Annotated in this window: 59 protein-coding genes (2 of these 59 only partly in view); 29 read left to right on the top strand and 30 right to left on the bottom strand. The window is 56.3% G+C overall.

From position 1 onward, the window contains the following. Positions 1-104, bottom strand: the 5' portion of a protein-coding gene (locus ACR0BU_RS16675; RefSeq protein WP_298937341.1) for a porin. The gene continues 838 nt to the left of window position 1, outside the view; the window shows 104 of its 942 coding nt (coding positions 1-104); it begins with the start codon at positions 102-104; its stop codon lies off the left edge, out of view. Positions 105-388: 284 nt separating this feature from the next. Between ACR0BU_RS16675 and ACR0BU_RS16670 the strand changes: the two genes are divergently transcribed. The 5 genes from ACR0BU_RS16670 (at position 389) to ACR0BU_RS16650 (ending at position 5,649) form a co-directional block, all read left to right on the top strand. After that, a complete protein-coding gene (locus ACR0BU_RS16670; protein ID WP_298937342.1) occupies positions 389-871 on the top strand; it encodes a DUF3576 domain-containing protein in 483 nt (160 codons plus the stop codon). Positions 872-943: 72 nt separating this feature from the next. After that, positions 944-3,478: a leucine--tRNA ligase gene (gene leuS / locus ACR0BU_RS16665; protein ID WP_480738086.1), complete on the top strand. Its 2,535-nt coding sequence runs from the start codon at positions 944-946 to the stop codon at positions 3,476-3,478. Continuing rightward, positions 3,465-3,956, top strand: coding sequence for an LPS assembly lipoprotein LptE (gene lptE, locus ACR0BU_RS16660; RefSeq protein WP_298937344.1), 492 nt, complete (start codon positions 3,465-3,467; stop codon positions 3,954-3,956). The genes leuS and lptE overlap by 14 nt, the downstream gene beginning before the upstream one ends. Next, positions 3,953-4,981 (top strand): DNA polymerase III subunit delta, encoded by a 1,029-nt coding sequence (gene holA, locus ACR0BU_RS16655; protein WP_480738087.1) that lies wholly within the window; start codon positions 3,953-3,955, stop codon positions 4,979-4,981. Before lptE ends, holA begins: the two co-directional genes overlap by 4 nt. Positions 4,982-5,052: 71 nt before the next feature. Next, a complete protein-coding gene (locus tag ACR0BU_RS16650; RefSeq protein ID WP_480738088.1) occupies positions 5,053-5,649 on the top strand; it encodes a glutathione S-transferase family protein in 597 nt (198 codons plus the stop codon). On the opposite strand, the gene ACR0BU_RS16645 is transcribed toward ACR0BU_RS16650, so the two are convergent. After that, positions 5,646-6,836 carry a TIGR03862 family flavoprotein gene (locus ACR0BU_RS16645; protein ID WP_480738089.1) on the bottom strand — a complete coding sequence of 397 codons (1,191 nt, stop codon included), beginning with the start codon at positions 6,834-6,836 and terminating at the stop codon, positions 5,646-5,648. The two genes, ACR0BU_RS16650 and ACR0BU_RS16645, sit on opposite strands and share 4 nt — an antisense overlap. 48 nt (positions 6,837-6,884) lie before the next feature. On the opposite strand from ACR0BU_RS16645, the gene ACR0BU_RS16640 reads away from it, so the two are divergent. After that, the gene (locus ACR0BU_RS16640; protein ID WP_299082055.1) at positions 6,885-7,181 is read left to right on the top strand and encodes an HNH endonuclease; all 297 of its coding nucleotides are present in this window, start codon (positions 6,885-6,887) and stop codon (positions 7,179-7,181) included. On the opposite strand, the gene ACR0BU_RS16635 is transcribed toward ACR0BU_RS16640, so the two are convergent. The 3 genes from ACR0BU_RS16635 to ACR0BU_RS16625 are packed head-to-tail and all read right to left on the bottom strand — an operon-like array spanning position 7,182 to position 9,264. Next, positions 7,182-7,919 (bottom strand): VOC family protein, encoded by a 738-nt coding sequence (locus ACR0BU_RS16635; protein WP_480738090.1) that lies wholly within the window; start codon positions 7,917-7,919, stop codon positions 7,182-7,184. Further along, complete coding sequence (locus ACR0BU_RS16630) at positions 7,916-8,524, bottom strand: enoyl-CoA hydratase/isomerase family protein (protein ID WP_480738091.1); 609 nt, start codon at positions 8,522-8,524, stop codon at positions 7,916-7,918. The genes ACR0BU_RS16635 and ACR0BU_RS16630 overlap by 4 nt, the downstream gene beginning before the upstream one ends. Next, positions 8,521-9,264: an SDR family oxidoreductase gene (locus ACR0BU_RS16625; protein ID WP_480738092.1), complete on the bottom strand. Its 744-nt coding sequence runs from the start codon at positions 9,262-9,264 to the stop codon at positions 8,521-8,523. The genes ACR0BU_RS16630 and ACR0BU_RS16625 overlap by 4 nt, the downstream gene beginning before the upstream one ends. Positions 9,265-9,371: 107 nt before the next feature. On the opposite strand from ACR0BU_RS16625, the gene ACR0BU_RS16620 reads away from it, so the two are divergent. From ACR0BU_RS16620 to lpxK, 5 genes are all read left to right on the top strand, one after another. After that, entirely contained in the window at positions 9,372-10,928 is a 1,557-nt protein-coding gene (locus ACR0BU_RS16620; RefSeq protein ID WP_480738093.1) for a DUF2125 domain-containing protein, read from the top strand. Between the two features lie 288 nt (positions 10,929-11,216). After that, positions 11,217-12,563 (top strand): TldD/PmbA family protein, encoded by a 1,347-nt coding sequence (locus ACR0BU_RS16615; protein WP_480738094.1) that lies wholly within the window; start codon positions 11,217-11,219, stop codon positions 12,561-12,563. Continuing rightward, the gene (locus tag ACR0BU_RS16610) at positions 12,550-13,350 is read left to right on the top strand and encodes an inositol monophosphatase family protein (RefSeq protein ID WP_480738095.1); all 801 of its coding nucleotides are present in this window, start codon (positions 12,550-12,552) and stop codon (positions 13,348-13,350) included. The genes ACR0BU_RS16615 and ACR0BU_RS16610 overlap by 14 nt, the downstream gene beginning before the upstream one ends. Continuing rightward, entirely contained in the window at positions 13,347-14,582 is a 1,236-nt protein-coding gene (locus tag ACR0BU_RS16605; protein WP_299082033.1) for a 3-deoxy-D-manno-octulosonic acid transferase, read from the top strand. Before ACR0BU_RS16610 ends, ACR0BU_RS16605 begins: the two co-directional genes overlap by 4 nt. Further along, positions 14,569-15,567, top strand: coding sequence for a tetraacyldisaccharide 4'-kinase (lpxK, locus tag ACR0BU_RS16600; protein WP_480738096.1), 999 nt, complete (start codon positions 14,569-14,571; stop codon positions 15,565-15,567). The genes ACR0BU_RS16605 and lpxK overlap by 14 nt, the downstream gene beginning before the upstream one ends. Before the next feature lie 39 nt (positions 15,568-15,606). Here the strand turns inward: lpxK and ACR0BU_RS16595 are convergent, their stop codons facing one another. After that, positions 15,607-16,269 (bottom strand): DsbA family protein, encoded by a 663-nt coding sequence (locus ACR0BU_RS16595; RefSeq protein WP_299887752.1) that lies wholly within the window; start codon positions 16,267-16,269, stop codon positions 15,607-15,609. A 13-nt stretch (positions 16,270-16,282) separates the two neighbouring features. Further along, on the bottom strand, positions 16,283-16,789 hold the full coding sequence (locus tag ACR0BU_RS16590) for a DUF721 domain-containing protein (RefSeq protein WP_480738097.1): 507 nt from the start codon (positions 16,787-16,789) through the stop codon (positions 16,283-16,285). Between the two features lie 81 nt (positions 16,790-16,870). Here ACR0BU_RS16590 and mutY point away from each other — a divergent pair, with 81 nt between their 5' ends. Further along, positions 16,871-17,926, top strand: coding sequence for an A/G-specific adenine glycosylase (mutY, locus tag ACR0BU_RS16585; protein ID WP_480738098.1), 1,056 nt, complete (start codon positions 16,871-16,873; stop codon positions 17,924-17,926). A gap of 60 nt (positions 17,927-17,986) precedes the next feature. Then, positions 17,987-19,123 carry an alkane 1-monooxygenase gene (locus tag ACR0BU_RS16580; protein WP_480738099.1) on the top strand — a complete coding sequence of 379 codons (1,137 nt, stop codon included), beginning with the start codon at positions 17,987-17,989 and terminating at the stop codon, positions 19,121-19,123. Between the two features lie 86 nt (positions 19,124-19,209). On the opposite strand, the gene ACR0BU_RS16575 is transcribed toward ACR0BU_RS16580, so the two are convergent. From ACR0BU_RS16575 to ACR0BU_RS16560, 4 genes are all read right to left on the bottom strand, one after another. Further along, positions 19,210-20,592 carry an adenylate/guanylate cyclase domain-containing protein gene (locus ACR0BU_RS16575; protein ID WP_480738100.1) on the bottom strand — a complete coding sequence of 461 codons (1,383 nt, stop codon included), beginning with the start codon at positions 20,590-20,592 and terminating at the stop codon, positions 19,210-19,212. A gap of 138 nt (positions 20,593-20,730) precedes the next feature. Continuing rightward, positions 20,731-21,834, bottom strand: a complete 1,104-nt coding sequence (locus tag ACR0BU_RS16570; protein ID WP_480738101.1) for a DNA methyltransferase — start codon at positions 21,832-21,834, stop codon at positions 20,731-20,733. Between the two features lie 105 nt (positions 21,835-21,939). After that, positions 21,940-22,557: a ribonuclease HII gene (locus tag ACR0BU_RS16565; protein ID WP_298937363.1), complete on the bottom strand. Its 618-nt coding sequence runs from the start codon at positions 22,555-22,557 to the stop codon at positions 21,940-21,942. Positions 22,558-22,665: 108 nt separating this feature from the next. Continuing rightward, positions 22,666-23,127: a hypothetical protein gene (locus ACR0BU_RS16560; RefSeq protein WP_480738102.1), complete on the bottom strand. Its 462-nt coding sequence runs from the start codon at positions 23,125-23,127 to the stop codon at positions 22,666-22,668. A gap of 175 nt (positions 23,128-23,302) precedes the next feature. Here ACR0BU_RS16560 and ACR0BU_RS16555 point away from each other — a divergent pair, with 175 nt between their 5' ends. The 3 genes from ACR0BU_RS16555 (at position 23,303) to ACR0BU_RS16545 (ending at position 25,942) form a co-directional block, all read left to right on the top strand. Beyond that, positions 23,303-23,590 (top strand): hypothetical protein, encoded by a 288-nt coding sequence (locus tag ACR0BU_RS16555; RefSeq protein ID WP_298937365.1) that lies wholly within the window; start codon positions 23,303-23,305, stop codon positions 23,588-23,590. Then, entirely contained in the window at positions 23,562-24,263 is a 702-nt protein-coding gene (locus tag ACR0BU_RS16550) for a winged helix-turn-helix domain-containing protein (protein WP_300070634.1), read from the top strand. Before ACR0BU_RS16555 ends, ACR0BU_RS16550 begins: the two co-directional genes overlap by 29 nt. A 104-nt stretch (positions 24,264-24,367) precedes the next feature. Then, positions 24,368-25,942 carry a DUF427 domain-containing protein gene (locus ACR0BU_RS16545; protein ID WP_480738103.1) on the top strand — a complete coding sequence of 525 codons (1,575 nt, stop codon included), beginning with the start codon at positions 24,368-24,370 and terminating at the stop codon, positions 25,940-25,942. A gap of 105 nt (positions 25,943-26,047) precedes the next feature. Here ACR0BU_RS16545 and ACR0BU_RS16540 read toward each other — a convergent pair whose 3' ends face one another. The 6 genes from ACR0BU_RS16540 to ACR0BU_RS16515 all read right to left on the bottom strand — a co-directional run bounded on the left by ACR0BU_RS16540 (position 26,048) and on the right by ACR0BU_RS16515 (position 29,775). Further along, on the bottom strand, positions 26,048-26,845 hold the full coding sequence (locus tag ACR0BU_RS16540) for a DUF1217 domain-containing protein (protein ID WP_480738104.1): 798 nt from the start codon (positions 26,843-26,845) through the stop codon (positions 26,048-26,050). After that, positions 26,842-27,243 (bottom strand): flagellar biosynthesis repressor FlbT, encoded by a 402-nt coding sequence (gene flbT, locus ACR0BU_RS16535; protein ID WP_480738105.1) that lies wholly within the window; start codon positions 27,241-27,243, stop codon positions 26,842-26,844. The genes ACR0BU_RS16540 and flbT overlap by 4 nt, the downstream gene beginning before the upstream one ends. Next, positions 27,243-27,617, bottom strand: coding sequence for a flagellar biosynthesis regulator FlaF (flaF, locus tag ACR0BU_RS16530; RefSeq protein WP_298937370.1), 375 nt, complete (start codon positions 27,615-27,617; stop codon positions 27,243-27,245). The genes flbT and flaF overlap by 1 nt, the downstream gene beginning before the upstream one ends. A 77-nt stretch (positions 27,618-27,694) precedes the next feature. Next, on the bottom strand, positions 27,695-28,942 hold the full coding sequence (locus ACR0BU_RS16525) for a flagellin (RefSeq protein WP_298937371.1): 1,248 nt from the start codon (positions 28,940-28,942) through the stop codon (positions 27,695-27,697). Between the two features lie 208 nt (positions 28,943-29,150). Then, positions 29,151-29,510, bottom strand: coding sequence for a flagellar biosynthesis protein FlgN (locus tag ACR0BU_RS16520; RefSeq protein ID WP_480738106.1), 360 nt, complete (start codon positions 29,508-29,510; stop codon positions 29,151-29,153). After that, positions 29,500-29,775, bottom strand: coding sequence for a rod-binding protein (locus ACR0BU_RS16515; protein ID WP_300070615.1), 276 nt, complete (start codon positions 29,773-29,775; stop codon positions 29,500-29,502). Before ACR0BU_RS16515 ends, ACR0BU_RS16520 begins: the two co-directional genes overlap by 11 nt. Positions 29,776-29,886: 111 nt before the next feature. Between ACR0BU_RS16515 and ACR0BU_RS16510 the strand changes: the two genes are divergently transcribed. From ACR0BU_RS16510 to ACR0BU_RS16500, 3 genes are read left to right on the top strand one after another with little or no spacing between them, the layout of a single operon-like run. Further along, positions 29,887-31,122, top strand: coding sequence for a flagellar hook-length control protein FliK (locus tag ACR0BU_RS16510; RefSeq protein ID WP_480738107.1), 1,236 nt, complete (start codon positions 29,887-29,889; stop codon positions 31,120-31,122). 3 nt (positions 31,123-31,125) lie between these two features. Beyond that, positions 31,126-31,788 carry a flagellar hook capping FlgD N-terminal domain-containing protein gene (locus ACR0BU_RS16505; protein WP_298937375.1) on the top strand — a complete coding sequence of 221 codons (663 nt, stop codon included), beginning with the start codon at positions 31,126-31,128 and terminating at the stop codon, positions 31,786-31,788. A gap of 58 nt (positions 31,789-31,846) precedes the next feature. After that, positions 31,847-32,710, top strand: coding sequence for a phosphotransferase family protein (locus ACR0BU_RS16500; RefSeq protein ID WP_480738108.1), 864 nt, complete (start codon positions 31,847-31,849; stop codon positions 32,708-32,710). A gap of 12 nt (positions 32,711-32,722) precedes the next feature. Here ACR0BU_RS16500 and ACR0BU_RS16495 read toward each other — a convergent pair whose 3' ends face one another. The 5 genes from ACR0BU_RS16495 to ACR0BU_RS16475 all read right to left on the bottom strand — a co-directional run bounded on the left by ACR0BU_RS16495 (position 32,723) and on the right by ACR0BU_RS16475 (position 38,014). Continuing rightward, complete coding sequence (locus ACR0BU_RS16495) at positions 32,723-34,024, bottom strand: NAD(P)/FAD-dependent oxidoreductase (protein ID WP_480738109.1); 1,302 nt, start codon at positions 34,022-34,024, stop codon at positions 32,723-32,725. Then, positions 34,021-34,839: an ABC transporter permease gene (locus ACR0BU_RS16490; protein ID WP_298937378.1), complete on the bottom strand. Its 819-nt coding sequence runs from the start codon at positions 34,837-34,839 to the stop codon at positions 34,021-34,023. Before ACR0BU_RS16490 ends, ACR0BU_RS16495 begins: the two co-directional genes overlap by 4 nt. Beyond that, positions 34,836-35,726, bottom strand: a complete 891-nt coding sequence (locus tag ACR0BU_RS16485) for an ABC transporter permease subunit (protein WP_299081967.1) — start codon at positions 35,724-35,726, stop codon at positions 34,836-34,838. Before ACR0BU_RS16485 ends, ACR0BU_RS16490 begins: the two co-directional genes overlap by 4 nt. Further along, positions 35,726-36,853, bottom strand: coding sequence for an ABC transporter ATP-binding protein (locus tag ACR0BU_RS16480; protein WP_298937380.1), 1,128 nt, complete (start codon positions 36,851-36,853; stop codon positions 35,726-35,728). The genes ACR0BU_RS16485 and ACR0BU_RS16480 overlap by 1 nt, the downstream gene beginning before the upstream one ends. 75 nt (positions 36,854-36,928) lie before the next feature. Next, positions 36,929-38,014: a polyamine ABC transporter substrate-binding protein gene (locus ACR0BU_RS16475; RefSeq protein ID WP_480738110.1), complete on the bottom strand. Its 1,086-nt coding sequence runs from the start codon at positions 38,012-38,014 to the stop codon at positions 36,929-36,931. A gap of 131 nt (positions 38,015-38,145) precedes the next feature. On the opposite strand from ACR0BU_RS16475, the gene ACR0BU_RS16470 reads away from it, so the two are divergent. Both ACR0BU_RS16470 and ACR0BU_RS16465 read left to right on the top strand, forming a co-directional pair. Further along, positions 38,146-38,838, top strand: coding sequence for a GntR family transcriptional regulator (locus ACR0BU_RS16470; RefSeq protein ID WP_480738111.1), 693 nt, complete (start codon positions 38,146-38,148; stop codon positions 38,836-38,838). A 75-nt stretch (positions 38,839-38,913) separates the two neighbouring features. Further along, positions 38,914-40,311 carry an aspartate aminotransferase family protein gene (locus tag ACR0BU_RS16465; protein ID WP_480738112.1) on the top strand — a complete coding sequence of 466 codons (1,398 nt, stop codon included), beginning with the start codon at positions 38,914-38,916 and terminating at the stop codon, positions 40,309-40,311. A 58-nt stretch (positions 40,312-40,369) separates the two neighbouring features. On the opposite strand, the gene ACR0BU_RS16460 is transcribed toward ACR0BU_RS16465, so the two are convergent. Together ACR0BU_RS16460 and ACR0BU_RS16455 are read right to left on the bottom strand one after the other, a co-directional pair. Beyond that, positions 40,370-41,686: a lytic murein transglycosylase gene (locus ACR0BU_RS16460; RefSeq protein ID WP_480738113.1), complete on the bottom strand. Its 1,317-nt coding sequence runs from the start codon at positions 41,684-41,686 to the stop codon at positions 40,370-40,372. A gap of 64 nt (positions 41,687-41,750) precedes the next feature. After that, complete coding sequence (locus ACR0BU_RS16455; protein ID WP_480738114.1) at positions 41,751-42,464, bottom strand: helix-turn-helix transcriptional regulator; 714 nt, start codon at positions 42,462-42,464, stop codon at positions 41,751-41,753. A gap of 83 nt (positions 42,465-42,547) precedes the next feature. On the opposite strand from ACR0BU_RS16455, the gene ACR0BU_RS16450 reads away from it, so the two are divergent. Together ACR0BU_RS16450 and ACR0BU_RS16445 are read left to right on the top strand one after the other, a co-directional pair. After that, positions 42,548-43,246, top strand: coding sequence for a glutathione S-transferase family protein (locus ACR0BU_RS16450; protein ID WP_480738115.1), 699 nt, complete (start codon positions 42,548-42,550; stop codon positions 43,244-43,246). Continuing rightward, the gene (locus tag ACR0BU_RS16445) at positions 43,243-43,629 is read left to right on the top strand and encodes a DUF1801 domain-containing protein (protein WP_298937387.1); all 387 of its coding nucleotides are present in this window, start codon (positions 43,243-43,245) and stop codon (positions 43,627-43,629) included. Before ACR0BU_RS16450 ends, ACR0BU_RS16445 begins: the two co-directional genes overlap by 4 nt. Here the strand turns inward: ACR0BU_RS16445 and rnr are convergent. From rnr to dapE, 3 genes are read right to left on the bottom strand one after another with little or no spacing between them, the layout of a single operon-like run. Then, the gene (rnr, locus tag ACR0BU_RS16440; protein WP_480738116.1) at positions 43,620-45,878 is read right to left on the bottom strand and encodes a ribonuclease R; all 2,259 of its coding nucleotides are present in this window, start codon (positions 45,876-45,878) and stop codon (positions 43,620-43,622) included. The two genes, ACR0BU_RS16445 and rnr, sit on opposite strands and share 10 nt — an antisense overlap. Positions 45,879-45,935: 57 nt before the next feature. Next, entirely contained in the window at positions 45,936-46,511 is a 576-nt protein-coding gene (locus tag ACR0BU_RS16435) for a TIGR04282 family arsenosugar biosynthesis glycosyltransferase (protein ID WP_480738117.1), read from the bottom strand. Positions 46,512-46,514: 3 nt separating this feature from the next. Then, positions 46,515-47,654, bottom strand: a complete 1,140-nt coding sequence (gene dapE / locus ACR0BU_RS16430) for a succinyl-diaminopimelate desuccinylase (protein WP_480738118.1) — start codon at positions 47,652-47,654, stop codon at positions 46,515-46,517. A gap of 208 nt (positions 47,655-47,862) precedes the next feature. Between dapE and ACR0BU_RS16425 the strand changes: the two genes are divergently transcribed. Continuing rightward, positions 47,863-48,921 (top strand): transporter substrate-binding domain-containing protein, encoded by a 1,059-nt coding sequence (locus ACR0BU_RS16425; RefSeq protein WP_298937391.1) that lies wholly within the window; start codon positions 47,863-47,865, stop codon positions 48,919-48,921. On the opposite strand, the gene ACR0BU_RS16420 is transcribed toward ACR0BU_RS16425, so the two are convergent. After that, positions 48,918-49,262 carry a hypothetical protein gene (locus ACR0BU_RS16420; RefSeq protein ID WP_299082149.1) on the bottom strand — a complete coding sequence of 115 codons (345 nt, stop codon included), beginning with the start codon at positions 49,260-49,262 and terminating at the stop codon, positions 48,918-48,920. The genes ACR0BU_RS16425 and ACR0BU_RS16420 overlap by 4 nt on opposite strands. A 500-nt stretch (positions 49,263-49,762) precedes the next feature. Further along, positions 49,763-49,885: a hypothetical protein gene (locus tag ACR0BU_RS16415; protein WP_480738119.1), complete on the bottom strand. Its 123-nt coding sequence runs from the start codon at positions 49,883-49,885 to the stop codon at positions 49,763-49,765. Between the two features lie 79 nt (positions 49,886-49,964). Here ACR0BU_RS16415 and ACR0BU_RS16410 point away from each other — a divergent pair, with 79 nt between their 5' ends. Then, the gene (locus ACR0BU_RS16410; protein ID WP_480738120.1) at positions 49,965-50,510 is read left to right on the top strand and encodes a Crp/Fnr family transcriptional regulator; all 546 of its coding nucleotides are present in this window, start codon (positions 49,965-49,967) and stop codon (positions 50,508-50,510) included. Between the two features lie 378 nt (positions 50,511-50,888). Here ACR0BU_RS16410 and ACR0BU_RS16405 read toward each other — a convergent pair whose 3' ends face one another. Continuing rightward, complete coding sequence (locus ACR0BU_RS16405; RefSeq protein WP_480738121.1) at positions 50,889-51,911, bottom strand: LacI family DNA-binding transcriptional regulator; 1,023 nt, start codon at positions 51,909-51,911, stop codon at positions 50,889-50,891. A 98-nt stretch (positions 51,912-52,009) separates the two neighbouring features. Between ACR0BU_RS16405 and ACR0BU_RS16400 the strand changes: the two genes are divergently transcribed. The 4 genes in view from ACR0BU_RS16400 to sauS are tightly spaced (at most 60 nt apart) and all read left to right on the top strand, a layout consistent with a single transcriptional unit that may run on beyond the window. Continuing rightward, positions 52,010-53,521, top strand: coding sequence for a tripartite tricarboxylate transporter permease (locus ACR0BU_RS16400; RefSeq protein WP_480738122.1), 1,512 nt, complete (start codon positions 52,010-52,012; stop codon positions 53,519-53,521). Then, complete coding sequence (locus ACR0BU_RS16395; RefSeq protein ID WP_480738123.1) at positions 53,518-53,988, top strand: tripartite tricarboxylate transporter TctB family protein; 471 nt, start codon at positions 53,518-53,520, stop codon at positions 53,986-53,988. Before ACR0BU_RS16400 ends, ACR0BU_RS16395 begins: the two co-directional genes overlap by 4 nt. Positions 53,989-54,038: 50 nt before the next feature. Further along, a complete protein-coding gene (locus ACR0BU_RS16390) occupies positions 54,039-55,001 on the top strand; it encodes a tripartite tricarboxylate transporter substrate binding protein (protein ID WP_480738124.1) in 963 nt (320 codons plus the stop codon). 60 nt (positions 55,002-55,061) lie between these two features. Continuing rightward, positions 55,062-55,477: the beginning of an acylating sulfoacetaldehyde dehydrogenase gene (gene sauS, locus ACR0BU_RS16385; protein ID WP_480738125.1), read on the top strand. The gene runs 988 nt beyond the window's last position; 416 of the gene's 1,404 nt are visible here — the first part of the coding sequence; the start codon lies at positions 55,062-55,064; its stop codon lies beyond the right edge, outside the window.

Here is a 55,477-nt window from a genome sequence, read left to right as displayed (position 1 = left end):
AGGTATCCAATACCAAAACGACCGTAACCGCCGAATTTCACTTCAGCTGCTGCAACGCCTGCGGTCGCAATCAGCGCCGTCGTTGCGAAGAGAACTTTTTTCATCTTGTTTCCCTCGGTTTCAATTAAACAGTTTTCTACTCGACACATACCTCGGCATATGTCTCAGCACGGACACCGTTTCGCTCTTTTTGCCCCCCGGGTGCAAGCTTGGCCTAATTGTGGCGGCCTCATTCGGGTCAAATTGGTGCAAGGATGCCACAGTCACTTTTGCCTGCCTTTCCGCGCAGTAGGCCGATATTTCAAAAGAATAGGCTTGTTGCAGATGGGGTCCTTAGCTAGGAGTATCCACCAACAACGCACAATCAGTGAAACAGGACCTGCTTACAATGCGCCTGCCGACAGTTTTGGGTATGATCATGCTGACCGCCACCATTTCGGCATGCGGGCAGAATCGAAGCACAACCACGTACAATCCCAACCTCGTTGGGGGAAATTCCGACGAACGTGAATTGAACGATTCTGATCGAACGACAATCTGGGACATTTTTGATCGCGGCAACGCCGAGCAGACAACCAATGTAAATCGGTATCTGTGGGCGGCCTCACTGGATGTTCTCAGCTTTCTACCAGTGCAAGAGGTTGATCCGTTTACTGGCGTGATCGTAACAGGTTACGGCAAACCCCCGGGCGGCGGCCGGTCTTATCGGGCCACGGTACATGTCAGCGATCCAGCTTTGGCTGCACGGTCTTTGTCGGTTGCTCTTCAGTCTAACGGAGGCGCACCAGTCAGCGCTGCGACAACTCGCGCCATCGAAGACGCCATCCTTTCCCGGGCGCGCCAGCTACGCATTGCGGACAACAAGTTCTAGCAACCCGACGAAATTCACAATAAGACCACGCCGGGTTCCTGCCCGGCGTTTTCATTCACGAAGGACCGCAAGATGTCGCGTTACTCGGCCACCGAAATCGAAGCAAAATGGCAAGAGGCCTGGGATAAGGCTGGAATCTTTAGGGCCAACCACAAGGCGGACAAGCCGAAATACTATGTGCTTGAGATGTTCCCCTACCCGTCCGGCCGAATCCATATGGGGCACGTACGCAACTACACGATGGGTGACGTGATCGCACGGCACAAGCTGGCAACCGGCCACAACGTGCTCCACCCTATGGGCTGGGATGCCTTTGGAATGCCTGCGGAAAACGCGGCCATGGCCATTGGTGGTCACCCCAAGGACTGGACCTACAGCAATATCGCGGACATGCGCGCGCAGATGAAGCCGCTGGGTTTGTCGATTGATTGGTCCCGCGAATTCGCTACTTGTGATCCCGAATACTACGGTCAACAGCAGGCTTTGTTTCTGGATATGCTTCAGGCCGGGTTGGTGTATCGCAAGAACGCTGTGGTGAACTGGGATCCGGTCGACATGACGGTTCTTGCCAATGAGCAGGTCGAAGCCGGGCGTGGCTGGCGCTCGGGTGCTTTGGTTGAGCGGCGCGAACTGACGCAGTGGTTCTTCAAAATCTCGGATTATTCCGAAGAGCTGCTGGACGCGCTCGACACGCTCGAAAACTGGCCAGCAAAAGTGCGCCTGATGCAGGAAAACTGGATCGGCAAATCGCGCGGCCTGCAATTCTCGTTTGATCGCACCGACGAAGGTGAGCCGATCACGGTCTACACGACTCGACCGGACACTTTGCTGGGTGCGTCCTTTGTTGGTATCTCGCCCGATCACCCGATTGCCAAGCAACTTGAAGCCGAGAATGCGGAACTTGCTGAATTTGTTGCTGAATGCCGGAAAATGGGCACCACCGAGGAGGCTGTTGAGACAGCTGAAAAGCTGGGCTATGACACCGGCATCAGGGTCAAGCACCCGCTGGACCCAAATTGGGAACTGCCGGTCTGGATCGCGAACTTTATCCTGATGGACTATGGCACCGGCGCGATCTTTGCCTGTCCGGCGCATGATCAGCGCGATCTGGATTTCTGTCGCAAATACGACTTGCCGGTGATCGATACGTTCTTCGCCTTGGACAACGATACTCCGGTCGACAAAATCGCCTTTGTGCCTCCTAAGACTGAAAAAGTCCGTTGGGCGAACCATTTCGCTGGTTTGACTGAGGCGACGGGCGATGAAGCAATCAACGCCACCGTCGATTTCGCTGAGAAAGCGGGCTGGGGCGAAGGTGTCACAAAGTACCGTCTGCGTGACTGGGGCCTGTCGCGTCAGCGCTACTGGGGCTGTCCAATTCCCGTTGTGCATTGTGATTCCTGCGGCGTCGTGCCCGAAAAGCCCGAAAACCTGCCAATCCGCTTGCCCGATGATGTCACCTTCGACAAACCGGGCAACCCCCTGGATCGCCATCCAACTTGGCGGGATTGCAAGTGTCCTAATTGTGGCGCTGCGGCTAGGCGCGAAACCGACACGATGGACACGTTCGTCGATTCCTCTTGGTACTTCGCCCGTTTCACTGCGCCCAACGCCGAAACACCCACCGATCTGGTCGAGGCCGAATACTGGATGAATGTCGACCAGTATATCGGCGGCATCGAGCACGCGATTCTGCATCTGCTGTATTCGCGGTTCTTCGCGCGGGCGATGAATATCACCGGCCATTTGCCAAAAAAGGCGATCGAGCCATTTGATGCCCTGTTCACCCAAGGCATGGTGACGCACGAGATCTATCAGACCCGCGATGCCAACGGTCGCCCGGTCTATCACCTGCCCGAGGACGTGACCGACGGCAAACTGGCTGATGGCACTGAGGTCGAAATCATCCCCTCCGCCAAGATGTCGAAGTCGAAGAAAAACGTGGTTGACCCGGTCAGCATCATCTCGGCCTTCGGTGCCGACACCGCGCGCTGGTTCGTGTTGTCCGATTCTCCGCCGGAACGGGATGTAGAATGGACTGCAGCCGGTGCCGAGGCGGCGTTCAAACATCTAAGTCGGGTCCATCGCATCGCGTCCGAGATCGTCAGTTCGGACGATCCGGCCAATAATGAAGACGAAACCCTGCTGCGAGAGATGCACAAAGCCATCCATGATGTGTCGGGGGGTGTCGAGTCCTTTGGGTTCAACGCCTCGATCGCCAAGCTTTATGCCTTCACCAATACTTTGGCGAAATCCAAGGCGGGTACAGGCGCCAAGCGCGAAGCGGCCAAAACGCTGGCGCAGCTGATGTCGCCGATGACCCCGCACCTGTCAGAAGAGCTGTGGCAGATGCTGGGGGGCGAAGGACTGGTGGTCACTGCCCCATGGCCCGTCGCCAATGAGGGCATGTTGGTCGATGACACCATCACCCTACCGATCCAGATCAATGGGAAACGCCGTGCGGAAATCAGCATTCCCAAGGATTTGGGAAAGGATGAGGTTGAAAAAATCGCGCTCAGCACCGAAGCTGTACAAAGGGCACTGGATGGTGCCACGCCGAAGAAAGTGATCGTAGTCCCGGGCCGGATCGTAAATGTCGTCGTTTGATCGAAGAACCTTTCTGTTGATGCCGCTGGCGCTGGCCGCCTGCGGCTTTGAACCGGTGTATGCCCCGGGCGGATCGGGTTCAGAATTGTATGGAAAAGTTGCGGTTTCCGCCCCAAACACTGTTGAAAGCTATTTTCTGGTTCAAAATCTGGAACAGCAGCTGGGCCGCAGCGCAAGCTCTGGCTCGGAATACAAACTGGATGTGCAGGTTTCGACTGTGACCCGAGGCGCCGCCATCTCAACAACCAATGAAACCAACCGATATACCATTGACGGAAGCGCCCAATATTCGCTGCGTTCCAACGAGACTGGACAAATCGTTGCATCAGGTAACGTGACCGATTTCGTTGGCTATTCGGCTGCTGGATCAACCGTGTCCACATTAGCGGATGAGCGTGACGCGAAAGAACGGCTGATGGTGATTCTGTCGAGCCAGATCATGAACCGCCTCTACGCCACACCAGGTTTGTCCGCATGAAACTGAGCCCGCGCGAGGCTGAAGGATATTTCGCCAAGCCGGACGCCAACAAAACCGGATTGCTGATCTACGGAGCAGACGCAATGCGGGTCGCGCATAAACGCCAGCAGGTTCTGGCCGCTCTGCTTGGATCGGGTGCTGAAGAAGAAATGCGCCTCACCCGAATGCCCGGCGATGATCTGCGCGGTGATCCGGCTTTGCTACTGGATGCGGTCAAAGCTGTTGGTTTCTTTCCAGGCCCCCGCGCCGTCTTCGTCGAAGATACCACCGATACGGCCGCGCCAGCGATCGTTGCGGCCCTGGAAGATTGGTCGCCAGGTGACGCCCAGATTGTCGTGACCGCAGGGCAGCTCAAGCCAAGCTCAAAAATCAGAAAAGCGTTCGAGGCGCATCCGGCAACCTATGCGGTGGGGATCTATGATGATCCACCCTCCCGAGCCGAGGTCGAGAGGGTGCTGGCACAAGCCGGTGTGCAGAACATTCCAAACGACGCGATGTCAGCGATCAGCGAATTGGCCGTCGGCCTCGGCCCCGGGGACTTCGCCCAAACCATTGAGAAGCTGTCGCTTTACAAGCGCGGCGACACCTCTGAGCTGACGATCGAAGATATTGACGCCTGTGCACCGCGTTCGACCGAAGCGGTGGTGGACGACGTGTTGAACGTGGTCGCAGAAGGACGGGCCGGAGAGATCGGACCTATGATCCGGCGGCTTCAGGCCCAAGGAACCAACGGCGTCACGTTGTGCATCGGCGCCACGCGGCACTTTCGAACACTTTATGCCTGTGCTTCTGACCCTGGTGGTGCAGCCCAAGGGATCGGCAAGCTGCGTCCACCGGTCTATGGCAAGCGACGTGACCGGATTCTGCGGCAGGCGCAGGGTTGGGGTGCTCCCAAGCTGCAAACCGCATTAAGGGTTCTAACCGATACGGATTTGTCGCTACGGTCGGCAAGTCAGACTGCACCCGCTATGGCGCTGGTCGAACGCGCGATGATCCGATTGGCGATGCTCGCCCGTTCGCGATGAACACGCGTTTCGCTTGACGCCTTCCCGATCTGCCCCACACTCGGCACAGTCCCACTCAGCAGGAGCCCCGCATGTACAAGGTCTATGGCAGCATCCCCAGCCGCGCCTCGCGCGTTCTTTGGATGCTGGAAGAAATCGGTCAGCCCTATGAACACGTCAAGGCCCGTCCGCGTGATCCGCAAATCACTGCGTTGAATCTGTCGGGTAAAATCCCTGTGCTGGTCGATGGTGATGCGGTGATCAGCGACAGCTCGGCGATCATGACCTACCTGGCGGATAAGCATGGGGCGCTTACTTATCCTGCCGGAAGTCTCGAGCGCGCGGCACAGGATTCGGTTTTCTTTACCATGCTCGACGAGTTGGATGCGGTGCTGTGGATCGCAGCACGTCACACTTTTATCTTGCCCGAGGACAAGCGCGCGCCTCAGGTTAGTGAAACGGCAATGTGGGAGTTTGATCGCAACCTTCAGCGCCTTGAAAAGCAGTTCGAAGGTCCGTTTCTGCTGGGCGAGAAGATGACCATAGCAGACATCCTGTTGGTTCACTGCATGAGCTGGGCCAGAGGCGCACGGTTTTCGCTGAATTCCGACGTGCTGAACGCCTATAGCAAAGAGATGAGGAACCGGCCCGGATACCTGAAATTGGCCGAACTTGCGCAAAAGTCCTAACGGATGCTCTGGGCCTTCAACCAGTCGACGGCGGACTGGCCAGCCCACCGGCCCGTCGCAAAACAGGCGGTCAACAGGTAGCCACCGGTTGGGGCCTCCCAATCCAACATCTCTCCGGCGCAGAACACACCCGGCACGGCCCTGAGCATCAGGCCGTCATCCAATTCGGCCCGAGGAACACCGCCAGCGGTCGAAATTGCCTCATCCATAGGTCTTAGACCAGCATGTCGGACAGGCAGGGATTTGATCACTTGCGCCAATGCGTCTGGCGTATCCGGAAGCGGGCGGCCGAATTCCATCAGCAAAGCTGTTCGGGTGCCGCCAAGTTTCAATACCTTGCGCAAGTGGTTAGACAGGCTGGATTTACCGCGGGGCTTGCTTAAACGGGTCGCGATTTCGCCTTTTGTCAGGTCTGGCATCAGATCGATGGTCAGGGGTGCGCCCTTTCTCACCGCCTTGCAGATGGTATAGATACCGCCACCTTCTAACCCGTGTTGGGAAATCACCGCCTCGCCCCGCGTTTGCGCGGACCCTGCCTGTAAAGCAACGCCCTTAATTGGCGCGCCTAAATGTGGCGACATATGCTGTGACCACTCGACCAGCAGGCCTGCATTTGCCGGGGCAAACGGGGTCAAAGTAAGTCCCTTAGCCGCCAGAATTTCGGCCCAACTGCCATCGGAACCCAACCGCGACCAACTGGCCCCTCCCATGGTGAGGATCGCGACATCAGCGACGACAGACTGCGGCCCTTCCGGTGTGTCGAACGTCAACGCTTGGCCATCCCAACCGGTCCAGCGCCAGCGCACTCTTACATCGACACCCGCCTGTCCCAGTCGCGCAAGCCATGCGCGCAGCAATGGGGACGCCTTCATCACTTTGGGAAAAACCCTGCCGGTTGAGCCGGTGAACAACTCTTGCTCCAGATCGCGGGCCCAGTTCTGAACCCCCTGAGCATCAAATGCAGCGATCATCGGCTGCAACCAGTCCGCAGCTTCATCGTAAGACGCGATAAGGGTTTCAAGCGGCGCATCTTTGGTCAGGTTCAAACCCGATTTGCCAGCCATCAACAATTTGCGTGCAACTGACGGCTTGGCTTCGGCCACAACAACCGAATGGCCAGCATTGGCCAGTTGTTCTGCGGCCATCAAACCTGCTGGCCCTGCCCCGATCACCACTGCCTGCGCCATTGTCGCCCTCTTGCCTTAGCCGCCCATTGGCGTGATTTTGCGGTCACTATGACAAACAGTGATCCGATCTGCCCGCTTTGCGACCGTCCGATCCCCGATGGGTCTGGCAGCCTGCATCATCTGATCCCAAAACTCAAAGGAGGCAAGGGCGGACCCACCGTTTTGCTGCACCAGATCTGCCACAAAGAGGTTCACGCAACACTGAGAGAAGCGGAATTGGCCCGTAGCTTCAACACAATCGACGCGTTGCGAGCCCATCCGAGGCTTGAGAAATTCTTGGCCTGGGTCCGCAAGCGCCCGCCTGGGTTTCGGTCGAAAGTGCCTGGCAAACGGCGCGGGCGGTGATCAGCGCGGCAAAACCGGGTCACCAAATGCGTCCTTGAGCGGTGATGGCAGGCCTTCGATCTCGATCCCCAGATAGTCAGGTACTGGCGCAAACTCCGCACCCGCAACATGTTGAAATTCCAGCGTTGTGTACGGGCGTCGCCACAACCATTCGCGATTCTCAACCGCCCACAGATCAGGATTTGGCAAGGTGTCATCGGTAAAAGCGTAAAAGTGCAGGTCAAACCCATAGGGCGACACGTCCTGCACCGACAAAAGCGTCATCCCCTGATCACGGCACCACGTGTCTTCGGAAGCTATGTCGCCGGTTCGCAATGTGATCTGGCCGATCCGAGCCTGCGCAAACGGCGCGGCCGGATCAGCGCCCTGTTCGGGGCGGTTGCCTTCGAAATCGTGCTGCAACAGCTCTATAGCGAAGCCCTCGGGATCGCTTAGATGGCACATATACCCGATATCGAGAAACTGTTGTGGAGCGCTGATCTCGACACCCTGCCCTTGCAGGAAAGCCGCCGCCATATCCACATCCGGCACGGTCACACCGATTTTCCAATAGCGTTGTCCGCGATCGGGCGCATAGCCTCCACCACCGGACATCAAAAGCAAATCCGCGTCTTCGCCGTGATATCCGATGCGGCAAGTCTGTCCTTCCTTGTGCACGGACATTCCAAACGCTTCGGAATAGAATTGCGCAAGGCGATCAGTGTCAGAGACCCGCAACCGCAAGGCAGAAAGTCTCATACACATAACTCCGCTATTCCACTTGCAATTTTGGGATCTGCGCCAACGCTGTCCGCCACCAGCTGTCGCGCTGTTGACAATAGATCTTCAGACTCCACGACGCGGTCAACCAGACCAAAAGCATATGCCTCTGGCGCGGTGATCTTCTGTCCAGCCATGAGGATCAGCTTGGTCCGGGCTGGCCCGATCAATGCAGACATACGTTTGGGGTCAGAAGGTTGGGGCAAAAATCCAAGCTTCATGACGGGATAGAAGAACTTGGCCGACGGGACGGCAATGCGAAGATCGCAGGCCAAAACCATTCCATTGGCCCCGCCCGCCAGTGTTCCGTTCAACGCCGCAACGGTCAGGCAAGGTAGCGCCGCAATCGCGCCGGACAGCCGCTCCCAAACATCCGAAGTCGCAAGCCCGGCGCGCGCCTCGTCCAGATCAGCACCTGCACTGAAAACCTTACCCACCCCTGTCAGGATCAGCGCGCGCGCCTCAGTCGCGGCTTCGGCGATTTCGGCCAGTTCGGTCAGCATCGCCCCGGTCAGAGCGTTCGCCTTTCCCGGGTTGTTGATCGTAACTGTCCAAAGGCCGTCCTTCTGCGCAAGTTCGATCACGTTAACCCAATCCTCTTGCGGATTTCGTCCTGTCTGAGCGAAATTTCCGTGCCAAGATACGCGTCTGAGTCCGTGGAACACATCCACAAAAGCGCGCGCGCCGGCCAGTCTGCCGGAATGTGATCCTCCCAATCCAACTGGCTGACCGGATTGATACCGCTGGCCTTGATGACCCGCTGCATATCCGTCGCAACCGTGCCCGGTGACAGGCCCATGGCGCGAATCCCATGATGGCCTTCTTCCAGATGAAGACACTCTGTCAGCATCTTCGCCCCCGCCTTAGAGGCGCAATAGTGACTCCAAGCCTCAACCGGGTTCGATGCTGCGCCAGATGACACGGTCAAAATGGTACCACCCCCAGCGGCGCGCATAACCGGCAGGGCCGCACGCATACCGTAGAAGACACCTTTAAGGTTGATATCAATTGCCTGGCTCCAAGCCTCGGTATCCGCGTTTGACAGATGAAAGATCGGCTCGATCACGCCAGCATTTCCAATCAGCACATCCAAACCGCCGAAACGGTCGACGCAATCTGCAACCACTTGTTCGACCTGCGCAAAATCGCTGACGTCGCAGGCCAATGCAATGGCATTGTCACCCAGCCCGACAGCCAGGGTTTCGATCTGATCTCGGCTACGAGCGACCAAGACAACATTGGCGCCAGCTGCGGCAAAAACGCGCCCTGCCTCGGCCCCGATCCCGCGGCTGGCCCCTGTTATGAACACCGTTTTTCCTTGCATTTGCTTCTCCTTATCCGTCGGTTCGGAAATCAACTACAGCCGTACCGCGTAAATGGGGAATTGGTCTACCCCTTGCCCCCTTGACGATACCCTCCACAAGCCCGACCATGCGCACCAAATTGATCAAGAAGGGTTACCTTATGTCTGTTTTCCTACGCCGTAGTTGCGGCGCAGCCTTGGCTTATGCCGTTGCAACCCAAGGCGCACTGGCCGACCTGACCGCAAACGATGTTTGGGCTGATTGGCAAACATATTTCACATCAATGGGTTACTCCATCGCCGGTGACGAAAGCGCATCAGGCAACGTTACCACCATTTCCAACATGACACTGTCTATGGAGTTTCCCGACGACGACGGGCAATTCCAGATGGCCATGCCGGAAATGACGCTGACGGAAAACGGCGATGGCACGGTCAGCATCGACTTGCCTGAAAGCTTTCCGATGACAGTTGCCGGACAGACCGAGGGAGAAGAGTTTTCTGCCGATGTCGTCTATTCTCACAGCCAGTTGAATATGGTCGTTTCCGGGTCGCCAGAAGACATGACCTATGATTACACGGCGGCCAAACTGGCTATCGTTCTGGATTCGCTTGAGATGGACGGTGAAACCTTGCCGAGCGACACTCTGGCCGTCAGCATGGAAGCGACCGATGTGGACGGAAGTTCGCGGATGCGTGTCGGCGAAAATCGCGACATCGCCCAAACCTTTAATGCGGCTGACATGTCGTACAATGTCCGGTTCAAAGATCCGGAAAACGACGAAACCGGTCTGATCGACGGTAAACTGAATGGGCTGGCCTTTGAAGGCGAGAACATCATCCCAAGCGACTTTGACCTGTCAAACCCTCAGGCCTTCTACGAGGCCGGCTTCGCCTTTTCGGGCAACTTCACGTACACCTCTGGTGCGACAGATGTCAGCGGCGTCAGCGAGGGCGAGGAGTTTTCCATGGGCAGCACGTCCGAAGGCGGACGTTTCGCAGCCAGCATAGATGCAGAACGCGTAGCCTATGACATTGAACAAAACAGCACGAAGCTGGCCGTTACCACGGCAGATCTGCCGTTCCCGATCGAACTGGCGATGGCCAAAGCCGGGTTACAATTTGAGTTTCCGCTTCAGCAGTCAGAAGAGATCCAACCGTTTGGCTTTGGTATGAACCTGACGGATTTCACCATGTCAGACGTGCTGTGGGGCATATTTGATCCGGCGGGCACATTGCCACGCGATCCTGCAACTATTGCATTGGACACGGTTGGCACGGCCAAAGTTCTGATGAATATCTTCGATCCCGAGTCAGCCGCTGCATTGGAAGCAGATGATGCGACGCCCGGAGAGCTGCATTCATTGAAAATCAACGAGTTGCTGGTCTCGATGGTCGGAGCCAAGTTGACCGGCGACGGCGACTTTGCCTTCGATAGCGCAAACGTTGAAGAATATGGCGGCCTGCCCGCGCCGTCCGGTGTCGCAAACCTGCAGCTTGTAGGGGCCAACACGTTGATCGACAAACTGATCGGCATGGGTCTGATGTCAGACAATGACGCTATGGGCGCGCGGATGATGATGGGCATGATGGCTGTGCCCGGCGAAGAGCCCGATACGCTGAATTCCAAGATCGAGTTCACTGAAGACGGCCAAATCCTGGCCAATGGTCAGCGCATCAAATAGCGACAACATGAGGAGGCTGCTTCGGTCCGGCCTCCTCATCCAGACGATTGCAATCTAGTGCGCGACAACTGTGTCAGCGCGTCTGATCTAACGCATTTCTCGTATGCAAATATCCATCTCAGGCGTTGTTGCCTATTGGTGTTTCATGCACATAAGGCCAACCTTACCGATGTGGTAAGCTGGAAACTCAGACGTGATAATGCCATCGACTCTCTGCACAATTTGGTCACGGGTATTGCGAGACGGTCGGTCCAAGGCTAGGTCCAGTGCAATCAAACCGGAGGCCACATGACCCGCACACCAGAAGAAATCAGCCAGCAACTGCTGGATGCGGCCCGCACTGCAGGGGCCGAGGCCGCCGATGCGATCGTTATCGACGGATCTTCGGTTTCCGTCGAAGTGCGCGGCGGTGCGCTTGAGCATGCCGAGCGCTCTGAAGGCACGGATTTGGGTCTGAGGGTGTTTCTGGGAAAACGGCAGGCAATCGTTTCAAGCTCGGACAAGCGCCCCGAAACGCTGAAGGTTATGGCCGAACGCGCGGTTGCCATGGCCAGCGAAGCCCCCGAAGACCCGTTTACCGGGTTGGCTGAACGTGACCAGATTGCCCAGGATTGGGATATTCAGGCGCTTGAACTGTTCGATCCGACCTCGGAGCCCTCTGCCGAAACCTTGATGCACGATGCGCTTCGCGCCGAAGCAGCGGCGTTGGCCGTTTCCGGCGTATCACAAGTGTCGGACGCAGCGGCAAGCTACGGAACGCACCGGGTGCATCTGGCAATGACCAACGGGTTTTCCGGTGGGTACAAGCGCAGCAGCCGTTCAACGTCGTGTGTTGCCATTTCAGGCGAAGGCACCGGTATGGAGCGTGACTATGATGGCGACAGCCGAACGTTTCAGTCGGATTTACGCAGTCCCGACGAAATCGGACGCATAGCCGGCGAGCGCGCGGTGGAACAGGTTGGCGCCCAAAAACCAGCAACGGGCAGCTTCCCGGTCTTGTTCGACGAACGTATTTCATCGTCATTGATCGGCCACCTGCTGGCCGCCAGTAATGGCGCCGCTGTTGCGCGCGGAGCATCATGGCTGGCAGATAGTCTGGGACAACAGGTTCTGCCCGAACATCTGTCCTTGATCGAAGACCCACACCGCCCGCGCATCTCAGGCTCGCGTCCTTTTGACGCCGAAGGGTTGCCCACGCGACGTCGCGCCATTGTCGAAAACGGTATCTTGACCGGGTGGACACTGGATCTGTCCAGCGCGCGTAAACTGGATATGGCCTCGACCGGAAATGCCACGCGCGGCGTCTCAGGGCCGCCATCGCCCAGCAACTGGAATCTGAGCCTGACACAAGGCGACCAGAGCCGTGGTGACCTGCTGCGAGACATGGGAACCGGGTTGCTGGTGACCTCGATGATCGGTTCTACGATCAACCCCAACACGGGCGATTATTCCCGGGGCGCTTCGGGTTTTTGGGTCGAAAATGGAGAGATCACGTATCCGGTGAATGAATGCACGATCGCAGGAAACCTGCGCGACATGTTGAAACGCATTTTGCCGGCCAATGACGCGCGCCCATACCTGTCGCGGGTCGTCCCCTCGTTGCTGATCGAAGGAATGACGCTTGCCGGCAACTGACTTATCTCTTCTGATCGAAGCCGCCCTAGAGGCTGGCAAGATCGCCACGCGATATTCTGGCACGCAGGCGCAACGTTGGGACAAGCCCGATGGAGCCGGGCCAGTGACCGAAGCAGATCTGGCAGTCAATGCGATGCTTGAAGAACGCCTGCCCGGCGCGCGTCCAGGCTATGGTTGGCTTAGCGAAGAGACTGAGGACACCCCTGACCGCCTGTCGCGGAACATCGCGTTCATCATTGATCCGATCGATGGCACCCGCAGTTTTGCTGAGGGCGCGCGTACTTGGGCACATTCCCTTGCCGTCGCGGACCATGGCGAGGTGACGGCGGCCGTTGTGTACCTGCCAAGGCGCGACCTGCTTTATGCTGCAGCAAAGGGACAGGGTGCCACTTTGAATGGGCAAGTGATTCAGGCATCCCAAGCCGCTGGATTGGATAAGGCCGAGATTTTGGCGGCCAAGCCCAACCTTGCCGCGCGTCATTGGCGTCTGGGAGAGGTCCCAGTCTTTGAACGAGCCTACCGTCCTTCTTTGGCATATCGCATGGCTTTGGTTGCACAAGGACGGTTCGACGGCATGCTGACCCTTCGTCCCAGCTGGGAATGGGACATCGCCGCTGGTGATTTGATCATTCGCGAGGCAGGCGGACTCTGCTCGGACCGAACCGGCCTGCCTCTGCGATTTAACAACTCCCATCCCCGTCTAAACGGGGTCATTGCTGCTGGTGCGGATATTCATGCGCAATTGTCAGCGCAACTGGACCCGGACGGGTCGGGCATTAGCGAATGAGCAAGCCGCGCTCTCTGAGTCTGGCGGCCTATCGGGTTCTGTCCTGGGGCGTGCCAAACGGGGTTGGTCAATCGGACATGCCCCGGCCAGAGGGCGAGTTGTTGTGGATTCACGTCGCGTCGCAGGATCGACTGCGGGTCGTCAACGACTTCTGTCGTCAGATGCAACAAGCACGCCCCGGGCTTTCAATTTTGCTGACGGCACCACCCAACGCCGATCTGGCGCGTTGGACTGGTTGCACATTTCCTCTGGTCAAGCTTCCGATGGAACAAGCCGGGGCAGCACGCGGGTTCCTGGACCACTGGCGCCCGGATATGGGGATTTGGGTTGGCGGTGGCGTGATGCCAAACATCATCACCCGCGCGCACGAACGTGGGATTCCCCTGATCCTGATCGAGGCGAAACTGGACATCACGATTGCCCGCAGCGCGCGCTGGTTGCCTGATATTACCCGGTACACCTTCGATTGTTTCCGCCAGATCCTGACAACTACCCCTGAAACCGCGCGTCAAATTCGGCGGCTGGGCATCCCTTCCACAAAGGTGTCAGAGGCCCCGCCTCTGCAGATCAGCCCGAACCCAAGCCCCTGGCCCGAGGACGAGCTGATCGAAATCAACCAAACACTCGCGGGGCGACCCGTGTGGTTGGCTGCTTGGGTTCAGGACAAGGAGTTCATTTCTGTTCTCAGCGCACATCGCCAGGCACTAAGGCTGTTACCGCGCCTGGCGCTGGTGCTACACGTCGCTGATATCAGCGAAGCCACACCGCTGCATCGTCGCCTCGAGTCTATGGATCTGCGATGCAGCAATTGGGATGAAGGTGGGTTGATCGAGGACACGACCCAAGTCATCCTGTCATCAGAACCCGAAGATCTGGGCCTATGGCAGCGCCTCTCGGCCGTTGCGTTCATTGGCAGCTCTCTTGAATTTGACGCAGGCGGACAGGATCCGCTGGACTCTGTCGCGCTGGGTTCGGCCATCATTCATGGCCCGTTTGTGAACCGGTATCAGGATCTGTACCATCGTCTTGAAAAGGCCGGGGCGGCGCGGATGGTCAAAACGGCAAACGAGCTGGCAGAATCGGTTGTTCAGCTGCTGGCACCCGACAAGGCTGCGGCCATGGCTTTGGCGGGATGGCAAATGATTACCGAAGGCGCACCCCAAGCAGATCAGTTAATCGAGATGGTTCAGGAAACTCTGGACCGTCGGAGTACAGACGATGCGCGCACCTGAGTTTTGGAACACGGCCCCAGGCCAGCTTGATATTCGGGCACGGGTGCTGGCTCCTCTGGGCCGGATTTATGCGTCTGCTACTGCGCGCCGGGTCGCTTCGGGTTCCGGTGTAGATCCCGGCGTGCCAGTGATTTGCGTCGGCAACCTGAACGCGGGGGGCACCGGCAAAACACCAACCGTTATCTGGATTATCGAGCAGCTAAGCAACGCCTGGCACAAACCGCACATCGTGACCCGCGGACATGGTGGGTCGTTGGAAGGCCCTGTTCAGGTCGACCCGTCCAAACATACTGCCGCGCAGGTTGGGGACGAGCCGCTACTGCTGGCAATGTTCGCTGATGTCTGGGTCGCCAAAGATCGGGCGGCAGGTGCCTGGGCTGCCGCCGCCGAAGGGGCAAGCGTGATTGTCCTGGATGATGGGTTTCAAAACCCGTCAGTCGCCAAGGATTTCTCAATCATTGTGGTCGATGCACAGCGTGGATTCGGAAACGGCTTGTGCCTTCCCGCCGGACCATTACGGGAACCGGTGGAAGCAGGGCTTCAGCGTGCGGACGTGGTATTGTCGCTGGGGGATGCCCCTGCTCAGTCGCAGTTTATGGAACGCTGGGGCACGAAACTCACGGTCCCGCATACCACCGGAGCCGTTGTGCCCTTGCAAACAGGGATGGATTGGGCCGGTACGCGGGCTTTGGCCTTTGCGGGCATCGGACATCCGGAAAAGTTCTTTGAAACTCTGCGCCAACAAGGCGTTGAGCTTTTGCGGGCAGAAGCACTGAATGATCATCAACCGCTGACACAGGCCCTAATGACCCGGCTGGAAAACGAAGCGCGGGTGCTGGGTGCACAGATGTTGACCACCGAAAAGGACGCCGTACGCCTGCCCGCGGCCTTTCGAAGCAAAGTGATCACTTTACCTGTTCGCCTTCAGATGTCGGAACCAGAAACGATCAGGGATATGCTGCTGCGCGCCGCACCATCCCCATAGAAGACCCGGCCGGCACCCGATGCGCCGACCGGAAAAGCATTAGCTGCCCAACTCGTCTTCGATCAGTGCTTTGAATTCTTCGTAAGACTGGTTTGAGACGTTCTTGCCATTCACAACAAACGAGGGCGTTGCCTCGATGCCGTCACGCTCAGCGTTTTCCTGATACCAGGCAACCAAAGTCTGCGCGCGGGTGCCGTCCTGCAGGCACGCTTCAAGCTGGTCATTGTCGATACCGGCGCGGCGACCGATTTTCCGCAGTTCATCGACGATCTCGGTCGGACCACCGGCGCGAGTCCACTCGGACTGCCCGTCATAGATCAGATCGGTAATGCCAAAGAATTTCTCGGGACCCGCGCAGCGCGCCACCATCGATGCCCAAAGACCGTAGCGGTCAAAGTAGACCTCGCGGTAGATGAACTTGACCTTCCCGGTATCGATAAAGTCCTTCTTTAGCTGCTTGTAAGTGCCTTTGTGGAAATTCGCGCAATGAGGGCAAGTATAGGATGCATATTCGATGATCTCGACAGGCGCATCCTTGTCCCCTTGCACCATTTCAACAACGGTCGATGTGTCCAGATCCGCTTCTTGTGCCTCGGCACTGCTGACCAGCGGATTGGGTGCGGTGGAGTTTGACAGCGTCAACCAATAGCCGCCAGCGGCGACGGCGACGGCCGTACAAATTACGGTTGCAATACGGCTCATTCTCAGCCCTTTCTCAGCGTTTCTGTTTGGATAGAACGTTACGACCAAGACGTTCAAGGGCCGCGCGTAACTCACCATCGTGAACCTCTCGCGACACTTTGTCAGCCTCGGCTACAATTTCGGGTGCAATCGTAGGTTTCGGCTTTTTCGGTTTGTGATCGAAACTGGCCTGCCCCTCGGCAAATCCGGTCGGCGCGGTCTGGGTGATGCGAATACGGCTGATCGCATTGTAGCCATAGATCGCGTTGACCTTGTCGCGCAGTTGTTCCTTTTGCATTTGCAACATCGGTGCCTGCGGACCTGTCGTCAGAACGGTTAGGGTCGCACCAATCCCGCCTTTGCCATAGCCAACTTTCACAGGTCGCGAGATGGCGGCGGTATCCTGCCCCACAATCTCGGCCCAATGGGTCAACAGGCGCGACACAGCAAAGCCCCGGCTTTCACCGGCGCGCCGAATCTGGTCATTCAGCAAGGTTGCGGTACGTTTGAATCCGCGGGTCGACGAACGTCTGCGTTGCATCTGGTTTCCAACTCCTGCACCGCTATTGTAGAGGGCATGGGCACAGGCGCCAGAGAAACCCGACAGGGAGATAGATAAAACTTGCGTGACATCAGCGAATTCAGCGTAAGCGCCGCACTTTTGGACTGGTACGACCACAATGCCCGCCAAATGCCGTGGCGTGTCGGCCCGGCTGATCGTGCCGCCGGAGTGACACCAGATCCCTATCGCGTGTGGCTGTCCGAAGTCATGCTGCAACAAACAACGGTTGCTGCTGCGCGCGACTACTTCATGCGCTTCACAACGCGGTGGCCTGATGTTGCTTCACTGGCAGCTGCCCCGGACGATCAGGTCATGGGGGAATGGGCCGGATTGGGTTACTATGCCCGTGCACGCAACCTGCTGAAATGCGCACGCGTTGTGGCAGACGAATACGGCGGGCAATTTCCGGATACCGTTGACGCGCTGCTCAAACTGCCGGGCATCGGCCCCTATACTGCAGCCGCAGTGGCAGCCATTGCATTTGACCGTCCCGAAACGGTTCTGGATGGCAATGTCGAGCGTGTCATGTCGCGTCTTTGTGACATTCATGACCCTTTGCCCGGATCTAAACCAATCTTGATGAAAGAAGCCGCTGCTTTGACGCCGACCCAGCGGCCCGGCGACTACGCCCAGGCTGTTATGGACCTGGGGGCCACGATTTGTACACCCAAATCTCCGGCCTGTGGCATCTGTCCATTGCGCACACCTTGCGCGGCGCGGATTGCAGGAACACAAGCGGATTTACCCAAGAAAACAGCCAAAAAACCGAAGCCTACGCGGTTCGGGCATGTTTACATCGCACGTCGGCGAGACGGCGCCCTGCTGCTGGAACGTCGGCCCGACAAAGGGTTGCTGGGTGGCATGCTAGGCTGGCCCGGCTCGGAGTGGTCCGACACCCCGTCCGAGACACCGCCGTTTGCAGCCGACTGGAGCGTCTTGTCAGAAGAGGTGCGCCATACCTTCACTCATTTCCATCTGGTTTTGCGGATTTGGACCGCTGAACTGCCTGCGGAAACAACCACGGACGGCCTTACCATTCTGGGTAAACACGAGTTCAAGCCCAGCGATCTTCCAACCGTGATGCGCAAGGCACATGACCTTTGGCAGAGGCAATAAGCCTGCTGTGCAAGCGCGTTTGGCGCGGCTAGGCTGCGCATATCCTATCGGAGCATCAGGATGATCGCATCTGGCACACTATCGGGTTGGAGATCCGCGATACCCTTTTGGGTTTCGTTTCTTTTGATCCCACTAATCTGGGCAACTGCCGTTGTCGGTGGCTGGTGGCTTTTGTTGGTACCCTTGTCGACATGGTGGGCCTTTGCGGCGCTTGACCGCCTCACTGGGCTGAATGAGGACAATGCCGATCCGAACACGCCGGACGATGTGCTCCAGTGGTATGTTTTGCTAACCAAGCTTTGGACACCCGTTCAGTTTCTGACACTCTACGGCCTGATCTGGTATGCCACCCGCACCGATCATCTGTCGGGGCTGGAAGAGTTTGGGTTGTTCTTCGGGATGGGCGTCATCTCGGGCACCATCGGTATCAACTACAGCCATGAATTGATGCACCAAAGCAGCCGTCTTGAACGCTGGTTTGGTGATGTGCTTTTGGCGATGGTCCTGTATTCCCATTTTCGGTCGGAGCACCTGCTGGTCCATCACCGCTATGTCGGCACGCCACGGGACCCTGTCACCGCCCGGTACAACGAGGGTTTTCATCGGTTCTACCCGCGCGTTTTACGGCAATGTCTGGTTTCCGCATTCAAAGCCGAACGCGACAAGCTGGCCCGCAAGGGTCAACCGTGGACGGATCGCAAAAACCCGTTCTGGCGCTACTGGGCCTTGCAAGGCGGAATGATTCTACTTGCTTTAGTGATGGGCGGCTGGCTGGGACTGGCGCTGTTCCTGCTTCAGGCCGGCGTTGCGATCTGGCAATTGGAACTGGTGAACTATGTCGAGCATTACGGGCTGACCCGAAAACACCTGGGCGACGGCAAATACGAACATGTCTTGCCGCGTCACTCGTGGAACGCGTCGCAAAAGGCTTCGAACTGGTTGTTGATCAACCTGCAACGGCATTCGGACCATCACTACAAACCGAACCGACGCTTCCCGCTGCTGCAGCATCATACTCAGGACGCGGCGCCACAACTGCCCTATGGCTATCCGGTGATGACCATAGCCGCGATGATCCCACCTCTGTGGCGTCGGGTAATGAACCCCCGAGTCCGGGATTGGCGGCGTCAATACTACCCCGAGATTTCGGATTGGAAGCCCTACAACAAAGCAATGAACCCGCAACCAAACGCCTGACCGCAGCGCGCTTTTCGCGCGCTGCCCGGCCCAACGGTTGGCATTGCATCTTATGATGCAATTTAAAGCGGCGGGAGCGCTTCCCCTCACATCATCCAGATATCCATCGCAGTCTCGACTCCGCGCACGGCCTGTTGTGGGCACAGGACAAAACCCTCCATCAAATCCTGGCCTGTGGGCGGTTCCTTTAGCGCCTGTTCCCGCACAGCCTCACTGATGACAACGCGTGCCTTCAGGTCGCGCGTTTTCGCCTCCAACTTGGCAGCGACATTCACCGCATCCCCAATAACCGCAAATTCCAATCGATTAGCGCCAATGTCCCCCAGTACAACCGAGCCGAAATGAACTCCGATCCCGACGTGAATCTCAGGGTCTCCGGCCCGACGGCGTTCAAGGTTCCAACGTTCCATGACATCCACCATCGAACGCGCGCAGGCCAATGCGTTGGTCGCATCAAAGAGTGTCGGAACGGGTGTGCCGAACGTGGCCATCAGCCCGTCCCCCAGATACTTGTCCAGCGTGCCGTGGTGTCGGAAGACTTCGGTTTCCATTCGGGCATGAAACCCACGCAATACTTCGATGACGTCATAAGGATCGCGCCCGGCCGCAAATTTTGTGAACCCCACTATATCAATGAACAAAACGGCGATGTTCTCTTTCCGAACTTGCTTTAGCGGCTCGTCATTCTGGCTGAGTTCTTCAACCACATTGGGAGAAAAGTATCGGGACAGGTTTGCCCGTTCACGCTCAAGCCCTGCATTGGTCATCAGCAAGTGGTTCAGCCGACGCATTGAGATACCCAGAGTCACGGCCACCATGACAAACACGATGACCTGTTGCACTCGCTGCGGCACCATGAAGCTGTTTGGGTCCAGCAACTCAGCGACGTCCGGATACCCCTGCAACGCATCTGCCAACCGCTCACTGATGCCGGGTATCGGGGTTGCCAGCCACCATGCGATAATCCAACCGGCCGTCCACATCATTGCGGTCCATGTCCCGATTGCGACAACTGTCCGCCAGGAATACGCAAGCGTCCCCGCAGCCAAGATGATGAAGAAGTACTGAAAGTTGTCAAAGCGATACTGCATGGCCAGTGGCCTTACATCATCGCTAAACGGATTTGGTACGATCATGCCCAACGTCATGATCAACAAGTCCAAAAAGATGAGCAGTAACTCCGTCCGGGACTGTCCCACCCGACCAGCGCGGCGGATCAACCAGCCATTTGCGCAAATCAGCAACAGGATGAAATGATACCACATGACATCCCAATGCGGATTCAGAAAGATCAGCAGCCCTCCGGTCAGCGCCATCGCAATCCAACGGGCCCGAACTGCAAGCTCCAAACCCTCGCGCTTGTGCCGTGCCAATGCGGCCTCGGTGTATTTGTTGTCCAGCTCGACGCTATCCGGTTGCGTCAGGAAAAACCTTTCGAGACGAGATTGGCTTGCTGTTGAATCAGTCATGGCCTCGGCCTTTTGCAGGGTCTGTCAGGGCTGTTGCATGCAACCATCTCTGGCACAAAAACAAAAGACCCCGCCGTATACGGCGGGGCAAGGCGTAGTGCCTTGTGTCAGGCCACAGGCACCGGCGGTATTTGGTTGTCAGCTGTGCAGTTCCGATCGGATCTGCTGGCGCAGCACGTCGATTGGTACGGTTTTTCCATCGCGCTTAAAGCACCAATAGGTCCAGCCATTGCAAGATGGTGCATTCTCAAGATGCGCACCGACCTGATGGATCGAGCCTTTGACGTTGTCGCCCACCAGCGTGCCATCGGCACGCACTTTGGCTTTGTGGCGCTGGTTCATGGAATATAGCTCTTCGCCAGGACGCAGCATGCCGCGTTCGACCAACTGGCCGAAAGGCACACGCGGTTCGGCGCGTTTGCTGGCGCTGACTTCCAATGCCTCACGGTCAAACTTACGGACCTTGGCGATGCGTTTTTCAGCCACCTTGCGATAGCTTTCCTCGCGCTCGATCCCGATGAATTCGCGGCCCAGCATCTTGGCGACAGCGCCAGTTGTGCCTGTGCCAAAGAACGGGTCCAAAATAACATCACCTGGATTGGTTGATCCAATCAGAACCCGGTGCAGCAGCGACTCGGGCTTTTGCGTCGGGTGCGCCTTGTCGCCGTTTTCATCTTTCAGACGCTCATGCCCGGTACAGATCGGCAGCACCCAATCGCTGCGCATCTGTACGCCTTCATTCAGAGCTTTCAGCGCCTCGTAGTTGAAGGTGTATTTCGCACCTTCCTGTTTCGAGGCCCAAATCATCGTCTCATGCGCGTTGGTAAAACGCTTGCCGCGGAAATTCGGCATCGGGTTAGACTTGCGCCAGACCACGTCATTCAAAATCCAATAGCCTGCATCCTGCAAGGCCGTGCCTACACGGAAGATATTATGGTACGATCCAATCACCCAGATCGCGCCATTCGGCTTCAACAGGCGATGGGCTGCTTTAAGCCACTCTCGTGTGAACTTGTCGTAAACGCCAAAGCTGGAAAATTGGTCCCAATGATCGTCAACTGCGTCTACCTGAGAGTTGTCAGGGCGATGCAACTGGCCTTTCAGTTGCAAGTTGTAGGGCGGGTCCGCAAAAATCAGGTCCACGGATGCCGCAGGAAGACTGTTCATCACATCGATGCAGTCCCCGGATAGAATCGTGTTTAACGGGAGCGCGGCTGCGCTCTTTGTCTTGATTGTGGTCATTTCACTGCCTCGGTTCCACGGCGCTTTTGCGCTCATTTGGTTGAGACAAGGATGAGTCATCCTGGATTCGCCGTCAATTTCTTTTTTGAATCAGAGACTTACGATTTACTCTTGATACAAGATATTGTGGACCGGCTTGAAGGAACGTCTATGGTGTGGGGTCACACCAAGATTTCGCAGCGCATCGCGGTGTTGTTTTGACGGATAGCCAGCATTTGTGTCCCATCCATAGCCGGGATGCTGTTGCGCTAAATCCACCATCACTTGATCACGCCAGTTTTTGGCAAGGATCGAAGCCGCCGCAATCGACACAGATCGCGCATCCCCTTTGACCACCGCTTGCGATGCGATCTTCAAGCCGCGCGGGATCAGGTTTCCGTCAATCAACACGTAATCCGGGGCCGGTTTCAACGCGGCCACGGCTCGCTCCATCGCCAAATGCGACGCGCGCAGAATATTGATTTCGTCGATCTCAGCGACTGACGCCTTGGCAATCGCGAATTCGGCGCTCTGCCGAAGCGCGGCATCCAGAACCGCGCGGCGCTTGGCTGTCAGCTTCTTGGAATCGTTCAGCCCTTGCGGGATGTCCTTTGGATTCAAAATGACAGCAGCTGCCACCACCGGACCAGCCAACGGACCGCGCCCAACCTCATCAACACCAGCGATGCGGACATAGCCATCTGCATGCAGGACTTGCTCTAAGTTGTAATTCGGTGCTGTCATATAATCGAAAAACCGTTTTTCGTCTTACGTCGCAAGCAAAAAGAGAGGGCAGTTTTCACCACCCTCTCCTACGCAGCGTTTCTGCGACGCCGCTCCTGCTCGAAAAAGTTACTGGTAAACGACTCGATATCCTTGCTGGCGCAGGCAAGCAGGCTCGAACGCGCGCTTGACCTTTTTGCCATTCCAGAAACCGACCTTGCACTGTTGCGGCAGGCTATTGGAATGTCTGTAGTGCTTCTTGAGGCAATTGGGGCCCAACAGAGGACGATCACCGTAGGCTTTGAAAGTCCTCAGGCAACGTTGCGGCAAATCATAGCGTGCCACATGCTGCGGCAACGGTCGCACGGGCTGCGGCGTGATCACAGGCGCGGGTCGCACAGGTTCGTAATGACGTGTCGCGCGGTTTTTGCGTTTGTCTTTGTTGTAATGGTGAACTGCTGCGCCGATGATCGCGATTGCAGCCAGCCCGCCCAGAATATCACGGGTTTCAGCCGCACGGGCCTGAGACGCCGAAACCCCAGTGACTGCCACGGCAGCCGCAATGATCAGAGCAATGAATTTCCGGTGCATAGCGATGTCCTTTCGGATGTTCTGGCGATCCAGCAAAGGACCGCAAATTCGATGCTAGGACACTGGGGTTGCCGCTGTCAGACAAGCAATAGCGGCGCTTTGTTATCGGATATCAACGGCTCCAAGCCCTTTAAGTTATTGAATATCAGATGCACCCGTGCGCAGGATGCAGCCTATGAAACCGATCCTCTCTTCTCTGGCCTGCGCTGCCCTGATATCGCTTTGCTCGGCTGCATCAGCGGCTGACTGTTACGCAGATTACAAGGCAAAGCAGGACAATCCACTGCGCCTGCATTATGGCATCATGCAGGTCTCGGCCTGTGACAAAGGCCAGGCACAGCAAGAGGTCGCCCAGCGCCTAGATGCGTCGGGTTGGACCTTACTTAACGTCCTGTCCGTGTTTGGACCGGAAGGGTTGGATCAAAGGAAAACCAATGCCGGAAAATTCTATCTCCGTTTCTGATGCGCGGCGATCCGGCGTTCGTCTGGTTGGTTTGGGTATCGCCGCGATTTTGGTGATTCTGATTACGGCCGCGGTATTCCTGTTTTGGACCTTGCCAGACGCCAATGCCTTTAATGCTCGCGTCGAAAGACTGTTTGTTGAAAGCGACTTGACTGCGCAAGCCGAGATCCGTCTGTTGGAAATCCTCGCACAATCCGGCACCGCCTTCGCAGACACTTTGGCCAGCTATCGCATGGTGATTTATGTCTTGCTGGTGTTTGCATGCGCGATGCTGGTGTCAGCACTTGTTTTTCTTGTGATGCTTGTTCTGTTGAACCGGCGCATGGCACAAATTGAACGCACAGGCATTCAGGTTACATCTCTGCTGATCAGTCGCGAGGAAAACACTGTTTATCTCAACAACATGGATTTTAAGTTGACGCCCGCAGCCATGGAAACCCTTTCGGTTCTGGCTGAGTCCCGGCTGGATGACGAAGTCCTGTCGGGCGCACAGATTGAGGCGATGATTTCCGGCCGCAGCGCTGCAGATTGCGACGAAGCTGCGGGCGCTACTCGGATCAAGCGATTGCGCGATACATTGGGGAACCAGATGGTCAGTGAGTTGCTGGTGAAAAACATCGCAAAGAAGGGCTACATGCTGTCCATCGAAAAAGATGTCATTCAAATGGTTTGATCGCCCGGCGACATTGCCTGCAATGGCGAAAACCCAACTCTCCCCCTTGGAAAATCGGCCACAAAGCCCCATTCTAACAAAGCCTATGGCAAGGGAGGTCGATCATGAACGTCCACGCCACACCGAAGATCAAAGGTTATGGTATCTCCGTTGAGCCGTTAAACGGCCGGGTCGCCATTTACCGTAACGATATCCTTTTGGCCGAAAGCCAGAACGCCAAGGTGATGTACGAAACACGCCTGTCGCCCACCATTTATTTTCCGCGTCAGGATGTGAACGTGGACCTCGGTGACGAAACCGATCTGCAGACGTTTTGCCCATTCAAGGGCACAGCGACTTATCACAATGTGAATCTGGTAGGTGAAAATCTGGCCAATTCTGTCTGGTCGTACGAAGATGCTTTGCCGGAAAGTGCGGCCATTCAAGGTCACATTGGTTTCATGCCCAGCGCTTACACGTCTATCGATCTGGGCGACAACCGTCTGCGCGAACCCGAAGATGGCAACATAAGCGGCCCGTTGATTGACTGGCTGATGCGCGGTGCGTCATTGGCCGACACCCCAGAAGCCTTTACCAAGGCTTTGGCCGAAAAAATGTTGCAACACGGCGTTGCGATCCAGCGCCTTAGCATTTTGGCATGGTCCTTGCACCCGCTGATTGTCGGGAAACATTACATTTGGGAAAAAGATCAGCCCGAGATTCTAACACGGGCCCCAACATATGAAATCTACGACCACCCGGCATTCCTCAACAGCCCGTTGCGCCACGTTTCCAATGGGATGGGCGGTGTTCGTCAAAGAATAAACGATGACAACCCCCATAACAGTTTCCCGATTATGGAAGAACTGCGTGAGAAAGGGGCGACAGACTATGTAGCAATGCCGCTGCCCTTTTCGGACGGGCGCACCAATGTGCTGACCCTGACCTGCGATCATCCAGATGGTTTCACGACAGAGAATCTGGGATTGGTCTTTGAATGTGCATCAGTGATTGCCCGCTTTTACGAAGTGTTTATGCAGCGCGAGAATGCCCAAGTGCTTCTCGAAACATACGTGGGCAAGCGCTCTGGCGCTCGTGTTCTTGGGGGTGAAATCAGGCGTGGTGACGGGGACGAGATTGATGCAGCCATCATGTTCTGCGACCTGCGCGATTCCACCAGCCTGGAAGAGCGATTGGGCAGAACGGCCTACATCAATCTGCTGAACGAGTTTTTTGAAACCGTTTCAGGCATCGTCCACGATAATGGCGGTGAGGTGTTGAAGTTCATTGGCGACGCTGTGCTGGCCGTTTTCCCTGCAACCGATGACAATCCCGCCGCCGCGCGCGCCAATGCGCAACGAACTTCGATTGAAATCGTTGAAAGGTTGGGGGAATTGCGGAAATCCGAAGCAGATATCCATTGCGATTGCTCAATTGGCGTGGCGTATGGACGTGTGACATATGGCAACGTGGGGTCGCGCGAACGCCTCGATTTCACAGTGATCGGGCAAGCCGCGAACATTGCCGCTCGCCTTGGGGAATTCGGCAAAGCGTCAGGTCACCGCATTGTTGTATCCGAGGATATCGTGCCCGCTTGCGCCAATGCGCTGCCATTGGGTAAGGTCAGTCTGCACAACGTGTCGAAGCCGGTGTTATCTTTCGCGTTACGCACCTCAGCAGATGAGATTCTGAACAGATGACGCGACCCGAGGCTCTATCGAAAAATTCTGATTTATTGCGCGCAATTCATGACCTGAAGCCCATCAGAGTAAGCAGTGTGTCCAACTTTCTTGCACCGCGCGGAACTACCCAACAGCCCTCAGCAAGATCAGCGCGGTTTGAGCTGGAGAAACCGAGGTTTGCAGTTGAGCAATCTGGCTGCGCGCCTGATAGGTGTCCGTCAGTTTCTCGACAGCCTCTATATTGGCAAATTGAGCCAGATCATCCGACCCTGTTAGCTGACGTAAACGGTCCTTAAATTCGGACAACTGAGTGTCGATATCCAATTGCGCGAACTCAGACGGCAATCCAAGCGCTGTCTCCATCATGCTGCGAAGCGGTGGCAATCCCATCAGATCGAACCATTTCGTATCACCACTGGAACCGCTCTTCGCCAGATCGACCAACTGATGTTGGGCATACAGCGAAATACGCATCGTTTCATCAGATTCACCAACCGAAATCTCAAAACGATTGACCAAGTTTTTATGAGCGACTTTCTCCATATTTGTGACAAGCCCCGTTTTTCTGACCTCACCTGGGCCGAATCCAAAAGCATCAGAAAACTCGCGATATCTTTTGTCCGACAGACGGTTGGACAGCGCGTCTTGCGCGTTGGTCCCATCTTCCAGAACTTTTTGAATAAAGAACCGGTTGTTCAGATCGCCTTCCAATCCAAAGGCGCCCAGCGCGACCTGCAGTAACCGCCGATCAGATACCAGGTCTTCTGCGGATTGAACCTTGCCGATATTGTCCAGAAAATACTTGGTTTCTCTCTCATTTACGTTCGAAGACGTGAAGCTTTCAATCTGGGCGTCATATGTGCGCTGAAGAAACCGCCAGCCGACCAGCCCACCTGTTGGTATGACGGGTTGGAATGTCATTGTTGATACGCCATCAACCGCTCTTCCCGCGGCAACAAAGACCGCAAGGATTTGAGGCATTTGTAGTAGTTCTCAGCAACCAGCGCGTCCGTTGCTTTAGCCAATACGCGACGACTGTCGGCGTCAGTAAAGACCTGGCTCAGTTCTTCGACGCGGCGCAACAAATGCTGACGGGCACGATCTGGCTCCATGTCTCCCGACAGTACAAGTTGGGCTGCGTAACACACGCGGCGCACCGGCGTATTCGCCTCATTCGGGTGAATCGCATCCCGCAGCCGCAAAACGTTTGCCTCAGGTGTCACGATCGAAAACCGGCTACGGCGGTCCCCGTTTTCGATCACAACACCGTTGATCAGAACCCTCTCTTTTGGGGCAAGCTTCAAAACCAGCCCACCCATCAGGTCGCCCTCATCTGGCGCAACCCGCGCAGAACAGCTGTGTTGATTTCAAGAAGAGGTTCGACTGTAGCATTGTTGCCCAGGATCTGGCTGCTGTGATGTTCAGTGAATTCGGCCAGATAGAAGATCCGGGCTCTAAGATCGTTTGGCAAAGCGTTATCCGAATCTGAAACACCGGTCGCCAGAACCGTCCACAATCGTCTGTTCTCGTGCAATGCTTGCACAAACGCAGAGAAATCCGTCGTTTTTTGGGCTGCGGCCGCTTTGAGCCGACGCGTGATTTTCGAAATTGCTTCGTATTCCGTGTCACGCGGCGTGCGTATCGGAGCGGCAGTCTGCGCATATGCATTTTGAGCAAGCGTTTGCGGTGTCACTTGAAGTCCTTCCAATGTGCCGTCTTTAGGCGATCAGGGTTGGGGCGCGAAAGCCGCGCCCCAACCAGATTCCGAGCTTAACGAAACAGCGATAGGATCGATTGCGGCGCCTGATTAGCAATCGACAACGACTGCGTCGCCAGCTGTTGCTGAACCTGCAGCGCCTGCAGACGGGCAGATGTCTCTTCCATATCCGCATCGACCAGAGAGCCGATCCCCGATCTGAACGAGTCGGTCAGGTTAGAGACGAAGTTCTGCTGAGTCTCAATCCGCCCTTGTGCCGAACCAAAGGCTGCGGCGGCGTCGATTGATGTGTTGATCAGTGTCTCAATCGTACCAAGTGCCGCGGCTGCTCCCGCGTCAGAAGACACGTCAACCGAGCTTAGCGCACCAAGCCCACCGGACCCAGCATTGGTGAACTGGGCCGACACAGTAACGTCACGATCAGCATCTGCACCAGCTGTCGCTGTACCTGTTACGAAAGACAGCGTACCCGCCGCGCTGGAATCATAATCGATAGCAACGCCGGTGATACCAAGCGCGTCGATCTGATTCTTCAGCCCGACGGCAACAATGGCATCAGTATAGGCGGCATCATAAGTGCCAGACGGGTCAAGATCACCGGCCTGAACCGTGTAAGACGCCACTTTGTCACCAATGGTAATCGCGATCTTGTCACCGGCTGCAAAGTTGTCGGTCCCGCTGTTGATCACGATGTCACCGCTGCCACCGGATTTGTCCATGGTGAAACCGGCCGCATCGTTATCAGTTGTTGCGTTATCCGATCCCGCAAGGACGCCTTTGCTGGTGTAACCGCCGGTCGACAAATCCTGACTTGCAACCGAAATCGATGATGAGCTCACGTTGCCGGAACTGTCGCGGTCCAGCGAGGACAGGATCGAAGCAGTCCCTGCCGAGCCATCCACCAGATTCAGGCCGTTAAACTGCGCAGCTCCAACGACCGAGGCGATCTGATCCCGCAGCGCGCCGACATCGTCATTGATTTTATCTCGGTCAACGTTGTCTTCCTGAGCGGAAACGATCTTTTCCTTCATCTGGGTCAGAAGATCGGTCACTGTTTCAGATGCGTTTCGCGCAACCGCAACTGTCGATTCACCCAAGGCCAGACTGTCTTTGATTGCCTTGAATCCTTTGACGTCCGATTCCATGACCTTGGAAATTGCCCAAACAGCAGAGTTATCTTTTGCAGTGGCAACGTCCTTACCGGTCGAAATCGCGTTCTGGGTCATTTCCAGGTTTTTGTTGACCGACTTCAGGGTCTGCAGCGCAACCATTGCGCCATTATTTGTCAGAATGCTGGACATAGTTTTCATCCTTTTCCGTTCGGGCCTTTAAGCCGCTGTTCACCCCACAGAATCTGCGGGAAATGGTGTCTTTCTGACCTGTGCGATGCGCCGTGCGGCTGTTCGCGCCACCTGCTGTTTCAGGTGCAGGATCACTTTTAAGGCCGATCCCCTAACGGAGTGCTAAAACGCGCGAACCGGAAATTTCGGATTTGAATCAAACTTTCGTCTATGCCCGCTTTTCCAGTTTTGCATGACCACGAACTGGAAAACCGCTGCGCTGCCCGTCTGCGCCATAAGTGCTGAACTCCTGCCGAATTCGTCTTAGCTCGGCCATTCGACCAGCGACCGCGCGAATTCCTTCCGCAGCGCTGTTCAGTAATGCCTGATTTCGCTCGACCTTGTTTTGTACTCGACTCAGCTCGTTACTGTCGCGAACATGAAGATCATTGATCGAACCGATCAGCTTTTCCTTTTCTGGTGCCATATGCGTCAACAGATCCAAATCCCCTTCCACCAGCGCTGCGCGCTCCAGATCCAAAATTTCTTCGAGCGAATTGATGAGGGATGTATTGGGGTCAGGTGTCATTTGTTTTCTCCATCATTGATTGCAGAAGAATTTCGGACAATCCGACGCCACCAGATCGGGCCAGTTGCTGAGCTTGATGCTGTACAAGAAACGAAGAAAACTGATCCTCGCCCGCGCCGCCCCCAAAGGATTGCCGTGTTTTGCCCAAGCCTGCGGATTTCAGCAATTCAGCCAAAAACGCCGCTTCGAGGTCTTCGACCGCAGCCTGAAGCCTGTTCGCGGTTGACGGCGGGGTGGCCATCTGGGGCAGTGGGGAAACCTTCATTGCTTTCTCCGAAAATTGCTTCGAACTTTCTCGATCAAAGGTGAAAGCAGTTAAAATAAACGTAACTTCCTGCAGGCAAATTCCCGGTGAGACAAACGGAGCCGGAGCAAAATGCCCAACCCGCTTACACTGGCAACCTCGACGCCAACCACGCCCAATAAACCCGGCGCCGGCCAAAGGGAAAATCACGATTCCAAAGAATCGACAAGCTTCCTTGACGTCATGAAGAAAGAGGACATTCCCTCCGAACCGGAGGCCATGATTGCAGACGCTCAGGACACGGAAGCGGAGGTAGAGGCCAGGACCCCTGACGTTGAAGGAACCCCTCCCTTACCGCCCAAGTTGCTGGTCGAAAATCAAGTATCCCAGCCAACAAGGGTCGCTGAAAGTATGGCCACTACTCAGCCGGTAAACGACGGCACCTCCGAGGTTGCTCCAACACAAAGTGAAACATCCAAGGTCGTCACTCCTGAGACCAATCTCGTGGACGAAGTGCAGAGACCGGTTTTGAGACGAGATAACCAACCAATGCCCGCACCACCAAGCGCGACGCCTGTGCCGTCTGAGGGTAAAAATGCAGGAAACCCCGCCTCTGCAACACGGGGATCTGAGATCATTCGCTCGGACGGACCGGCGACCGCCCAAACAGCGCACTCCGTCGGACCAGTTTCCAAACTCGTGGTCAACCCGTCCGCAATGGGTTCGCGGCTGGCCGATGATCCGCAATCACCCCCTATCCCGGCGGGCACAAGCGCCCGGACGAATGCGCCAAAGCCTGCTCCGACCGTAGCGCTGATTCAATTGATCGCTGCGGCCAAGGCCGCCGACTTAGACGAGTTTCAGCAAAGCGAAAAAGCAGAAGGGCTGTTTTCTTCAAGGGATGAGCCATCACTTCACACCACGCGCGGATCGGGGGCTCAACTGATTTCAACATCGGCGACAACGCGCGCCGAAATCGCTAGGGTGATTGCTGACCAACTGGCTGCTGCCATCCAGTCAAGACCCGGTTCCGGGGCGATTAAAATCGCCCTGAACCCGGAAGAACTGGGGCGCGTTTCCATCGTGTTGAATGGTCGAGAAGACGGGTTGCACGTGACAATTGCGGCAGAGCGCCCCGAGACGCTGGACCTGATGCGACGGCACATGGCGACCCTGACGGCAGAGTTCCAGAAACTAGGATATGGCGAGATGTCTTTCGATCTGGGAACTTCGGCAGATCAACACAACGAGAACGCAGGTTCGCAGGCAGGATCGCTTTTCGAACCGACCGCCGACGAAAGTGAGATTCGAACTGACCCCGTTCCTCGGCGCACCGCCCCGGGCAGGGGTATTGATATGAGGCTTTGAAGCATGATCAATCCAACTCAAGCCACACAACACGCGGCGCAGAACCAGTCTACCACAGCATCAAAAACGTCCGCAGTGACTTCGGATTTCGAAACGTTTTTGCTGATGATGACTACGCAAGCGCAAAATCAGGATCCTTTGGAACCAATGGATTCGTCGGACTATGCGTCGCAGCTGGCGCAGTTTTCGATGGTAGAACAACAGGTGCAGACCAATGACCTGCTGGCCGCGTTGGCGACCGCGATGGGCAGCGTAAATCTAGATGAATTAGCGAGTTGGGTTGGCATGGACGTTCGGTCTGCATCGGCTTTTCACTTTGATGATGAACCGATCACCCTGTTTACTCAACCGGATCCTGCGGCAGACGAGACGACTTTGGTGATCCGCGATGAAGAGGGTAATGTCATCGATCGCATCACAGTGCCGGTAACCGAAACGGAATTTGTATGGGCCGGTACGGATTCTGCTGGCAACCCGTTGGCATCGGGGACCTACTCAGCAACGCTGGAAAGTTATGAAAACGGGAAACTACTGTCCGAACAATTGGCGTCATCCTATCACCGTGTTGTCGAAGCGCAGGCCGGGGATGATGCGATTGTCTTGACGCTGGAAGGCGGTCTGGTGATATCAGCAACAGAGGTCACGGCGATCCGAACAGGCGCTTGATCTGACGGACTGGACGGGCCAAACCTTGGCAACTTCCGACTCGCCAGAAGAATTGGTAATGCCGCTGTCCGATTTGCCCTCACCACCTTCCGATCTAGTTCGGCAGCTCCAAGATCAGGGGTTGATCGGCTCGGGTGCGCGATTTGAAACGCTGTATGGTGGGCGCACCAATCAAGTGTGGAAGGTTCTTGGGGGCGATGGCGACAAAGTTCTGAAACTGTACCAAACATCCCTTAGAAATCCGCTGTTCCGCAACGATGCAGAACTAGAGGCGCGTTGCCTAAAGGCCTTGGAGGCTTCTGGTTTCGTGCCTCGATTGCGGGCGACCGGCCAGCATCAGAACGATCATTGGGTTTTTTACGACCACGCGCCTGGATCACCTTGGCGGGAAAATCCTGAACCTGTCGCGAAATTGCTGCGCAAGTTGCATTCGCATCCGGTCCTAGACGTCGCCCCGGATGGGTGCAATGGCAGCGCTGATCTCACGGCGCACGGGCAAAAGATATTGGATGGGTGCGCATCAGAAACCCGCCGTAGACTGATCAAATTGCGCCCAGCGCATAAGGTACCTGCGACCACCCAAACCTGCCTGATCCATGGCGACCCTGTTGCCGGGAATATTCTTGTGGCGGAAAGCGGGGTGACATTGATTGACTGGCAATGCCCGGCTGTGGGCGACCCTTGCGAAGACATCGCCTTGTTTCTGTCACCGGCCATGCAACGCCTTTATCGGGGCACACCCCTGACCGCCAAGGAAGTAGACCGATTCCTGTCAGCCTACAAACACCCAGAGATCATCGCCCGTTTCGAAGTTCTTCGTCCATGGTTTGCATGGCGTATGGCCGCATATTGCTTGTGGCGTGTCGAGAATGGCGCCACCGACTATACTGAGGGGTTGCGGTTGGAAATGGAGACGCTCTGAGTTGATGAGATCTCAGAGATCGGCAAACGCCATAGCAGCGTAAGCGGGCGGCATGATCGCGCGACGCCAGCGACCAAAAGGAAACCGCCGCGGAGTCTGTGTCATTGGCGTAGGCAGGTTACTGTCTTGCCCCAACGCCAGTCGCGCCAACGCCCTTCCACAATAAGTCCCCATGGCGACACCATTTCCGTGATAGGCAAAGCCGGCAAGCAGTCCCGCCTGCCCCTGCACAGGCCCAACAAACGGCAGCAATCCACGCGACATGCACACCATACCCGACCAGATATGAGTCGCTTCGACCCGTGACCATTCGGGAAACATGCGCTGAAAATCCTGTTGCACCTTTTGCCGAATTGCGGCCTCGCTGCGCGGGGAGGATCGCAACCCGCCCCGCATGCCGAACAGAAAACGCCCATCCGGCATCAGTCGAAAATAGTGCAGCAGGTTTCGGGTATCATAGCACATCTGATCCGACGTCCACCCCTGCGCCAACCGCTCTGCTTGGCTTAGGGGTCGGGTCACCATAACGGTGGATTGCGCAGGCATGTATCGGGCAGACATCCAGGCTGGTATATCCTCGCTGGAATATCCGTTGGTGCAGACAAGAACCTTTTTGGCGTTGACCCGACTGTTGGGTGTCTGCAGCACAAACCCTGATCCCACATTCTGTATGCTTAGAACCGGGCTTTTTTGGAAGAATTCAACGCCAAGGGCCGCGGCGGCTTTTGCTATTCCGAAAAGATATTTCCGTGGGTTCAATCCAAATCCTACCGGCAGAGTGAGCCCTCCGTGGAACGACCCTCCGATACCTATCCCGGTCAATTCATGTTGCTCGTGCAAAGTTCCCGACGCATCCACAGTCCGGCGCAGCTTTTCCATCGCGCGAGGGGAGTGAGCCAGCTGCGTTTCGCCTTGCGAATGGGTATCAGCTTCGATTTCATGAACCGCCAGCAGATCCGATACCAACTGAACAGCGTCCAGTTCAGCCTGGCCATAAGCTTGTGCCGCCGATTGCCCAAACCGGCGTGCAATTTTTGCGTGATCAAGCTTTGCCCCGCCTAGACAACAAAATCCGCCATTGCGACCTGATGCGCCCCATCCTGGCGTTTCAGCTTCGAACACGGCGACGGAAACTGCGCTTTCGACCAGATGCAATGCGGCAGAAACACCGGTGAAACCACCTCCGATGATCGCAACATCCACACTGGTTTCATCCTGATGCTCGGGCCAATCCGGGCCGTCGATTGTCTCATCCCACCAACACCCCTCGCGCGGTCCAGGGCCGTAGGTGTAGTCTGGGAAAATACGCCTCATTCCGCGCGTTCAGCCGCCATTTCGTCCTGCCGTTGGCGCATCATCGCGCGCTTGGTGACCAGCGATGCGGTGACGACGCCAACAGTGACGACCGCAATCATGATTGTTGAAAGCGCGTTGATTTCGGGACTTACACCCAAGCGCACCGCCGAGAAAATTTTGATCGGCAAGGTCGTGGCTGACGGGCCCGAGGTAAAGGACGCGATCACCAGATCATCCAGCGACAAGGTAAAGGCCAACAACCACCCCGAGATCACCGCCGGCGCAATGATTGGCAGGGTCACGAGGCGAAAGGCCTGAGCAGATGAACATCCCAAATCCAACGCCGCTTCTTCCAGTGATTGATCAAAGGTCACGAGGCGCGACGATACAACGACGGAAACAAAGCACATCGAAAACGTCGTATGCGCCAAAACGATCGTCAGAATACCCCGATCAAGCCCGATGCCGATGAACAATAACAGCAGGGACAAACCTGTGATCACTTCGGGCATCACCAGCGGGGCGTAGATCATACCCGAGAACAGCGTACGGCCAAAGAAACGCCCGCCGCGCACAAGCACATACGCCGCCGCTGTGCCTAGAACAGTTGCCAGTGTCGAAGAGAACACCGCGACGCGTACAGTAACCCATGCAGCATCCAGAAATGCTTCGTTCTGAACCAGTTCACCGTACCATTTGGTCGAGAACCCGGCCCAGACAGTGACCAGTTTGCTTTCGTTAAAGCTGAAGATGATCAGGATGATCATCGGGATATAGAGGAAGGCAAACCCCAGCGTCAGGGAAACCGTGTTGAACCAGCTTAACCTGTTCATTGCTCGGCCTCCGTCTGCTTTTGCTGGTTGCGTTGGAACAGTACGATCGGGATGATCAGGATCAGCAGGAGAACCACCGCCACGGCACTTGCGACTGGCCAGTCCCGGTTCGAGAAAAACTCTTCCCACAACACCTTGCCGATCATCAGCGTACCGGATCCACCCAGCAGGGACGGGATGACGAATTCACCTATCACCGGAATCATCACAAGGAAGCACCCGGCAATGATGCCCGGACGGGACAACGGGATTGTGACCAGCCAGAACGCCTGCACGCGCGAACAGCCCAAGTCTTCGGCAGCCTCGATCAGAGATCCATCCATCCGTTCAAGCGCCGAATAGATCGGGAGAATCATGAAAGGCAGATAAGTGTAGACGATGCCGATATAGACCGCGGTATTCGTGTTCAGAATGGTCAGCGGAGTCGAGATGATACCCGTCCACAGCAACAACTGGTTCAGGTACCCGCCCTCGCTGAGAATACCCATCCACGCGTACACACGGATCAGGAACGAGGTCCAGAATGGCAGGATGACCAGCATCATCAGGGTTGGGCGCCATTCTTCCGGCGCTCTGGCCATGCCGTATGCGATGGGGTAACCAACGATCAGTGTCAGCACGGTCGAGATCAGCGCGATCTTGACGCTGGACAGATAGGCTTTCCAATACAGGTCATCTTCTGTCAGCCAAACGAAATTCTCCAGATCTAATTGGCTGAAAAACTCTCTGATACCGGCCCAACCCTGAGACAGATCCAGCGTCGGTGTGTAGGGCGGGATCGCAAGGGCCGTGTCAGACAGCGAAATTTTCAGAACGATGAAGAATGGCACCATAAACAGGGCCAAAAGCCAGACATATGGAACGGCGATCAAAAAGGCGCGGCGCATCAGTTGGCCAGCAAAACCGCAGCCGTTGCTGTCCAGGACAGCCAGACCGGGTCTTCCCAAGTGAAGGATCGACGCGAGATTCGCCGGGTATTGGCCGATTGCGCCTTGATAACAGTGCCATTCGCCAGCTCGACATAGTAGGTGGATAAGTTGCCCAGATAGGCGATGTCATGCACTTTGCCCTGGATGGCGTTTACGGCGTCTTCTGGCCTCTCGGCGGAGATTGTCACCTTCTCGGGCCGGATCGCCAGATGGCACGATTGGCCGTTGGACAATGCAGTGGCTGAGGTCGCAGTCAGTGGCGTCTGCCCTTCGGCCCAATCGACCTGATAAGTCTCATCTCCGCCCGGCGTTGCGCGACCTTCGATAATATTCACGTCGCCAATAAAATCCGCCACGTAAACCGAGTTCGGGTTTTCATAGATGCGATCGGGCGTGGCAACTTGTTTCAATTGCCCCTGATCCATCACAGCAACACGGCTGGCAACGGTCATCGCCTCTTCCTGATCGTGGGTCACAATCACGAAAGTGGTGCCGGTCTTTTCCTGAATGTCCATCAGTTCGAATTGCGTGTCTTGCCGCAGCTTCTTGTCCAAAGCGCCCAACGGTTCATCCAGCAACAGCAGTTTGGGCGCTTTGGCCAGCGATCGCGCCAATGCCACGCGCTGACGTTGCCCGCCCGAGATCTGATGCGGTTTGCGGCGGGCGAATTGTTCCAGTCGGGTCAGGCGTAACATCTCTTCGACGCGTTCTTGCAGATCATGTTTGGGCATGTTGTCCCTGCGCAAACCAAAGGCAATGTTGTCCCAGATGCTCAGATGCGGAAACAGGGCATAAGACTGGAACATCATGTTTACGGCGCGTTTGTTGGGCGGGATCGGATCAATGTCCTGACCCCCAAGCAGAATGTGCCCTTCTGTCGGGGTTTCAAACCCGGCCAGCATCCGCATCATCGTGGTTTTCCCACAGCCGGACGGCCCCAGCAAAGCAAAGAATTCACGCTCGAAAATGTCCAGAGACAGGTTGTCGATTGCCGTGAAGCTCCCGAAACGCTTGGTCACATTTTGGAACTGGATCAATGGTTTCGCCTGTGGGTCTTCCCACGGCGCAAAAACGTCAGAGTTCAAAGCGGCCCCCGCATGTCGGTCAGGACAGAAAATACGCTGGGCGGTGTCGACACCGCCCAGCGTCGAATAGTCGGATCAGGTACCAGACTTGACCTTGGTCCAAAGACGGGTCACGACCCGCTGCACCTTCGCGGGATAAGGTGTGGTGATGTAGAGATTCTGCATCGTAGCATCATCCGGATAGATTGCCGGATCACCGATCACGTCTTCCTCAAGAAATTCCTGAGACGCTTGGTTGCCGTTCGCGTAGTACACATAGTTCGACGCGGCGGCCATGTTGTTGGCGTCCAGAATGAAATCAAGGAACTTATGCGCGCCTTCCGGATTTGGTGCATCCGCCGGAATGGCCATCTGGTCGAACCACATCAACGATCCTTCGGCGAAGGCATGATATTCGATCTCAACTCCATTGTCCGCCTCGGCTGCACGGTCCCGCGCCTGAAGGATGTCACCAGACCAGCCTACGGCAACACAGATATCGCCGTTTGCGAGCGCGTTGATGTATTCTGAGCTGTGGAACTTTTGAATATGCGGCCGGACGCTGGTCAGAACCTCTTCAGCTTTGCCAATCACGTCTTTGTCGTGACTGTCGGGATCCTCACCAATATATTGCAGAACCATCGGGATGATTTCCGAGGGTGCATCCAGGAAATGCACCCCGCACGAGGCCAGCTTTTCCATATTCTCGGGCTTCAGGACCAGGTCCATGCTGTTCAAAGCAACATCATCGCCCAGCACTTCTTTGACTTTCCCGACATTAATGCCGAGGCCGGTCGTTCCCCACATGTAATTAATGGAATACGCGTTGTTCGGGTCGTAGCCTGCGGTGCGTTCCTGAATGACGTCCCACAGGTTGCCAGAGTTCGACAATTTCGACGAATCCAGCTCTTGGAAGGCACCTGCCTGAATCTGACGTTGCAAGAACGTCCCGGACGGCACCACCACGTCATAGCCTGAGCCACCGGCAAGCATTTTGGTCTCAAGGACCTCGTTGCTGTCAAATACGTCATAGATCAGGGTCAGGCCTGACTCTTTTTCGAATTTACTCAGCAGATCCTCGTCGATGTAGTCGGACCAGTTGTAAACACGCACCTCATCGGCAAAAGCCGCCGATGTCCCCAATGCGATGACCGCTGTCAGCGTCAGCGTTTTGATTATCATATTCTTCTCCCTGCGAATGTACGAGTATCTTCCCGTTTTTTTGGATTTGATCAAGTTTTGCGTTTTCCCCCGATCCAGCGTATGGTTTCACGAGGTCCGCCACCTGACAAGTCAGGGGTAGTCGAAATAGGATGAACCAATTGGATTTGATCAAAAATAAGGCGTTGGCCACACCAACCGAGCGCGAGAAACGCCCCGCCCACGAGCAGGTATACCAAACTCTCAGATCTCAAATCCTGTTCGGCGAACTGGTTCCGGGTCAGCCCGTCACGATCCAGGGTTTGACTGATTCGCTGGGCGTCGGCATGACTCCGGTACGTGAAGCGATCCGCAGACTTATTTCGGACGGTGCATTGGTTTTTCAAGGCAACCGCCGGGTGAGTGTTCCATTGCTATCCACGGCTGACATCGAAGAGATGATATTCGCCAGAATATCAATAGAATCAGAGCTTTCTAGACGCGCAACGGCAAACCTGCAGGTCGAAGATATTGATCATCTGGAGCGCATTGATCGACATTTGGATCGGACTATCGCCGATGGCGACGTCAGCGGGTATCTACGTTTGAACCAAGCTTTTCACGAGACGCTGTATTCCCACGCGAACGCTCCGATCCTCAGTGATCTTGCGGAAAGATTATGGCTTCGGTTTGGCCCATCTCTGCGGGTTGTTTGCGGTCGCTTCGGCACGCAAAGCCTGCCGGATCGACATAAAGATATTATTGCAGCTTTGCGCAAAGGGGACGCAGATCAGGTGGCCAAGGCAACTGCTCAGGACATCGAGCAAGGGATGGAGCTGATGGCAGAAGCGCTTACAGCCGCCTAGTTCCATGCGATTCGATTGACAGCGCAGAATTTGATCATATTGTGATCTCCAATCGCTCTTGCAGGAGATTCTCCGATGTCCACCATCACCAATCATATGCCGACCGCCGAACTACAGGCACTGGATGCGGCGCATCACCTCCACCCGTTTTCCGCCAATGGCGCGTTGGGTCAGGAAGGCGCGCGCGTGATTACCCGTGCGGACGGCGTATATTTGACCGATAGCGAGGGCGAAGAAATTCTGGACGCCATGGCCGGTCTTTGGTGCGTCAATATCGGATACGGTCGTGACGAACTTGCGGACGTCGCCGCGCGTCAGATGCGAGAGCTTCCCTATTACAACACCTTTTTCAAAACGACTCATATTCCGGTTATCGCGCTGGCAGCCAAGATTGCTGAATTGGCGCCGGGTGATCTGAACCACGTTTTCTTCGCAGCCGGAGGGTCCGAGGCAAACGACACCAATATTCGCCTCGTGCGCACCTATTGGGCCGAGAACGGTCAGCCTGACAAAAACATCATCATCAGCCGCAAGAATGCCTATCACGGATCGTCAGTGGGATCGGCTTCTTTGGGTGGAATGGCGGGTATGCACGCACAGGGCGGTATCCCGATTCCGAACATTCACCACATCAACCAACCTAACTGGTGGGCTGAAGGGGGTGAGATGTCGCCGGAAGACTTTGGCTTGGCCCGCGCGCGCGAGCTGGAAGACGCCATTCTGGAATTGGGCGAAGACCGCGTCGCGGCGTTTATTGCTGAACCGGTGCAAGGCGCAGGCGGCGTCATCGTGGCGCCCGATACATATTGGCCCGAAATTCAGCGTATCTGCGACAAATACGAAATCCTGCTGATTGCCGACGAGGTGATCTGCGGGTTTGGTCGCACTGGCAATTGGTTCGGATCACAGACCGTTGGGATCAAGCCGCATATCATGACCATCGCCAAGGGCCTCAGCTCGGGCTATGCGCCGATTGGTGGATCGATCGTCAATGATGAGATCGCCGAAGTCATCGGGGGCACCGAATTCAACCACGGCTACACCTATTCCGGCCACCCTGTGGCTGCAGCCGTAGCGCTTGAGAACCTGCGCATTCTTGAGGAAGAAAAGATCGTAGATCACGTACGTGACGTGGCTGCCCCATACCTGAAGAAAAAGTGGGAAGCACTGGCAGATCATCCGCTGGTGGGTGAGGCCAAGATCGTCGGTATGATGGCATCCATTGCCCTGACTCCAGACAAAGCAAGCCGCGCCAAGTTTGCATCAGAGCCTGGCACCGTTGGTTACATCTGCAGGGATTGTTGCTTTGCCAACAACCTGATCATGCGCCATGTGGGTGACCGGATGATCATCTCGCCGCCGCTGATCCTGACCCCCGCTGACATCGACGAGATGTTCGAACGCATTCACAAATCTCTGGACGAAGCGCATGCAGAGATCATCAGGCAGGGCCTGATGAAAGCTGCGTCCTGAGTTTTCTGGCCGAAGCATCGAAACACAAGGGGCGGTCAACAAGACCGCCCCTTATCTTTTACCGCAAACGCTCCAACAGCTGAAGGGTGGCATAACCATCTGGTGGCAAACCCTGCGCCACTTGATAGGCGCGTAACGCGTCGATTGTGTTTGGCCCAATGCGCCCGTCAATTGATTGCGTATCAAATCCAGCTTGTGTCAGGCGTGTCTGCAACTCTTTACGCTCGGTGAAACTCAATACCCGATCACCGCGCGGCCAATCAGATCGAAACGCGCCGCGCCCGGCCAATCGGTCAGACAAATGGCCAATACCGATAACATAGGCATCCGCCCCATTGTATGCCTCGATCACCTTGAAATTTTCGAAAATCATCAATGCAACACCTTGCCCGCCTGCCGGAAGCAAAATTGCGGCCTGCCCATAGTCTGGCACCGGAGCGCCATCCGGCGCCACCACGCCCTGCGCGGCCCATTCGGACGGCATCAGAGTGAATTCGCGCTTGGCTGACGAAAAGTCGAACCCTTCCGGCAGGTTCACTTCAACACCCCATGGCTGGCCTTTGGTCCACCCGTGCCGCACCAGATACGCCGCTGCTGAAGCCAGCGCATCCGTCGGATCATCGGACCAGATATCCCGCCGGCCGTCCCCATCGAAATCTACGGCATGATCTAGATACGAAGTCGGCATAAACTGCGTATGCCCCATCGCTCCGGCCCAGCTGCCGACCATGTTTCCGGCACTGACATCACCTGACTGGATGATCTGCAATGCCGCGATCAGCTGGGTTTCAAAGAACTGCGCCCGCCGTGCGTCAAATGCCAATGTCGCCAGAGAGCGGATGGTTTGGTTGTTTCCCCGGTATGATCCGAATGCAGTTTCCAGCCCCCAAATAGCTGTGACAACCTCTTTTTCGACCCCGTATTGGGCTTCTATCTGTTCCAGTATCTGACGATACCGGTCCAGAGACTCACGTCCATTGGAAATCCGGGTGTCAGAGACTGCTGAATCCAGATATTCCCAGATCGGTTTTGAGAATTCGGCCTGATTGCGGTCGCGTTTTATGACGTCCTTGTCATAGGTTACGTTGGACAAAGCCCTGACAAGAGTTGCCTGCGAGACACCCTGCTGACTTGCCCGTTTTTGGAAAGACCCCAACCAGGCCTCAAACCGTGCATTGCCTTCTGTCGACACGCGCAACACCTCAGCTGTCGGTCGGGGTATCGGTCGCACCGAGACGGTAACGTCCGCAGATGCAAGTTGTATCGTTTTGTCCAAAGGCCCGGTTTCGGGCCCCAGACTATTGTCTGTGGTTTCCGCCTGTAAGATGGATGCCCACAATGCCACGGTCATAACGCCGCCTACGCATTTACGCATTCCGGATTTTTCCTGTTTACTGCTCAACCGTAGGATAGCGCAAAATCGGAAAATCACAAAGCACTCAACCTTGCGAATCGTTTTCCTTCGCCGTGTGGTTTGCGCGGATACGCTCTAACGCATCGCGCAACATCGGCACCCGGTTTGGTCGAAAGCTTTGATCTGTAACCAACATCTCGTGCATACGGTCCAGACGAAAGACACGAAAATCCTGCCTGAGATGGCACCAGCTTAGCAATACGTTCGAACGATCCATGTAAACGATACTCAACGGGTTCGCGCACCGACGCGTGTCGCTTCCTTTTGCGTCCGTATACGAGAACTCGATCGTGCGTTCATCCCAGGTCGCTTGGCGTAACGCAGCGACTTCAATCGTCGGGGCTGGCGGTCTATTGAATCGCGTAGCGGCCAACACCGCGTGGCTCAACCTATGGGACTGTCGCTGCGGAAGGCGACCCTGTAATTTGTGCAGCGCTGCACTGGCAGCTTCCGATAAGGCAGGATCACCGATCACCTGAACCTCGCGCAGGCCCAGGACCAATGCCTCCAGCTCATTATCTGTAAATCCCAATGGTGGCAGCGTGGCGTCTTCGATCAGGGTAAATCCAAACCCCGCTTCACCGTCAATGACAGCCCCCAAGCCACGCAGCGCATCGACATCCCGATGGATCGTGCGGGCAGAAACACCCAGATCCTGTGCCAGCTGAATCGACGTTTTTGGCGACGGACCAGAGCGCAGGGCTTGCATCAATTGGAACAGGCGAGCAGTGCGGGACATAACACATCCTAACCTAACCCTGATGACAGGAATTGTCATCAGTGCAAGATACCTATCAGCCATCCCAAAAGATGGAGCGAAACATGCTGACCCTTCTCACTTACCCCTCTGCCTTCGGCCTGTTCAGTGCCAGCCCATTTTGCGTCAAAAGCGCGTTCATGCTGCGGCAGTCAGGACAAGCCTGGCGGCGGTCTGACATGCTTGATCCGCGCAAGATGCCGCATCAGAAATTGCCGGTGCTGCGCACCCCAGAGCGGCTGGTCCCTGACAGCGACATGATCCGTACATGGTTAGAACAACAGGGGGCGGACTTTGATAAAGGCCTCACGGACATTCAAAAGGCGCAATCCCGGACCTTGGTTCGCACGGCTGAAGAACACCTATATTTTCACATCGTGCTGGACCGCTGGGGCAATGACGAGGTGTGGCCAATCCTGCGTGAGACGTTTTTTACTGGAATTCCGGCGCTTATCCGCAAACCAGTATCCAGTTCGATCAGAAAAGCGGTGCTGAAAGGGATCAATTCGCAAGGGATCGGCCGGTTTTCACTGCCGGAACGACTGGACCGGGTAGAGCGCGACCTTGAGGCGATCTCGGCCTATCTATGGCAATCGCCCTTCCTGATGGGCACCCAGCCGACCTCTGCCGACATGAGCGTTGGCCCGATGTTGGCTGCAATGCGAGCAACACCCGTCGATACCCCGCTGACGCAACGCATCAAACAGGATACTCTACTCAACAGCTACGTGGATCGGGTGGAAGAGGCATTGCCGCTGACATGAGACAGATAGAAGATCCAGCCGTTGCGGCAGCGTTTGACGCGCTGCCGCAGGATACGCGAACCGGTGTCCTGAAACTGCGGGAACTGATACTGGAAACAGCGGCATCTTTGCCCACCGCTCAGCCGCTGCAGGAGGCATTGCGGTGGGGGCAACCGGCGTATCTGGCGCCAAAAGGATCAACAATTCGGCTGGGTGGGCACAAATCGGCCCAGTTTGCACTGTTCGTGCACTGCCAAAGCCGATTGATGGGCGATTTCACAACGACCTTTCCCGGCGAAGATCGGATCGACGGCAACCGGGCGGTTCTGTTCGGCTCACCCGATCAGATCGACGAAACCCGCCATGGATGGTTGATCGCACGGGCTTTGACCTATCACCTCTGACGGCGCTTACGTTCGATCTTGCGTTTGATCTTGTCTTTCTTGCGTTTCGTGCTGACTGCTTTCCGGCGCGTGGGCTTTTTGCCCGTCCCGCGCCCACGTGGCAGGGCCTGATCGTCGATGGATAATAATTCCAGTTCCAAGCCGCCTGTCACGGGTGTTGCCTCGGTCAAGCGGACGGTGACACGCTGCCCGATCGCAATGATCAAGCCAGTGTCTGAGCCCATCAACGTGCCCGCCTCTTGGTCGAAATGGAAAAACTCGCGCCCCAGCGATCGTACGGGAACCAGCCCATCCGCCCCGGTTTCATCCATCTTCACAAATGCCCCAAACCGGGCAATGCCGCTGATCCGTCCGGAGAACTCGTTGCCAACACGTTCGCTGAGATAGGCGGCAAGGTATCGATCTGTGGTATCCCGTTCAGCCATCATGGAACGGCGTTCTGTGTCCGAGATATGGGTGGCGGTCTCTTCCAGTCGGTCAATCTCTTCCTCGGTCAGCCCGTCATTGCCCCAGTTATGGGCAGTAATCAGCGCGCGGTGAACGATCAGGTCCGCGTAACGACGAATTGGCGAGGTAAAATGCGCATAGTTCCGCAGTGCCAAGCCAAAGTGGCCGAAGTTTTCAGGGTTGTAGTAGGCCTGGGCCATCGAGCGCAGCGTGCTCAGGTTGATCAACTCGGCATCCTCGGTGCCAGCTGCAGCATTCAGCAGTGCGTTCAGATGACGGGTTTGCAGCACCTGCCCCTTGGCCAGGTTTAGACCGGCGGCCTGCGCGGTTTCACGAAGGCTTTCCAGTTTTTCAGGCGCAGGTTCGTCGTGCACGCGGAACAGCAGTGGACGACGTTTGGCAATCAGGGTTTCCGCCGCCGCGACATTGGCCAGGATCATGAATTCTTCGATCAGCCGATGCGCATCTAAACGATCCCGAAAAGCAACGCTTTGCACTTCGCCCTTGTCACTGAGGATTATCTTGCGTTCCGGCAGGTCGAGATCCAGCGGTTGACGTTCCGCCCGCGCCTTTTTCAGCGCTGCATAGGCGGCGTAGAGCGGCTTCAGAACCGGCCCTAACAACGGCCCTGTCTTGTCGTTCACAGAGCCATCGATGGCCTCTTGCACTTCGGCATAGTGCAGGGACGCCGCAGACCGCATTAAACCGCGCACAAAGCGATGGCCGATCTTATTCCCGTCTGCATCGATTTGTATCCGCACCGCGATACAAGCCCTTGGTACGCCTTCGTGCAGTGAACACAGGTCCCCGGACAGCCGATCCGGCAGCATTGGCACAACTCGATCCGGGAAATAGCTGGAGTTTCCGCGTTTAAGCGCCTCGCGGTCCAGCGCCGTGCCGGGCTGAACATAGGCGGCGACATCTGCAATCGCGACCCAGATCACATGCCCGCCCGGGTTTTTGAGGTCGTCATCTTCGTGTGCGTAGCACGCATCATCATGATCACGCGCATCAGACGGATCGATGGTCAGCAACGGCATGTCGCGCAGATCTTCGCGCCCTTTCAGTCCAACAGGTCTGGCCTTGTCGGCCTCTTCGATCACCTTGTCCGGGAAGTCATCAGGAATTCCGTGTTGATGAATGGCAATCAGCGAAACCGCCTTGGGTGCAGACGGGTCGCCCAGACGCTCGACTATGCGCGCGCGGGGCAGGCCCATACGGGTCTTCGGTCCGGCCTGCTCAGCCTCGACCAGCTCCCCATCTTTGGCACCGTGATCTGCGCCATCTTGCACCAGCCACTCGGTCTGGCCCGCCTTGTCAATGGGCACGATCCGGCCACCTTCGGCCCCTTTGCGGAAGATCCCCACAACGCGGCGCGGGTTGGATCCAATGCGGCGGATCAGGCGGGCTTCGTAATTATGGTCTTCCTCATGCACCACGGTTAGCCGGGCCAGAATGCGATCACCTTCGCCCAAAGCTGGATCGCTGGCCCGCGGGATGATCAGGACAATGGGTTCCACCCCTTCGCCATGCCATTCCAACGGCCGGGCAAACAGATCGCCGTCCGAATTGGGCGCTTTCACCTGTAAAACGCTGACAGGTGGCAACCGGTCAGGATCGCGGTAGCTGCGATTGCGCTTTTCCAGATGCCCCTCGGCCTCCAGCTCGCGCAGGATACGCTTCAAATCGATCCGAGCCGCGCCTTTGATGCCAAAAGCCTTAGCGATATCGCGTTTCGAAGTCAGGGTGGGGTTTGCCGAGATCCAGTCCAGGACCTCCTGCTTGGTGGGGATGCGAGTCATATCTTCGGCCTAACACGGGCGTGCGACCGCGTCATGACCAAAAAACGGCGATTTGGGTCAGCTTGGCAGATCGGCCACGGTATCAACGTCACGCAGATTGTCCAACAGTGTAATTCGGTATCCCGAAACGGAAGCCAGCGTGTCTGCTAGCGCATGCTTGGTAGACCACCTCACACCCTCGAACAGCGCCGGCGACAACGCGCCATATCGCTGCGCACCGACCAGCCAATATCCGCCATCCGGCGCGGGGCCAAACACCATCTGAGATCTGCCCAACACGTGAAAAGCCCGCGCCACGTGCCCGCGTGTGATACCTGGAATGTCCGCGCCAATCAGGCAAACCGGCCCTTTCGGCGTCGACCAAAGCAACCGTCCCATTCTGGCGCCAAGATCGCCGCGTCCCTGCGGCGTTCGTGTCAGGTCAGCTGGCCAGATCCGGCTGTTCAGCCCTTCCCGATCTGGTGATACGGCCAGCACAATCCGCCATCGAGGGTCACGCAAACGTCGGATCAACGATCGTGTCTGATGCCGAAACCACCACGCCGCACCAACCATGCCAATATCGCGCCCAAGCCGCGTTTTGACCCGGCCCGGACGGGGTTCTTTGATCATGATAATCAATGTACGTTGCATGATTCAGGCAAAATATTCTGTCAAAATCCGTGTATAGATGGCCTTTAACTGCTCGATCTGCGCGACCTCTACGCATTCATCGACTTGATGCATCGTGCGGCCAACCAACCCAAATTCCACCACCGGGCAATGGTTCTTCACGAACCGAGCATCCGATGTTCCACCTGTTGTCGACAACTCGGGCTTCACACAGGTTTCCGCTTCTACAGATTTCGCGACCAGGTCCGACAATGGCCCCGGCGGGGTCAGAAAGCTTTCGCCCGAGATTTTGATTCTGGCTTCAACCTCGACACCGTAAGTGGTGGCCACCTGATCGGCCTCGCGCTGCAGCCAGTCACTGAGACTGGCACCGGAATGCATGTCGTTAAAGCGAATGTTAACCGTGCCAGTACACTGAGCCGGAATGACGTTGTTCGCGGTATTTCCGGTGTCAATCGTCACGACGGCAAGTGTCGATGCATCAAAATGCGAAGTTCCTTGATCCAACTCGTGGCTGGCCAGCCGATCCATCAGTCGCGCCATAGCAGGCAGCGGGTTTTTTGCGCGATGTGGATATGCCGAGTGCCCCTGCACCCCGGTGATCGTAAACCAGGCGGTCATCGAACCGCGCCGTCCGATTTTGATCATCTCTCCCATTTCGTTCGGACATGTGGGCTCGCCCACAAGGCAAACAGACATGCGCTCCCCGGCATCGGCCATATAGTCCAACAGGGCCGTTGTTCCGTCCAACGCATCCGCTTCTTCGTCTCCGGTGATGGTCAGGATGATGGCGCCGTCCGGTGGTGTATCGCTGACAAAATCCATGGCAGCCGCAACGAAGGCCGCGACCCCCGATTTCATGTCCGTGGCCCCGCGGCCATACATCACGCCATTTCGGATTTCGGCCCCGAACGGCGGCGTGGTCCATGCGGCCTTATCCCCCACCGGCACGACATCTGTGTGGCCATTGAACCCAAAGCTACGTGCATGGGCTTTTTGTCCCCAACGTGCGAACAGGTTGCAGATGCCACCACGATCCACGCGCGCGCATTCAAAGCCCGCATTGGTCAAAACCGACGCAAGCAAGACCAAAGCACCACCCTCTTCTGGTGTGACCGATGGGCAACGGATCAGGTCCGCCGTCAATTGAACTGGGTCGGTCATTTAGGTCCTCTCAAAGTTATCAGCGCTCGGGAACACACACAGATTCAACGAATTGGCCGATTTGCCAACCCCATTCACTAAATTTCACATCGCCATTCTTCTGGTGTCTCGCACTGAGACGCCCAGAAAACATGAAACTTAACTTACAGGCGACCTTGCCCGTCGCCACGTAATCGCGCTAGAGCGCCGCGAAACAGGTCATATGAATATGAAGCGCTCACTCTTCGGATTGATCTGCCTGACTTTCGCCGTTCTCGCACAGCAAAGCCTGGCTCAGTCCTTAACGGTTACAACTGTGTCCCGCCCCCCGTTTTCCTATGTTGAAGACGGAGCAGATACTGGTTTCTCAATTGATCTGCTGAGCGCCCTCGCCGAGTCCTTAAATTGGGACTACTCGGTCAATCGCGTGGGGTCCTTTGCCGAGATGCTGAACGCGGTTCAGGATGGATCCGCGGATATGGCGATTGCCAATATCTCGATCACGGCCAAACGTGAAACACAGATGGATTTCACTCAGCCGATTTTTGAGGCCGGGCTGCAGATCATGGTGCCATCGGATGCCGCGCGGCGCCCATCCTTGCTGCAGGCGCTGCTGTCTCGAGAGTTGTTCATCGCCATCGGCCTGGCCTTTGCGATCTTGTTGGGCGGCGGCATGATGATGTGGGGGTTCGAACGCCGCGCCCAACCCTATTTCGACCGCAATCTGAACGAAGCCTGGTTTCCATCTTTCTGGTGGGCGCTCAACCTGGTTGTGAATGGTGGTTTTGAAGAGCGGATGCCACGCACTCCCTTTGGCCGGCTGCTCGGCGTTGTACTGGTTGTATCGTCCCTGTTTATCGTATCGGTGTTTACGGCGCGCATCACCTCGGTCATGACGGTCGATGCGATCACAGGCAATGTGAACTCGGTAAATGATCTATATGGCAAGAATGTCGGTACAATTTCGGGATCAACTGCTGCCAGCTTCCTGAACCGTCGCGAAATAGAATTCTCTGGCTATCCTGGGCTCGATGAAATGTTGAACGCGTTCAAGGCCGAAGACCTGGACGCGGTGGTCTTTGATGCACCGATCCTGTCCTATTTTGCAGCCCATGAAGGCCGCCAGATGGCCACGATGACCGGCGGGGTTTTCCTGAGAGAGAATTACGGCATGGCCTTCCCAAGCGGCTCACCCCTGGTGGAAGATGTGAACCAGGCACTGCTCGCCTTGCGCGAGGACGGCACCTATGACGAGATTTACCGCAAGTGGTTCGGCAACCGGAACTAGGCCTTGGCCTCGTCTCCGAAAAACGGTGTCATCTGCGCGACTATAACTGAGTTTTCATCCAATGCGCGCTGCATTAGACCGCGCTCATCCGGATCGATCTCATGCCCCTGCTCCTCACGCTCCGCCAGTGTTCCATAGCCGGTGACATCCAACGGCGCAGTATCGGCCTGCTTCAGAATAGCCACAGTTTCACGCACGGCCTCGGCCTCATCCACACCGCTGGCAAAACACATCAAAGCCGCCCCTGTCGCACCCTCGGGCAGGCCGTCGCCCTCTTTGCGGCCAATCTGAACCAACAGTGTGTAGACTTGCTGACGCGAGGGTTTCTTTTGTTTTTCCATAGCGCGGGCATTAGCCGCATGCATGATCGCGGTCAAGTTCAACCGCTGATACGTTGCCGATGTCTGCAAAGAGCCCAACGTATCGAATGCTGTCCAATGCATGAGCGGCCGCTTATCGTTGGTGTGGCGCACCTCTCATTTCCTGCGCTCTGGCATTCTGTCCTCCTCTGCGCCGTTTGAATGCCATCCAGGATGGCCTCAACACAGCGTTCAGCGCGACAATTGCGCAGATAGAAGGCTCAGACTGCATCAAGCTGGGCAAAAGGAGATGGACGAGCGCGCATATCGAGGTGAAATTGATGTCGATTTCCCGCCGGATGATCTAATAACGGAAATCAACGTCTGTGAAACGGCGCGTGTTCTGCACTGCCGCATTATTGATCAGAAAATCGATGGGAGGGCCGGCTTTCACGAGCGCCTCGGTGGCTCTTTCCACAGCGCTCACATCTGCAAGATCGGCCTCATATATTGCCACATCGGTGAGGACGTCAGCAAGGCGATCAGGCTGCAGGACCGCCTCGCGATGACGAGATCTGGTTATCTGCCACCAGCTTGCGCAGCAATTCGAGCCCGAGGCCCGATGCGCCACCGGTGATGATAATATGCTTGTTTCGGATTTCCATGTCATAATCCCGTGTACTCGTGAATTGAGCACACACTAGGCGGACGACGGATTTCTGAAATAAGCGCGGGTTAAAACGTATGAATATCTCTGACTTTATCGCAGCCAGCGGTCGGCCACTCAATAAGGACGCAGGTGACCATCTGTTCCGTCAAGGTGATCAGGACTCGTCGCTGTACATAGTGAGAAGCGGTCTGTTGAAGGCCTACTACCTGTCGGAGGACGGCAAGGAGAACATCAAATCATTCATCATGCCTGGTGGAAAGATCGGCAGCCTTGCTGCGGGATATCAGAAGGAAAGCTGTACTTTCAGCCTGGTTTGCGTGGAGCAAAGCGAGCTTATCGCGCTGGAGTTTTCAGACCTTTACGAGGCCAGCTGCGCAAATATCGAACTATCTAAGGCGATGGTCGACTTCCTTTTAAGCTTTGGCATACGCAAGGAATTGCGCGAGTACGAATTGCTATGCCTTTCAGCCGAGGAACGCTACAGGCGGCTGCTTACAAATACACCTGCGCTTCTCGACAAAGTGACGCAAAACGATATTGCACGGTATCTGGGAGTGACACCGGTCGGATTGAGCCGGATCAAGACACGGGTGAACGGGCGTCGTACTCTGAAAGAATAAACACAAACAGTTAAGATTTTGAACGACATCCGGAACGCTTTGGACTGTGAACAATAGTTCCGCGACCGTTCAAAACCCGAAGACAGATGTTCTGACCACCGCAGCGAATTCACACTCTGTCTCGCAAAGCTGAAATTGCAGAACGTGGTTTTGAAGGTCTGATTTGGGCTGTGACTGTTCGCTGACGCGAAGGGCAGACTACCTCAGAAAGAGCCCCCCTTTCCGCATCGCTGCTAGGTGGCGAAGGTCCGCTTTTCGGCAAGCAGTCATTCGCTGCGGATGCAAAGTTTCAATGTCATCTTGGTCAATGCGGACATTTGAAATTCGTCGTGAACGCAGCTGTCGCTTGGAGATAAGTAATCACAGCCATTGAACTTCTCAAAGTCGTGATGTGGAGTGTCGAGCCATAACGCGGAGCTCAAGCTTCATCGCTGTGATATCAGGGTGCTGTCCTGCAATTGTATCTGAAATCAATTCCGCCGCCATAAGCCCGATCCGTTTGGCCGGTATCCTGATTGTAGACAGAGACGGCTCTACCTCAGCCGACCCCTTGAAGTCCCCGATGCCCATAATCGATAAGTCATCAGGCACTTTCAGGCTCAAATGGTTGCTGGCATAAAGGACACCCTGCGCGATAATGTCATTGCCGCAGAGAATGGCAGTTGGTCTATGCCCCTGTTCAAGTAACAGAATGCTGGCGCGTTTTGCCTCCCGGACGCTATAGGGGGCCTCCAGCCGCCAGTTTTCGGGGATTTCGATACCTGCGGTTCGAAACTCAGACACAGCGCCGTTCAGTCGATCGTAGGCACGGTCATTTCCCGAGGGGTCTGGAAATACAAGACCAATCTTGCGGTGTCCAAGCGAAATCAGATGGCGCGCGGCCAGCCTGCCGGCCTCTGCGTTGTCCACGCCGATACAGGACAGGGCCGAGGAATCGTTGTAGTTCCAGATCGCAACCGTTGGGATATTCTGCTGTTCGATCAACTGATAGGTGGGATCCGAGTGTTCCAGCCCGATCACCGCCAGCCCATCCACACGATGTTCCAACAGCTTGCGCAGCATTTTATACTCACGATCCAGATCGAACCCGTGTGACGCAATCAGCATGGTAAACCCATGTTGGTCTAGTTTGTCGGAAAAGGATTGAATCAGTTCGGCAAAAATCGCGTTGTCGATTGTGGGCACGACAAGGCCGATCGTCCCACTTCGCCGACCATGCATGACCTGTGCCGCCCGGTTGCGGATATAGCCCAGTTTCTGCACCGCGCGCTCGATCTTTTTCCGAGTCGCAGGCTTGACCAGCTCGGGGTGATTGTAGCTGCGGGACACGGTTGAAATCGACACGCGCGCAATACGTGCAACATCTACAATATCCGGTTTATTTTGTTTTTTATCAGTCATTTAATCCATCAAATGTGCACAAAAATGAAAACATTTGCAAAACTATTTTCATCACCTAGGCTTTTATGTCAATCGGTGACGAGAGACGGGATATCGACTTGGAATTTCTGTATTACTTCGGGGACGTGTTCTCGCCTGTGTCGTTCGGGCTTTTGCTTTTGGGCACAATTGGGGGGCTACTTCTTGGCGCCACGCCAGGGCTGTCACCGACCATGGCCGTTGCGCTGCTTATTCCGTTTACATTCCATCTCCAGCCGGTGCAGGGCCTGATCCTTCTTGGTGCCGCCTATACTTCGACTGTCGCGGGCGGTGCAGTCAGCGCCATCCTACTCAAGATCCCGGGGGCACCGGCCAATATTGCGACAACGCTGGACGGGCACACGATGGCAAAGCAGGGCAAAGGCGCGCGGGCTTTGCAACTTAGCTTTCTGGCTTCAGCCGTTGGCGGCGTCATCGGTGTGCTGTTACTCATTTTCCTGACACCGGTTCTGTCGCAATGGGCTTTGGCGTTTGGTCCCAGCCACCTGTTCTGGCTCGCGATCCTGGGCGTGACCGTGATTGGGTCGCTGGATAGCGCTTCGGTGGTCAAGGGGCTACTATCGGGGTGTATCGGGTTGTGGCTGGCCACGATCGGGTTCGACGACATCATGGGAGCGCAGCGGTTCATCTTTCACCCAGCCCTTGGTGGCGGCATCAACATTATCGCAGCACTAATCGGCTTGTTTGCCATCCCGCAGGTACTGACCATGTTTGCCAAGGGACGCACTTCGTCAGCGGCGGAGGTTATCGAAGTCGAGAAACATTCGATCAAGGACGCTATCCGCGAGCTGGTTCGCCGGCCACGCGCCCTGACGATCGGCACCGTTACCGGCTCGTTCATCGGTCTGATCCCCGGTGTGGGCGGGCAGATTGCGGGTCTTGTCGCCTATGACCAGACCAAGAAGTTCAGCCCCGAGCGCGAGAAATTCGGCAAGGGCCATTCCGAAGGCGTTATCGCTGCGGAAGCCGCCAACAATGCCATGGTCGGTCCCAGTCTGGTTCCACTGCTGACTCTGTCGATCCCGGGCTCGCCAACGGCGGCGGTGCTTTTGGGCGGCCTTCTGATCCATGGAATTTTCCCGGGCACCGATCTGTTTGACAACCATCCAGACGTGGCCTGGACCTTCATCAATTCGATGCTGATCGGGCAGGTTCTGATGTGCATCTTCGGCCTCTATGTGTCGGGCTTGGCCGCGCGGATCGCTCAGGTACCCCAGAGCGTCATGGCCGCCGTTGTGCTGGGACTTGCGGTGTTCGGCAGCTATTCGGTCCAGTCGTCGATGGGTGATGTCTATGTGATGGCGACGCTAGGGGTGATGATGTATTTTCTGGAACGGTTCGGGTTTTCCGCTGCGCCGCTGGTGCTAGGGCTGATCCTTGGCCCCATTGCCGAGGCCAATTTCATTCAGGGCAGCATGATAGCCGGTGCCACTGACGGGCTTGGCACCTACTTCCTGACCGGCACGCTGAATATTGTCCTTATCGCGGTGGTGATTGCCTCGATCCTCTACTCGGTATGGATGGAGTTGCGGACCCGCCGGTACATCTCAAAAGAGGAGATCATGGGATGAGCACCTCAAGCCTTCCGCGTCTGCAACATGTTTGTGCATCCGGGCTTGTCGCCGCTGTTGGGGTTTGGGTCGCATGGATCAGCTATACGCAGCAACCGTCCGAGGCGTTTTTGTTCCCGCGGCTGATCTCGACCGTGTTTGTTGTTCTGGCGCTTTGGACTTTCTTCAAAGCACTACTCGGTTGGACCAAGGTGGGACTCGGCTTGGGCACGCATGACATGGCCAATCTACTGCCAGGTCTGGTGATTGCGCTGGTCTATGTGTTCTGGGCCGCCAAGGCACTGGGGTTCTACACCGCAGGTGCCATTGCCTTTTTCACATTGCTATCGCTCTATGACCCGGCCCCCCATCGCGAGGTCAGGACATGGGTCCGGCGCGCGATCATCACAGTGGTCTATCTGGCGGTGATGTATGGCCTCTTTGCCATGCTTCTCAAGGTCTACACACCCCGCGAAATTCTATTCTGAACAAGGTGCGATCAACGCATCTGGCAACCGATCCTAGGGAGGACGATACAATGAAGAACCTACTTACAGCGGCCACGCTGGCGCTAACGACACTGGCCGGAGGCGCAGCGCTTGCCGAGGACTACCCCGAGCGCCCAGTGATGATGATGGTGAGCTACGATGCTGGCGGGGCGACGGACTTTCAGGCGCGGATTGTGACCATGACCGCCGGCAATGAGGATGCGCTGGGGATGCCGGTCGCCATCATCAACAAGCCCGGTGCCGGTGGGCGCGTGGGCTGGAACTGGTTCGCCACCCAGGCTGACGCGGATGGGTATACGCTGGCCGCCTACAACGTTCCGCATTTCATCGCCCAGTCGATTAAGGGTGGCGTGGAGTATTCGACGGACAGCTTTGAACCCATCGCCAATTGGGGTGCGGACCCGGCGGTATTTGTCGTGGCGGCTGACAGCCCGATGAATTCGATGGACGACCTGGTAACCTTCGCCAAGGACAACCCCGGCAAGCTGACATTCTCAGGGGCCGGCCTGTTTGTCGGGCACCACATCGCCGCGCTGCAGCTGGAAAAGGCGGCAGGTGTGAAAATGGCCTATATCCCCACAAAGGGTGGCGGGGCCGCTGCGATGAAAGCGGTGATCGCAGGCGATGTTATGGGCGGGGTGAACAATCTGTCCGATGCCTTCCGCGCACAAGAGGCAGGAAATGTCAAAATCCTTGGAGTCTTTGACCTAGAGCGTAATGACTTTCTGCCGGATGTGCCGACCCTTAAGGAGCAGGGATATGACATCGACAATGCCAGCGTAAACTTTCGTGGCATCATGGTGCCCAAAGGAACCCCGCCCGAGGTCATCGAAACGCTGGCGGCAACGGTTCCCGAAATGTTCAATAATGACCGTGTGGCCAAGAAAATGGCCGCTGGCGGCTCGCCCATGCACATCATGGACCGCGAAGAAGTCCAGGCCATGTGGGCCGCGCGGGAAGAAACCCTCAAGGCCCTGCTGGCCGGACTCTGATATCAGCACCTTTGTGAACAGGGCGGCCCTCGCCCTGTTCACTTTACAAGGATGACCAACATGAATGCACATGATGACATTGCTCAGGTCCACGCGATCATGGCCCGCGCGCGCAGCGCGCAAAAGGCCTATGAAACCGGCGCGGATCAACAGCGCTATGACCGGGCCGCCGAAGCCGCCGCCTGGGCCATCATGGAGCCATCCCGCAATACGGCGCTGGCCGAACTGGCAGTGAAAACAACCGGTCTGGGCAACGTGCCGGACAAGATCACAAAGAACCATCGCAAGACACTAGGCTTGATGCGCGACCTCAAAGGCCTGAAGACGCAAGGCGTTATCGATGACAATGCGGAGACGGGCATCACGGAAATCGCGCGCCCGATGGGTGTGGTTGGGGCTGTGGTCCCGTCAACCAACCCCGCGGCGACGCCGGCGAACAACATCATCAATGCGCTGAAATGCGGCAATTCCGTTGT

The sequence above is a fragment of the Ruegeria sp. CK2 genome (assembly GCF_056536585.1).
This window is presented reverse-complemented; position numbering and strand designations above follow the sequence as displayed.

Coding starts and splice junctions, on each gene's coding strand:
- ACR0BU_RS16650 (WP_480738088.1), top strand. CDS start 5,053: ATGTACAAGGTCTATGGCAGCATCCCCAGCCGCGCCTCGCGCGTTCTT.
- ACR0BU_RS16575 (WP_480738100.1), bottom strand. CDS start 20,592: ATGACTGATTCAACAGCAAGCCAATCTCGTCTCGAAAGGTTTTTCCTG.
- ACR0BU_RS16640 (WP_299082055.1), top strand. CDS start 6,885: ATGACAAACAGTGATCCGATCTGCCCGCTTTGCGACCGTCCGATCCCC.
- ACR0BU_RS16505 (WP_298937375.1), top strand. CDS start 31,126: ATGATCAATCCAACTCAAGCCACACAACACGCGGCGCAGAACCAGTCT.
- ACR0BU_RS16595 (WP_299887752.1), bottom strand. CDS start 16,269: ATGAGCCGTATTGCAACCGTAATTTGTACGGCCGTCGCCGTCGCCGCT.
- ACR0BU_RS16445 (WP_298937387.1), top strand. CDS start 43,243: ATGAGACAGATAGAAGATCCAGCCGTTGCGGCAGCGTTTGACGCGCTG.
- ACR0BU_RS16435 (WP_480738117.1), bottom strand. CDS start 46,511: ATGCAACGTACATTGATTATCATGATCAAAGAACCCCGTCCGGGCCGG.
- ACR0BU_RS16605 (WP_299082033.1), top strand. CDS start 13,347: ATGAGCAAGCCGCGCTCTCTGAGTCTGGCGGCCTATCGGGTTCTGTCC.
- ACR0BU_RS16580 (WP_480738099.1), top strand. CDS start 17,987: ATGATCGCATCTGGCACACTATCGGGTTGGAGATCCGCGATACCCTTT.
- ACR0BU_RS16625 (WP_480738092.1), bottom strand. CDS start 9,264: ATGCAAGGAAAAACGGTGTTCATAACAGGGGCCAGCCGCGGGATCGGG.
- dapE (WP_480738118.1), bottom strand. CDS start 47,654: ATGACCGACCCAGTTCAATTGACGGCGGACCTGATCCGTTGCCCATCG.
- ACR0BU_RS16635 (WP_480738090.1), bottom strand. CDS start 7,919: ATGAGACTTTCTGCCTTGCGGTTGCGGGTCTCTGACACTGATCGCCTT.
- ACR0BU_RS16475 (WP_480738110.1), bottom strand. CDS start 38,014: ATGATAATCAAAACGCTGACGCTGACAGCGGTCATCGCATTGGGGACA.
- ACR0BU_RS16410 (WP_480738120.1), top strand. CDS start 49,965: ATGAATATCTCTGACTTTATCGCAGCCAGCGGTCGGCCACTCAATAAG.
- ACR0BU_RS16490 (WP_298937378.1), bottom strand. CDS start 34,839: ATGAACAGGTTAAGCTGGTTCAACACGGTTTCCCTGACGCTGGGGTTT.
- ACR0BU_RS16560 (WP_480738102.1), bottom strand. CDS start 23,127: ATGCACCGGAAATTCATTGCTCTGATCATTGCGGCTGCCGTGGCAGTC.
- ACR0BU_RS16465 (WP_480738112.1), top strand. CDS start 38,914: ATGTCCACCATCACCAATCATATGCCGACCGCCGAACTACAGGCACTG.
- ACR0BU_RS16615 (WP_480738094.1), top strand. CDS start 11,217: ATGACCCGCACACCAGAAGAAATCAGCCAGCAACTGCTGGATGCGGCC.
- ACR0BU_RS16420 (WP_299082149.1), bottom strand. CDS start 49,262: ATGGAAAAACAAAAGAAACCCTCGCGTCAGCAAGTCTACACACTGTTG.
- lpxK (WP_480738096.1), top strand. CDS start 14,569: ATGCGCGCACCTGAGTTTTGGAACACGGCCCCAGGCCAGCTTGATATT.
- ACR0BU_RS16555 (WP_298937365.1), top strand. CDS start 23,303: ATGAAACCGATCCTCTCTTCTCTGGCCTGCGCTGCCCTGATATCGCTT.
- ACR0BU_RS16590 (WP_480738097.1), bottom strand. CDS start 16,789: ATGCAACGCAGACGTTCGTCGACCCGCGGATTCAAACGTACCGCAACC.
- ACR0BU_RS16510 (WP_480738107.1), top strand. CDS start 29,887: ATGCCCAACCCGCTTACACTGGCAACCTCGACGCCAACCACGCCCAAT.
- flbT (WP_480738105.1), bottom strand. CDS start 27,243: ATGGGTGGGCTGGTTTTGAAGCTTGCCCCAAAAGAGAGGGTTCTGATC.
- ACR0BU_RS16495 (WP_480738109.1), bottom strand. CDS start 34,024: ATGAGGCGTATTTTCCCAGACTACACCTACGGCCCTGGACCGCGCGAG.
- ACR0BU_RS16620 (WP_480738093.1), top strand. CDS start 9,372: ATGCGCACCAAATTGATCAAGAAGGGTTACCTTATGTCTGTTTTCCTA.
- ACR0BU_RS16670 (WP_298937342.1), top strand. CDS start 389: ATGCGCCTGCCGACAGTTTTGGGTATGATCATGCTGACCGCCACCATT.
- ACR0BU_RS16415 (WP_480738119.1), bottom strand. CDS start 49,885: ATGGAAATCCGAAACAAGCATATTATCATCACCGGTGGCGCATCGGGC.
- ACR0BU_RS16540 (WP_480738104.1), bottom strand. CDS start 26,845: ATGACATTCCAACCCGTCATACCAACAGGTGGGCTGGTCGGCTGGCGG.
- ACR0BU_RS16500 (WP_480738108.1), top strand. CDS start 31,847: ATGCCGCTGTCCGATTTGCCCTCACCACCTTCCGATCTAGTTCGGCAG.
- ACR0BU_RS16515 (WP_300070615.1), bottom strand. CDS start 29,775: ATGAAGGTTTCCCCACTGCCCCAGATGGCCACCCCGCCGTCAACCGCG.
- ACR0BU_RS16485 (WP_299081967.1), bottom strand. CDS start 35,726: ATGCGCCGCGCCTTTTTGATCGCCGTTCCATATGTCTGGCTTTTGGCC.
- ACR0BU_RS16570 (WP_480738101.1), bottom strand. CDS start 21,834: ATGACCACAATCAAGACAAAGAGCGCAGCCGCGCTCCCGTTAAACACG.
- ACR0BU_RS16525 (WP_298937371.1), bottom strand. CDS start 28,942: ATGTCCAGCATTCTGACAAATAATGGCGCAATGGTTGCGCTGCAGACC.
- ACR0BU_RS16460 (WP_480738113.1), bottom strand. CDS start 41,686: ATGCGTAAATGCGTAGGCGGCGTTATGACCGTGGCATTGTGGGCATCC.
- holA (WP_480738087.1), top strand. CDS start 3,953: ATGAAACTGAGCCCGCGCGAGGCTGAAGGATATTTCGCCAAGCCGGAC.
- ACR0BU_RS16405 (WP_480738121.1), bottom strand. CDS start 51,911: ATGACTGATAAAAAACAAAATAAACCGGATATTGTAGATGTTGCACGT.
- lptE (WP_298937344.1), top strand. CDS start 3,465: ATGTCGTCGTTTGATCGAAGAACCTTTCTGTTGATGCCGCTGGCGCTG.
- rnr (WP_480738116.1), bottom strand. CDS start 45,878: ATGACTCGCATCCCCACCAAGCAGGAGGTCCTGGACTGGATCTCGGCA.
- ACR0BU_RS16450 (WP_480738115.1), top strand. CDS start 42,548: ATGCTGACCCTTCTCACTTACCCCTCTGCCTTCGGCCTGTTCAGTGCC.
- ACR0BU_RS16645 (WP_480738089.1), bottom strand. CDS start 6,836: ATGGCGCAGGCAGTGGTGATCGGGGCAGGGCCAGCAGGTTTGATGGCC.
- ACR0BU_RS16565 (WP_298937363.1), bottom strand. CDS start 22,557: ATGACAGCACCGAATTACAACTTAGAGCAAGTCCTGCATGCAGATGGC.
- ACR0BU_RS16395 (WP_480738123.1), top strand. CDS start 53,518: ATGAGCACCTCAAGCCTTCCGCGTCTGCAACATGTTTGTGCATCCGGG.
- ACR0BU_RS16470 (WP_480738111.1), top strand. CDS start 38,146: ATGAACCAATTGGATTTGATCAAAAATAAGGCGTTGGCCACACCAACC.
- ACR0BU_RS16550 (WP_300070634.1), top strand. CDS start 23,562: ATGCCGGAAAATTCTATCTCCGTTTCTGATGCGCGGCGATCCGGCGTT.
- leuS (WP_480738086.1), top strand. CDS start 944: ATGTCGCGTTACTCGGCCACCGAAATCGAAGCAAAATGGCAAGAGGCC.
- ACR0BU_RS16390 (WP_480738124.1), top strand. CDS start 54,039: ATGAAGAACCTACTTACAGCGGCCACGCTGGCGCTAACGACACTGGCC.
- ACR0BU_RS16455 (WP_480738114.1), bottom strand. CDS start 42,464: ATGTCCCGCACTGCTCGCCTGTTCCAATTGATGCAAGCCCTGCGCTCT.
- ACR0BU_RS16520 (WP_480738106.1), bottom strand. CDS start 29,510: ATGACACCTGACCCCAATACATCCCTCATCAATTCGCTCGAAGAAATT.
- ACR0BU_RS16425 (WP_298937391.1), top strand. CDS start 47,863: ATGAAGCGCTCACTCTTCGGATTGATCTGCCTGACTTTCGCCGTTCTC.
- ACR0BU_RS16545 (WP_480738103.1), top strand. CDS start 24,368: ATGAACGTCCACGCCACACCGAAGATCAAAGGTTATGGTATCTCCGTT.